Raw genomic sequence first — 55,904 nt, 5'->3', positions numbered from 1 at the left:
AGGTTACTGCTGTAATTCTCCTGCAAAACTTATTGTTATTGCCTGGAAAGCGTGCAGCCTGACCAGAGTATCAAATTCTGCTTACACAAATGTTGCATCTCCATCCGTAGCCGCCAGCAAGGTATTTCGCCTGGATGAATGCTGATTACGCGAGGATGCAGTCAGTGCTCTGGATTAGGATAATTCCTTTTTCTTTAATTTAATAGTCTTATTCATTTAAAATTTTAACTAAGTTATGATGAAATATCTTATTTTAAGTAAGATTAAATTTCCATTAAACTATAGTTCCTTAATCTTTTCTTATGGCAATGCTCTTTTTGAGTATTATGTTAAAATCGCTATTATGTGAAATATATTCTAGAATATCATGATTTAAAACTTATGAAAAAATGACGGTTTTGGTGTGAATTCAAAACCGCCATTTGGTATTAGTGCTTATATAAAGCGCAAACATTTAATCGTCACAACAAAAATTTTCGTTGTGGTAATTTCACTGCATTAGACAGTTCTGTAGATTTTCATATATGGCTCTAAACTCCACAGTGACTTTAGCCTGACAAATACATCTTTTTGAATAGTTAGCTCAAAATAAGCCTTTACATTTTCAATGCTGTCAAAGTCATGAAGAACCTAAATTAAGCTTTGCTTTTTACGATATAAGCAGGATTAGCTTGGTAACGCTGATATAATGTTAAAAATTTATAATTCTTTATTATTATCTGCTCCTGGAGTTGCAACAATTACCTGCTCTGGTGTTACAATAAGTACACCTTTTGCTGTTACTGCATTATTCATTGCTTTAGATACAATTTTTTTAAATTTATCTACTAGTTCACCTTCTGTTAAATGAATAGCGGTTCCTTTAATCTGATATCCTTCCATAGTCGTTGCATCACATGCAGAAATGGCTATCTTACCATTCTTGTTAATATTTTCAAGAGTCCTACGAAGAAATACATCACCAATAACTAATTTTCCTTCAGATGTTATTTCTTTAAATAATACAGGTATTGTATTAGGTTCATCAGAATATGTTCCGATATACCATAATTGATTGTTTAAAAGGCTAATAACATTTTCATTTAAGTTTTTCATAGAAATTCCTCCTTATGTTATAAGTTAGTGTAAAGTTTTTTACACTGTTTTTAAAATTTATTCTTTATATATCAAGAGTTACAAAGTTTTTTTTCAATAAAAAAACAATGACCCCCTATTTCATGTTATAATTGAATCTGCAAAAACCAAAAATAAACACGAAAGGGTGTCATTGTCTTGAATTCAATTATAACTTATTTGTTCTTATATAATCAATATCTTTTGAAAATAATTTCTCAATTGCTTTTGTTTATCGCTAAATACATTCCTCTTAAACAGTGGGCTTTTGAGGATTCACATAGTCCTAAATACCAGAAATTCAAAGTCGATAAGCTGCCTAAAATTATTCATTTTGAGAAGGCAGACTACAACTTCTCTTAGCTTACTATAAACATAAATACAATAAGCTGATCAAACCCGTTAAGAGACGTAAGGTCAAGTCCATACCTGAAAATATTTCGTGTCCCAGGTGTGGCGCACCCCATAACTACATTTACGACAATAATGGCAGCAGAGGCCAGTTTCAGTGTAAAGTCTGCGGTCAGAATTTCAACGAAAGCAACCATGCTGACAAACCCATGGTATTTCTCTGTCCTTATTGTGGACATACTCTTTCACCCAGGAAAGACAGGAAACACTTTCGCATACATAAATGTGTTAATCCTGAATGCTCCTACTATCAAGGCAATCTTTCTAAATTACCTAAAAGCCTGGATGCTGCTGACAAACACAAATATAAGCTTCGCTACATCTATCGTGAGTTCACAGTAGACTTTTTCAAGATGGACTTACATGGACTTCCCAAAAATGCTGTTAATTTTAAGTACAGGAAGTTCAGTGCCCACATCATGGGATTGTGCCTTACATATCATATAAATCTGAAGCTTTCAACAAGGCAGACAGCCCACGCCTTACAAGAAGTTCATGGTATAAAAATTTCACACACCATGGTTTCTAACTATGCTATGACTGCTGCCGCAGTTATCAAGCCTCTTACGGATACTTTTGGCTACAAACCTTCCAAAATCCTTTCTGCTGATGAAACCTACATCAAGGTTAAAGGCATAAAACACTACGTTTGGATTGTCATGGACGCCTGTAAAAAGTCTATTCTAGGCTACCAGGTATCTGATACCAGATCTGTAGGTCCATGTATCCTGGCTATGCGCATGGCTTTTGAGAAGTTTAAAGAATTTCCCAATAAAGCCCTGAAATTTATTGCAGATGGCTACAGTGCCTATCCTCTTGCCAGCCAACAATGCAAGCTCATGAATGGCTGGGATTTTGATGTTACTCAAGTCATCGGACTTACCAATGATGCTGCTGTATCCACTGAATTCCGTTGGGTAAAGCAAGTAGTAGAGCGGCTTAACCGCACCTTCAAGTCTTCCTACCGTGTTACTTGTGGTTATGGAAGCGAAAATGGTGCTCTTTATGGTGTTTCTCTCTGGGTTGCCTATTATAACTTCCTTCGCCCTCATCCGTATAATTACTGGAAGCCACTAAATGAGATAGATATTTTATCTCATGCAGGTAATATGCCTGCCAAGTGGCAGCTTCTTATTTATCTTGGCCAGCAGACTATTCTAAATATGCAGGAAAATCCAGTGGCTTGACTACTATCTGTTTTTAGATTTTTGAGCCGGAGGTACAACTTAGCCACCCTGCGGGCTTGCCCTTGATGGAGTTACGAATAAATGCTAAAATGCTGTGAACAAGACGGTGAAATCTATCTGTTTTTGAGTTTTTGCCGTCGATGTATCCTTCAGAGCATTTATTTGTAATGCAGTCAAGGGTGGCGGGGTACACTAAAAAATCCTATCTCCAGTTAGATTTCTAAAGTCATAATTCTAATTTCCTTTGTTTCTGTTTTTCATAGCTCACTTTACACTATCTATTATAACTACATACTATTGAGATTATATTTTTACGGGTCGACTATATTTTAGCTATATTCTATTATTTAAACAAGTATTAATAAATTTATTAGCTACTATTAAAAATAATAGTACTATTAAAAATAGCTGAATATAGCAATCAGCTATCTCCAGTTATTTTATAGGTATATTTTTTATATTCCATTACAATTTTTACATGGAGTTAGTGCATCTTCCGCATTGACTTTTTTATAAGCTTTTGACCAGTGGCAAATATTTTGAAGTATTGGTACAATTGATTTACCTTTAGCAGTCAAGGAATATTCTACCTTTGGAGGCATTTCGTTATACTGATTTCTACTAAGAATTTCATCTGATATCATTTCTTTAAGCATTGCTGCTAAAACTGCATCCGTGATATTAGACAACTCCCTTCGAATTTTACTGTAGCGCATTGTACCATTAGCTGCTATTACACAAATGATTCTTGATTTCCATTTACCTCCAAATATATCTAAGCCATATTCAAGAGGGCATTTAATTTCTTTCTCTAATTTATGTTTATACAATGAAAATCACTCCTTTATCACTCTTGTTTTTCATAGTTACTAATAAATTTATTAATATATATGAATATTATAGGATATTCATATAACAGAGTCAACAAGGGTACTAGAAAGAAAATAGTGGAAATAATTATGAGAAGTGGAAATTTAATACTTGCATTATTAGTTGTGATAGTATGAAAGCTAATTTTGCAGTTGTAAAATTGGAATTTACTGGTGTACCATCTATATTAAAGATAGAGTGACCACTGCTATACATCATGAAAATGCTCTTGTGGCTATATATAATAACAAAAAAAGTATCAGAACTTAAAAAGGGTCCAGTTGCAAATTTACTTCTTGAAGCAACGGAACCTGTTGTAATGAATGCTATTTACCATCGTGCTGCTTATACATATGATGGTTTAAGCAATGGTAAAACTCTTATTGAAATCGTACATGATTTAGACGATGAGAGAGTAAAGGGAACAGAACAACATGCTGCAATACTACTATCAGGTATATTCAAGAAACAGATAGAAGTTAAAATCCTATCAATTAAACCTGGTGCGAGAGGGACTAGTAAACTTGCCAAAAAATATCTTTCATTTGATTCGAAAATTCCAATAGCAAAAACAGGCAGACCTCCAAAAGATAATAGGCTTATATTTAACGCAATCCTATGGATTGCAAGAAGTGGAGCAGCATGGCGTGATTTGCCTGAACGTTTTGGTTCATGGAAAACCGTGTACAGCCGTTTCTGCAAGTGACGTGATAATGGGACCTTGTTAGTCATTTTTAAACAGTTAAATTCTGATGCAGATTATGAGGATCTCAGTATTGACTCTACTTGTATAAAAGCTCACCAGCATAGTGCTGGTGCTAAAAAGGGGCTATAAACAGTGAAACAAAACAGCATATTGGATTAAGCCGTGGTGGACATACTACAAAAATTCATACCATTGTTGACGGCCTTGGCAATCCAGTATATTTTCAATTATCATCTGGTAATTTACATGACAGTACACAAGCTGTAGACGTTCTTTCCAATATTGATATAAAAGGCAGCAATATTTTAGCTGACAAGGCATATGGTATAAATGAAATTAGAAAATATATTACTTCAAAAGAGGCCTCATATACCATTCCACCAAAATCCAATGCAAGGAATCCATGGGATTGTGACTGGTGGTTGTATAAAGAACGCCATTTAGTAGAATGTTTCTTTAATAAAATCAAGCATTTTAGAAGAATTTCAACTCGATATGACAAACTTGCTTCTTCTTTTCTCGCTTTTATTTATGTTGCTGCTATCTTTATTTTGTCTAAGTAGGATAATTTCTATATTGTTTTCAGACATGCCCTAGTTATTGTGTCAGTATTTTTGATAATAAGGACAAAAAAGGAAACAATAGAAAAAAATATAGTAGTTAAAAAAGGATATGTTACAAGGACGGTAGTAAATATTGAAAGAGTAGAACATACATTTTCATATAATCCTATTGTCGGAATTATTGTAAGTGTTTTTGTGGGTTTTATATCTAGTTTTTTAGGAATAGGAGGAGGAATAATACATGTTCCGGTGCTTCTTATTAACATACTAAATTATCCTGTCCATATTGCAACTGCCACATCACATTTTGTTTTGACAGTAATGTTACTATCCGTAACTGTAGTACATATAGCAGATGGAGCACTTCAACCTGGCGCGTTATCAATTGGTGTATTGTTTGGAGCACAGTTAGGTGCTAGACTTTCAAAAAAAATTCATGGAGTAACAATAATTTGTATTCTTTTTTAAAAATTTTTTTATAAAATGAAATAAATTTAGATGTTTTTCTTATTCCTTTGCAATAAGGCTTTTAATGTGTTGATATTTTGTTTTATTTCTTTTATTTCAGCTTCATATTTTTGTACAGTAACACCGGGAAGGTGAATGCCGGTTTGGTTTAATACAAATTTTCTCTCTTCTTTAACTTCTTCAAGAGATTCTTTAAGTTCTTGAAGTTTTTTTTCAAGTTCTAAAGTATTCATTTTATCGAAATTATTCATTGTGGTTTTCACTCCGTTACATTTTTAAACCTTATAGGTTCTGTTAATAATTATTATAACATTCTTAATTGGCATTTGACAATAACTACAAATAGGAGTAATATGAAATTGGCCAATGCCAATATAAAAATGGAGATGATTGTATGTCAGATTGTGATTCATGTCCATCAAATGACGGATGTGAAAAGGACAAAGAAAGTTGTATGATTGAAAACAATCCTATGAACAATGTAAAAAAAATAGTAGGTGTAATGAGTGGAAAGGGAGGGGTAGGTAAATCTACAATTTCGGTATTATTGGCAAAGGAGCTTAATAAAAAAGGTTTTAAGGTAGGTATACTTGATGCTGATATTACAGGACCGAGTGTTCCGAGATTACTGAATTTAAAAAATAAAAGGGCAGAAGCTGTAGGAGAAAATATTGTGCCGGTAACCACGGAAGAAGGTATAAAAGTTATATCACTTAACCTACTGATAGAAAATGAGGAAGAACCGGTGATTTGGAGAGGGCCTATAATAGGCAATACGGTTAAACAGTTTTGGACCGATGTGCTGTGGGGAGAACTTGATTATTTGGTAATTGACATGCCTCCTGGAACGGGAGACGTAGCTATTACTGCAATGCAGTCAATACCTATTAATGGAATAATAATGGTATCAGTACCTCAAGATTTAGTATCTATGATAGTCTCAAAAGCTATAAATATGGTAAATAAAATGGGTATTAACATTTTGGGCATTATTGAAAATATGAGTTATGTAAAGTGCCCGGACTGTAATAAAAAAATCAAAATTTTCAACGGAGAAAATACTCGTGAGTTTTTGGGAAAAACGAATTTGAAGCTTCTTGGTGAATTGCCTGTGGTAGATAGTATATGTAATCTATTATCTTACCAGGATAGAAATACAGATAATAGTATGGATTCAATATTCAGTCCAATAGCTGAAAATATAATTAAAAACATGGAGGAGGAATAGCTAATGAAAATTGCGGTTTCGGCAAAAAGTAAAACTGCTGATTCTTTGCTTGATATAAGATTCGGAAGATGTGAGTATTTTCAGATTTATGATGGTGAAAATGATGAAGTTAAAGTTATAGATAATAAAGGTAAATTGTCTGGTAGTGGAGCGGGAGTTGCAGCTGCACAGCAATTAGTTGATGAAAAGGTAAATCTCATAATTACAGGAAGTCTTGGACCAAATGCTTATGAAATTGTTGAAAAAGCGGGAATTAAAATTTATAAATGTAGGGACGTTTCTATAAGTTCTGCTTTAGAAAAGTTTAATAAAGATGAACTTTTGGAATTAGTGAAACCGTCACGTAATGGTACAGGTCATGGATTTAGAGGGGGAAGATGAGTTGAATATAGCAGTGTTAAGCGGCAAAGGCGGAACAGGAAAAACTACAGTTTCTATAAACCTTGCACTTGTACTAGGAGCAAATTATATTGATTGTGACGTGGAGGAACCCAATGGGTTTATATTCTTAAAGCCGGAAGTAGAAGAAGCTAAAAGTGTTATGGTAGAGTATCCTTTTATAGATGATACTGATTGTAATTCCTGCGGTGAGTGTGTAAAGGTTTGTCAGTTTAATGCTCTTGCTAAAGTTAAGGACGAGATAATGCTTTTTCAGAAATTGTGTCATAGTTGTGGTGCCTGTGAAATTGTGTGTACATATGATGCATTAAGCTATAAGAAGAGAGAAATAGGTAAAATTGAAAAAGGTAAGGCTGATGAAATGAGTTGTAGCAGAGGAATTTTAAATATAGGTGAACCTATGGCTGTGCCGGTAATAAAAGAATTGTTACAAAATCTTTCAGAAGAAACTAACTTAATAGATTGTCCCCCAGGTACATCTTGTAATGTGGTAAACTCTTTAAAATATGCAGATGCTGCAATACTTGTTACAGAGCCTACGCAATTTGGCCTGCATGATTTGAAAATTGTTGTGAAGCTCGTAAGAATGTTCAATATACCTTTTGGAATAGTGATAAATAAAGATGATGGAAGAGAAAACTTAATTAGAAATTATTGTAGTGATGAAAGAATTGAGATTATAGGAAGTATTCCATATAGTAGGGAGATAGCAAAAATATATTCAGAGGGAGGAGTTTTAAACAAGAATTTAAATTATAAAAATGTATTCGATAAATTATCGGTGAGAGTGAGGGAGGCGCTAAAGTGGAATTAGTAGTTTTGAGCGGTAAAGGTGGAACAGGTAAAACTACGATTGCAATAGCACTGTCAGAACTTGCTCAAGATGTAATAAGAATAGATTGCGACGTAGATGCCCCTAATTTATACCTTTTCTATCAAGGAAAAGATATTGAAAAGAAGGAGTTTATGGGAGCTAGAAAAGCTGTAATAGATGAATCACTCTGTATCAAATGTGGTAAATGTGAAGCTATTTGTAGATTTGATGCCATAGAAAATTATAAAATAGATCCATTTGTCTGTGAAGGTTGTGGAGCATGTAACCTTATATGTCCCCAAAATGCTATAAAATTACATAATGAAAAATCAGCTGATACTTTTATTACAGGGATTGGCAATGACATTATTTCAAGAGCGGAAATGGACATTGGAGGTGATAATTCAGGAAAACTTATAACATACTTACGAAGAAACGGAAAAAAATTTAATAAAAATGATAAACTGACTATAATAGATGGCTCACCAGGCATAGGATGTTCAGTTATTTCTTCTATAACGGGAAGTGATGCAGTTTTAATTGTTACTGAACCAACAATATCTGGATTTGAAGATTTCATGAGAGTGGTGTCTTTGTGCAAGTATTTTAGGATATTTACTATGGTTTGTATAAATAAATATGATATCAATGAAGATCTGAGTAAAGAAATAGAAAATTTTATTAAAAAGGAAAAGTTGTTTTTAGTTGGAAGAATTCCTTATGATGATATTGTTATGAAATCCATAAATGAGTTAAAACCTATCATATATTATGAGAATAGTAAAGCAGGAGATTCAATTAAAAAAATGTGGAATAGTATAGAAAGGCTCATTTATTGAAAAGTAAACTTTTAATGTTTTAAAATTTAGTATTCTTTATAGCACATGGAGGATGTAAAAATGAAAAGAGTATTGGAACTTCATAAAGAAGGGTATAATTGTGCAGAATCTATTGTAAAAGCCATAAATGAGGAAAAAGAAACAAATATTCCAGTTTCTGTAGCTAGTCCTTTTGGCTCAGGTATGACAGTTGGAAGTACTTGTGGAGCTGTTACCGGAGCATTGATGGCTTTAGGCTCAATAAGAGGAAGAAAAACCAGTAAGGAATCAAATGAAACAAGAAAGATCACTAAGGAAGTAATAAATAAAGTAAAAGAAAAATATGGAACATTTGAGTGTTCAGAGTTAAAGAAAAAAGGTATATCTTGTGATGAAATAATAGAATATGCCTATGATATTTTAAGGGAATATATTAAATAAATTAATATATAAATTTTATTAAAAATAAATACAGGGAGGAATAAAAGTGAAAATTGCAGTAGCAAGTGATGGAAAACAAGTAAGTGGACATTTTGGACATTGCAGTGGATTTATGATTTATGAAATAGGGGAAGACAAATCTTTAAAAAAGAACTTTGTGGAGAATCCGGGGCATAAGCCAGGATTTTTACCGATGTTTTTAAAAGAAAAGGGTGCAAATGTAATAATATCAGGAGGAATGGGAGAGACTGCAGTTCAATTATTTAGAGACAGTGAAATAAAAGTTGTTACAGGTGCGCAGGGCCTATGTGATGATGTAGTACAGAAATATATAAATGGAGAATTGAAGTCTACTGGAAGTGTATGTAAAGAGCACCAATATGAAGGAAATTGCAATGAGTAATTAAATTCAATTTGTGAGGTGAGTATTTGAATATGAAGGATGAATTTTTGTTAATTAAAGAATTGTTGAATAAGAAAAATTACAAGTTTACCAGTCAAAAGAAAATTGTACTTGAAGTTTTAATTGAATCAAATACTCACCAAAATATCAAAGAGATTTATGATAGAATAAAAAGTCATAATAAGATAGGTCTTGCAACTGTTTATAGAACATTAAAGATATTTACACGCTTAGGTATAACTAAAGAAATAAATATAAATGGAATAAGTTATTATGAATTAAAAATATACAGCAGAAAACCTCTTCATATTCATTTTAAATGTATTCATTGCAATGATATAATAGATATAGATGATAGTAATATTAATTTAGAACTTATCAAACTGAACAATTACATAGAAAAAGCTAAAAATATTGATATAGAAGACGTAAATATTGTTTTATCCGGAATATGCAGCAAATGCAGGGAGGAGAAAAATGCCAAGACCAGTCAAATATAGAAGTGTAGAGAAGTTGCCGGAGTATACTTACTTTGTACCAGTAGGTAGAAAAAAATGCGAAATAAAAGATATAGTAATAAAAGTTGAGGAACTTGAAGCAATGAGATTGAAAGATATTGAAAAATTAAATCAGGAAGAATGTGCTGAAAGAATGCACGTATCCAGGCAAACTTTTCAAAATATAATAGATAGTGCAAGAGAAAAAACAGCTATTGCTCTGACACAGGGAAATTCAATAAGAATAAGTGGAGGAAACTACAGGCCTGTATTCTGCAAATTTAAATGTTTTAATTGTGGCAACGTATATGAAATAAAAAAAGAAGAAGACAAATATAGTTGCCCTTCCTGCGGATCTGATGAGGTTATTTGTAATAAAAAAGCTAATCTCTGCAGAAAATGGTGTAAATTAGGTAGAAAAGACGATAAGTTATAATTATATTTATTTTAATAATCCATTACGTATACAGCTGGTATATTAAATTTATATTTTATAAGCAGAATTAAACAATTTTTCTATTGCTGCAATTAATTTTTTAAGAGCAGAGGAAATGTATTTATCTTTGTGATAAATTATTTTAAAGCTCCTGTAAAGTGAAAAATCTTCAATGGGAATTTGTACTACATTATTTTGATGAATCAGCAGACTTTTGGACAGATTGAGACGCCCTGCCCAGCTGCCACTACGTTGATTATGGAGTCAGAACTGTGGCATACCCATTTTTTTATGATGGGTATGCCCCTGCCTTCTGTTAGATTGATAAGAAAATCTCTGGTACCGGATCCTTCCTCACGCAGTACACAGTCCTTATCTTTTAAGTCAGATAGATGAATTGATTTCTTTGAAGCAAAGGGATGATTTTTACCGCAGATAAGTACCATCTCATCTTGATAAACTTCATCAGATATAATATCCTTTGAATTTACAAACCCTTCTATTACGGCTATGTCTAGAGTTCCATCAATAATTTTCTGTATGATGTCCTTAGAGTTGTCTACATATACACGTATACGAATTTTAGGATTTCTTTCTTCAAATTTGGAAATGATATTACCCAGGAAAAAACTTCCTACGGTAAGTGAAGCTCCTACATGAATACATATCTGTTCAGAGGCATGATGCAGATAATGTTCCATTTCACGAAAATTTGCAAGAATATGTCTTGCGTAATTTAAGAATTCCTTTCCTACATCTGTAATATATAATTTTCTGGAAAGTCTTTCAAACAATTTTACGTGATATTCCTCCTCAATTTGGGAGATAGCGTGGCTGACAGTAGGTTGAGATATATAAAGTTTTTTTGCTGCGGCTCCTATTTTTCCTTTTTCTGCTACGGCAATAAAAATTTCCAAATCCCGTATTGTCATAAATATCCTCCTCTTATATAAAAATACATAGATGAAAAGCTATGAAATTATAATAAGTTTAGCATTTTACAAAAGAAATATCAAGGAATATAATTTTTATATAGGGAATTGGCCAATACCTGTTTTGTAATATTTATCAAATGATTTAGCTGAAAAATTAAATTGTGAAAATAAAAATTTTGGAAAGGGTGTAATTAGAATGAAGGTTTCCAAGACATATCAGCTTAAAGCTGAAGATGTGGATGAATTATTTGCTAAATTGGAACAGAAATATGTTATCTATGCTCCAGTGCGAATTCAAGGGGGAGGAAGATATGCAAAACAGGATTCAATTTTATACAAGCCAGTGCATAAATACGAAGAGATAGAATACAATGAACGCTCCACTTACTCTATGAAGGAGGTTCTTACTCCGATAACACAAACCTTGTTTTATTTTACTGAGGATGAATATAGGGAAAGTAAAATGAAAGAAAAAAAAGATATTTTATTGTTTGGCAGGGCATGTGACATAAATTCAATAAAAATTCAGGATCGGATTTATCTGAAAAATGGTGATACAGAAGATTATTTTTATAAAAGAGTAAGAGACAAAATCAAGTTTGCATTGATGGAATGTGCCGATGAGTTCGATGGATGTTTTTGCTGCAGCACAGGTACGAACAGAACTGATATGTATTCCATCGCGGTGTCTTTTGGTGGAGATATAAATAACGTGGAAGTAAAAGATGAAGAATTTAGAAAGTATTTTCAAAACTACAAATTATCCGATTATGAGATTAAATTTCCTGTAGAAAATAAACTTAAAGTAAAGTTTTCTGTAATAGAAAATTTGGATATGGTAAACAAAATAAAAAATCATCCAATGTGGGATGAATTTGAAGACAGATGTATTGGCTGCGGTTCCTGTACTGTGGCATGCAGTACATGTACCTGTTTTGAAACTACAGATATAGTATATACACAAAATGCAAATGTAGGAGAGAGGAGGAGAACCTGTTCTTCATGTATGCTTGAAAACTTTGATGAAGTTGCAGGTGGAAATTCCTTTAGAAAAAAGATTTCCGAAAGATACAGGTACAAAATTCTCCACAAAGTTTACGGATACAATGCAAGGTTCAATGATGGTCCTATGTGTGTGGGCTGTGGCAGGTGTTCTGCAAGGTGTCCTGAACTTATAAGCTATCCTGCTACATTAAACAAGTTATGTGATGCTGTAGAAGAAATAAAAAAACAGGGAGGAAATGAAAATGTTTAACAATCCAGTTAGGCCGGAGCCTCATAAAATATTGAGGATAATTCCAGAAACGCAGCTCGAGTGGACTTTTCGCATAGAAAACAATATTCCCGTAAAACATGGCCAGTTCATGCAGCTTTCTATTCCGAAAGTAGGTGAGGCGCCTATATCTTTAAGCGGGTTTGGAGAAGGATATGCAGATTTTACTATAAGAAAAGTTGGAAAGGTTACAGACAATCTATTTTCTATGAAGGAAGGAGATCAGATCTTTCTCAGGGGATGCTATGGAAATGGGTGGCCTTTTGAAAAACTTAAAGACAAGAATGTTGTAATTATTGCAGGTGGTACTGGAGTTTCACCAGTAAAGAGTCTTATAGACGAGCTATTTGATAGAAGTGACTATGCAAAAGAAATTTATCTGATTCTTGGGTTCAAGAATTCAAATAGTGTTCTATTTAAAGATGAGCTTGAGAAATGGAAAGAGGCGAGACATTTTCATGTTGTTTATACTCTTGACAGTGAGACATACGAAGACTGGCAGGTTGGAATGGTAACAAACTTTATAAAGAATATTCCGTTTGAATCTTTTGAAGGAAATTATGAATGCCTTGTAGTAGGTCCTCCTGTAATGATGAAATTTGTAGGTAAAGAATTGATTGCAAATAGTGTACCCGAAGATAAAGTATGGATGTCTTTTGAGAGAAAAATGTCCTGTGCAATTGGAAAATGCGGGCATTGCAGAATAGATGAGACATATGTATGTCTGGATGGACCTGTGTTCAACTATAAAAGAGCAAAAAAACTAGTGGATTAGGAGGGGTTTGATTTGGAAGATTGTAATATAAATAAATTGAGAAATAATTGCTTCAGGCAATCTAAAGTACCTGGTGAATTTATGCTTCAGCTTAGAGTTCCAGGTGCTGTTATAGATGCAAAGTGGCTTGATGTTATAAAATATGTGTGTAAAAAATGGGGAAATGGTTCTTTTCATCTGGGAGTAAGGCAGACTTTAAATGCCCCGGGAATAAAGGCAGTAGATATCCCTGCGGTAAATGAATATATACAGCCATATTTGAAGAGCATAGAGCAGAAGATGTGCGATGTGGATATGAAAACCGACAGCGGTTACCCTTATATTGCTCCCAGAAATATAATGGCCTGTATTGGAGAGGTTCATTGTATCAAGGCAAATGTAAACACGCAGAAATTGGCACATGAGCTGGAGAAAATAATTTATCCCAATCCTTATCATATTAAGATCTCAGTATCGGGATGTCCTAATGACTGCGCAAAAGGGCACTTTCAGGATTTTGGTATAATTGGATGTACAAAACCTATTTATGACATAGACCGATGTATTGGCTGCGGGGCATGTATGAGGAAGTGTGAGAAAGCGGCAACCAGGGTATTGTCACTTAATGATAAAGGTAAAATAGACAAGGATACATGTTGCTGTGTAGGATGTGGTGAATGTGTTATTGCATGTCCGACAGGCGCATGGCGCAGGCCGGACAAAGATTTTTATAAAATAATTCTCGGCGGTAGAACAGGAAAACAGTATCCCAGGATGGGAAGAATGTTTGCAAATTGGCTGACTGAAGAAAGTGTACTAGCAATAATGGCAAATTGGCCTAGGTTTTCGGAATGGGTACTTGGTGGAAAGCCTGTTTATATTCATGGTGGTCATCTGATAGATAGAGCAGGATATGAGAAATTTAAGGAGTTCATGCTTGAAGGTGTCACGTTGAATCCGGAAGCTTTTATTGCCGAGAATATCAATTGGACGGAAACGGAATGCAGGAGTAATATTCACGTTAAGCCGTTGAGTAAACATTTAACTGTTAAATAATTCGTAATTAGTTTCATAATGATAACCGATTATCGTTATGAAACTAATTTTTTATCATTATGATAAATTAAATCTTTAATGTTTTCTCTTGAACCTGATTATACATTTTGGTTTAAAAATTGCTTGTATATAATATATATATGAGAGAAAGGAGAGGTTGTCCATGAATAGAGAATTGTGGAATGAATGTATAAAGTTCCACGGACATCATTGCCCGGGACTTGCCATAGGATTTAAAGCTTGTGAAGCGGCAATGGAGAAAATGAATTTGAAATTTTCATCTGATGAAGAGATAGTATGTGTCACTGAAAATGATGCCTGCGGTGTTGATGCAGTACAAGTTATAACAGGGTGTACTTTGGGAAAAGGCAATTTAGTTTACAGGAGTACTGGCAAAATGGCCTTTTCGTTTTTCAACAGGGAAAACGGAGATAGTGTAAGAGTGGTTTTAAAGCAGCTCAAGGGTGAGATGAGCAGAGAGGGAAAAGAGAAGTATATTCTTGAGTCACCGGTAGAAGAGATATTTGATATTAAAAAACCAAAGTTTAAAGCTCCAAAAACTGCAAGGCTGTTTAATACGGTTATTTGTGAAAAATGCGGGGAAGGTGCTCCGGAACATAAAATCAGAATATGTAATGGGAAAAAACTTTGCCTGGATTGTTTTGAAGGATATACACGGGGATGGTAAGAAGATGGATATAGAAAATTTTTCTGATTTATGGAGTGATTCAAAAAAATCATATAATATGGAAGAAAAATTTTGGGATGAAAGGGCTGATGAGTTCAATGAGAAAGATATGGAGGAAAAAGAAAATGAAGAGTTTTTTTCCATATTAGAATTTATTGAAGCAGGTAAGAATAAAAAATTTAACACTGTGCTGGATATAGGGTGCGGTACGGGTTTTTATTCCAAAAGATTTTCAGAAATATCCAGAAGTGTTACCGCTGTAGATATTTCTGAAAGCATGTTAAAGTATGCCGAAGAAAATTCAGGAACAAAATATAATAATGTGAGTTTCGTAAAAAAAGCGTGGTCAGAATTGAATTTAGATGAATTTGGCTGGAGGAAAAAATTTGATATGGTTTTTGCTTCTATGACACCAGCTATAGATAGTTATAAAGATCTTATAAAAATGATGGATTGTGGGACAAACTTATATTTTTTAAGTGGATTTGTAGAGAAAAAGGACAGCTTAAAAAGTGGACTTTCGGAAGTGATTTTAGGGTGTCATGATGATGGATTTTATAAAAATAAGATATACAGCGCTTTTAATATACTGTGGAATATGGGATATTATCCAAAAATAAGTTATGTGGATTCAGACTGGACTGAGAGCCGGCCTGCAGGTAAGTGCTATAAAAAATATTTGCTTTATTTTGAGAGGAAAAAATCTTTGACGAAAAAAGATAAGGTCTCCATTAAAGAGTATATAGAAGCCATGTCAGTAAACGGAATGGTGGAAGAAAAGGTAACTTCCAAGGTGGCGTGGCTTTGCTGGAAAAAATAATGATGAATTATTTAAATAAAGGAATTGATGAAATTGAAAGATGAGATATACATAAATTATGAAAAGTATACAATAAGGAAAAAAATTATAATTGCATTTATTTTGCTGATCATTATAGTTTTTTCTCTGTTTTCAATATGTGCTGGTTCATCGAATATTAGGCCCTATCAGGTCTTAATGGGCATTTTTCAGAGGGGAGACGGATTATCCAATCTTGTAATTTGGAATATACGGCTTCCTAGAGTTCTGGCTGCTGTCATAGCAGGCGCAGGACTATCTGTTGCGGGATGTGTGATGCAGAGTAATTTGAGAAATCCTCTTGCATCACCGTCAACTTTGGGAATATCAAATGCTGCAGCTTTTGGTGCAAATGTTGCTATTATAGTATTTGGAGCAGGGAGTGTTAAGAGCACCGGTGCTGATGCAGTGCTTATAGACAATCCATATACAGTTACTATTTGTGCGTTTTCCTTTTCCATCATAGCTGCTGTTATTATTTTGATGATTGCAAGGTTCAGATCTCTTTCTCCGGAGGCTATATTACTTGCTGGAATAGCTATAGGCTCACTTTTTTCTGCAGGTATTACACTTATTCAGTATTTTGCCCAGGACGTTCAGGTGGCAGCTGTTGTATTCTGGACATTCGGCGATCTTGGACGTGCTTCTTGGAGAGAAGTGATTATAATGGCAGTTCTTATAGGGGCATCAATAGTTTATTTTATTGTCAGGCGTTGGGATTATAATGCTATGGACAGTGGGGAGGAAGCTGCAAAAAGTCTGGGGGTAAGCGTGGAGAGAATACGATTTGGGGGGATGTTTGTTTCTTCTCTGATCACCGCGGCATCAGTTTCATTTCTGGGTATTATAGGATTTATAGGGCTTATTGGACCTCAGATAATGAGAAGGGTTATTGGAGGTGACCATCGTTTCTTGATTCCTGCATCTGCCTTTATGGGTTCACTTTTACTTCTTGTTTCTGATACCTTTGCAAGGAGCATAGTTTCACCTATAATTCTTCCTGTTGGAGCTATTACATCTTTTATGGGAGCACCTATGTTTTTATATCTGCTTATGAGGGGGTATGGAAAAAAATGATTTTATCTGTAAGGGGGCTTGCATTTAGATATCCAGGCAGATCTGTTCTCAAAGACATTAATTTTTCAGTGGAGAAAGGAGAATGTGCCGCACTCCTGGGTACAAATGGAGCAGGAAAATCCACCCTTCTCAAGTGCATAGATCGTATATTAAAAGCACAATGCGGCACTGTATTAATTGAAAACAATGAAATCTTTAAGCTCAATTCCATAGAGCTTGCCCGGAAAGTAGGTTATGTTTCGCAACAGCAGTCAAGTATACGGACTACTGTTTTTGATTCGGTGCTTTTGGGAAGAAAACCCTACATTAAATGGAATGCTTCAAAAGAAGACATTTTAATAGCCAATAAGGCTATTGAAGTCCTGGAACTTGGGGATTATTCTCTAAGATTTTTAGATGAATTAAGCGGCGGAGAACTGCAGAAAGTTGTCATTGCAAGGGCTATTGCCCAGAAACCTGAGGTACTTCTTTTAGACGAGCCCACAAGTAACCTGGATTTAAAAAATCAGCTTGAGGTAATAAGAATCATTCATAAAATAGTCAGATTCCAGGGGATTGCTGCTGTAATGATAGTTCATGATTTAAACCTTGCCATGAGATTTGCAGATAAATTTGTTCTGCTGAAAGACGGGACAATTTTCGCTGCAGGAGGAAGGGGAATAATGACTCCAGAGAATATTGAAAGCGTTTATTCTGTTCCGGTGGCTGTGGAAAACTATAGGAATATTCCTGTAGTTGTACCGCTGTAAATTATATATTTGGAAGATATGTTAAATATGTGAGGGGGAAAAAGTTGTGCATAAAAAGTTTCTAAGCCTGTTACTTATGGGAGTATGTGTTTTTTCTTTTTTGATTAGCGGCTGTTCACCTAAATATGATGAAACTTTAGATTCTAAAACTAAAAAATTAGCTGTGACTGATTTGCTGGGGAGAAAGATTACATTAAATAAAAAAATCAATAGAGTTGTAGCTATTGGACCAGGAGCATTGAGGCTTTATTGTTATATAAATGGTTCAAAGAATTTGGCAGGTGTGGAGCAGACTGAAAAAGGAAGTGTTGTGGGAAAGCCATATATGATGGTGAATCCCGGTATTGCAAAGCTTACAACTATAGGTCAGGGAGGGCCTAATAATTCGCCAGATGCCGAAAAAATACTTTCAGTAAAACCGGATGTTATTTTTGATACATATGCTTCAGATAAGTCTTCGGCAGACGAGCTGCAGTCCAAAACCAATATACCTGTTGTGGTTCTGAGTTATGGTAAACAATCCACCTTTGATGCTGATATGTATATTTCACTGCAGATTATTGGGAAAGTTGTTGACAATGAGAGCAGGGCGCAAAAAGTAGTTGATTATATGAAAAACTGTAAAGATGATCTGGACAGGAGGACTAAAGATATCCCTGAAAGTGAAAAGCCAAGTGTATATGTGGGAGCTCTGGGCATGAAGGGTACCCATGGCATTGAAAGTACTCAGGGCAATTATTCTCTGCTTAAGGCTGTAAATGGGAAAAATGTAGTGGATGAAACAGGAAAGGACGGTACGGTTATGATAGATAAGGAAAAACTCCTTAAATGGAATCCGGATAAAATATTTATAGATGAAGGGGGACTTCAGGTGGTTCAAGAAGATTATAAGAAAAATCCCGACTATTATAATAATCTTTCCGCAGTTAAAAACGGTGAGGTATATTCACAGATGCCCTATAATTTTTATACTACGAATATTGAAACTGCTATGGCAGATGCCTATTATCTTGGAAAAGTTCTCTATCCTGAAAAATTTAAAGATGTTGATCCCATAGAAAAGGCTGACGAAATCTACAGATTTCTTCTTGGGAAAGAAGTGTATTCACAGATGGCAAATAATTTTGGAGGGTTTAAAAAAATAATGTTAAAATGATTTTTTGATAAATAATTTAGATTTTAATTATGGATATTTAATTAAACAAGAAACTATATGAAATATATTCAAGTGAAATTTTATTGTGGTAACTAACATATGTGTAAATTATGAAAAATAAATGAGAAGGTGATTAAGTCACTTAAATATTAAGACAAATAATTTATAATAGGATTCATAAGAAATAGGACAATTGAATCAAGGTGATTATAATTGTTTTATATATGCCACCAATTGAAAATATGTTTGTCGGAGATTTGTATATAATAAAATTGTGGAGGGGAAAATGATTAATTATGAAAAAAATTAAGTAGTAAATTGGACAATATAAAACATTTATATGAAGCATATCCAGTGTTCAAAAAGATTAATATGGATAATGGTGAAATAATAGAAAGAAAGGCAGTTTTTGAAACAATTTGTTTTAATGAGTATATAAAATTAGCATTAGGAACATGTCTTGGAGTATTATTTGTCGCGAAAGGTACAATAAAAATACAAAAAATTAAAGGAGGGAGAGTTTTGTCATGAAACTTTAAGCTGTTTGTTAAACCTGGGATCCTTAAAAATAATAGGTAGGGCTATTCAGGATTCTGAAATATGTGTAATTCCAGTTAAAATAGTTCAAAAGTATTTTATCCAAGATAAAGAATTTTTATTATGTATGTATAAAGATCTATATAATAAATTTAATGCTGTTATAGAAAATAAAGAAAGAATAATTCATGAATCCTTAGAATCAAGGCTTATTAGGTTACTTCTCAGTAAGAATAGCAAGATAATTTATGCAACGCATGGACAATTGGCTTTTGAGGTTGATTCCGCTAGAGAAGTTGTTAGCAGGAAGTTAAAAAGTATTGAGAAAAGTGGATATATAAAATTGCAAAGAGGTAGGATAATAATACTTAAAGATTTAAATGAATTGTTAGATTGTTAGAATGTTAGGTTTGTAGGTTAATTGCTAAAATGTTAAATAGAAAATATTAAATATTTAAACTGAATAATTTTTGCCCAATTTTTACCACACATTAAAAGTAAGAAATAAGTTATTGCGATTAATTTATTTTCTGTTTTCTAAATTCATTTATTTTATCATCAGATTATGCAAAATTATCGTTAGATTACCCACACAACTATATCTATGTATTAGATATCAGTATTTATAGATATACTATTAATATGGGTAATCTGATGATAATTTATTTTTTATGTTACTTTAATGTTGGTAATCCGATGATAATTTTATTTATAAAATACCGGTGTAGATTTTAGCTGCATCGGTATTTTTTTATGTCTAAATAAAAAAATATAAATAATCGGACTGGGCATACTTTTCATCTCAATTTACCACATATTAAGTATATAAGGAAATTGGTTAATGCTCATGTGGGTAACATTTAGTATCGGCTGTATAGCCTAAATGTGGATGTCGAAAACTGTCTTTAAGGCAGTTTTTTATATATAAAAAAATAAAGAAAAAAGGAAAGGTGGAATGTATTATGAGTCATTTTACAGTTGCAGTATTTACAGAAGAAGGAGGAAAGACAGTAGAGGAGTTACTTGCACCATACCAGGAAAACAATATGGGTGATTGTCCGGAAGAATATTTAGAGTTTATAGATGTCGAAGACAGGGAACTTGACAGTTACAAGAACGAAGAAATCGACATGGTAAAATGTCCCGACGGAAAATTATTATATCCATGGGATGAAAGGTTTAAGAAAAATGGAATACCTAAAGATGGATACAAAAAAGTTAAAACCAAATTCACAGAAATATATCCGTCGTTTGACAAATATATGGAAGAATATTGCGGATTTTCTAAAGACTCAGATAAAAATAGGTATGGATACTGGGAAAATCCCAATGCAAAGTGGGACTGGTATCAAATAGGCGGTAGGTGGTCCGGACTGCTAAGGTTAAAGCCACTTGCTACATCAGGGAATTATGGAACAAGAAGTTGGACCAATAAAGAAGAAATAATTCCTGAGAATAGAGTAGATTCAGCAAAAATAAAAGACATAGATTTTTCAGTAGATAGAAAAGAATATGAAAGGTTTATCAGGTTCTGGGAATTAAAAGTCGATGGTGATGCACCAGGGAATGAAAAGGAGAAGGAGCTTTTAAAGTGGGATATTTACAAGAAAGAATACTATGTAGACAAATATTCCAGCAAAGAAGAGTATGCAAGAATACAAAGCTCGTTTAACACATATGCCGTAATTACCCCCGATGGGAAATGGCATGAAAAAGGCGAAATGGGATGGTTTGGTCTTGGAGCGGAATCAGATGAAGAGGACAAACATTGGAATAAAAGCTTTAAAGAAATGTTTATAGATACGGCAGATCCAGAGTGGACTTTAAGCATAGTGGATTGCCATATCTGATCTATAGAAAATATAAATTGCTAGTTCAAAATTTGGACTAGCAATTTAAATCAAGATAAAAATTTAAATAGGAAGTGAAGATAAAGATGTGTAAAAAAATATTTTTGGAAAAGCTGGTTCTTAAAAATTTCAAGGGAATTAAAGATCTTACTGTGGATTTTTCAAAGGTAACTGATATCTATGGAGATAATGCCACAGGCAAGACTACACTATTCGATGCTTTCATGTGGCTACTTTTCGACAAGGATAGCCAGGACAAGAGCAGGTTTGATGTGCAGCCCTTGGATGAAAACAACAATGTTGTAAAAATGATTGAAACTGAGGTTGATGCAATCATCAGGGTAAATGATACGGAGATTTTGCTTGGAAAAGTGTTGAGACAAAAATGGGTTAAAAAGCGCGGCCAGGTTGATTCGGAATTCAAGGGATATGAGACAACATATAGTATTGACAATGTACCCAAGAAACAAAATGAATACAAAAAATTTGTAAGTGAAATCATACAGGAAGATATATTCAAACTCATTACCAATCCAGTGTATTTCAGTACAGATATCAAATGGCAGGATAGGAAAAAAATATTGATGGATATCATAGGTGAAGTTACAGATGAGGATGTAATTGATTCAAAAGAAAGTTTGAAACCTCTGGCAGAATTATTAAAAAACAAGAGCATAGAGGAGATCAAGAAAAGCATAAATGCTACAATCAAAAAATTAATCAAGGAAAAGGAATCAATTCCGCCTAGAGTGGATGAAAAGAGAAGAGAGCTTAAGGATGACATTGACTTCAGCGGTCTGGATTTTAGAAAGGCTGGAATAGTTGCAGGTATAAAAAGCCTGGAGGAAAAGCTTATTGACAAATCTAAGATAAATGACGAACTACTGGCAAAAAAGGATGAGCTGTATGCCCTTAAATCAAAGCTCAAAGATATTGAACATGGAGAAATGAAAAAAACTCAAAGTGTCAAAAACAAAATATCAGAAAAGCTGAGAGATATAAACAGCCAGATAGCTGAAATTAAGTTCAATATTAAATCACTGGAGATTGAAAAGGCTAATAACCTTAAAATGGCCGGAAAGCTGGAGGTGGAGATTAAAAGCTTGAGAAGTGAATGGCATAGGGAAAACAAGAAGGTTTTTGAACTCCCTGAAAATGTGCGTATCTGTCCGCTCTGTAAAAGGCCCTTCTCAGATGGTGATATTGCAAAGCACCAAAAAGAGTTGCAGGAAAATTTCAGGAAAGAAAGGGCTGAAAACCTTAAAAAAATAACTGTCAGGGGTCAGGCAAAAGCCAATGAACTCAAGAAGTATAAAAAAATCATATCTCAAAAAGATGCTGACTTAAAAGCTACCAGTGAAAAATTAAATTTATTGAACAAAAGAAAAGTGGAACTGCAGAACCAGATCAACAGTTTCAAGTCATCTGTAGATATGAACGGTAACAAAGAATATCAGGAAATATTAAAACAGATAGGATCTCTCCAGGCTGAATTGTCCAAGCCTGTTAAAGAGGACTCACAGATAAAGGAATTAAAAGAAAAAAAGCAGTCACTCGAAGTAGAACTTGAAAAAATCAATCGTGAATTGGGATATAAAGATATGAATAAGCAGGTAAATAAAAGGATTGATGAGCTTCTTGATAAAGAAAAATCAATAGCCCAGCAAATCGCAAATCTCGAAAAGAGAGATGATTTATGCAATGAATTCATAAAAACTAAGATCAGATTACTGGAAAAAGGCATAAATGAAAAATTCAAATATGTTGAATTCAGATTCTTCAAGCTGCAGGTCAACGGTGGTATAGAGGAAGACTGCGAACCTCTGGTGAACGGAGTTCCTTTTAATACAAGCCTTAACAATGCTGCAAGGATAAATGCGGGGATAGACATTATAAATACTCTGTGCAAACATTACAGGATTACTGCACCTGTATTTATCGACAATAAAGAATCTGTCACCAGAATTATAAGTACTGATGCACAGATAATTAATCTGATTGTAAGTGAAGCAGATAAAACTCTTAGAATTCAAAAAGGGAATAATGAAGAAACACTGGACAGGTTGGATAGTTGTGCATAGCAAGCCAATTATATTGGCGTGATAATAAAAATTTTAAATTTGAAGAGAGGATTGATATAAATGGAAAATAAGAAATTATCAAAAAATCATGGAAATGTAACGGTAAAAAACATTATAGCAAATGAAAGCATCAAGAAAAGATTTCAGGATGTTCTGGGGAAAAGAGCATTTGGATTCATGGCGAGTATTATAGATATTGCCAGTAATAAAAACCTTGAAGATGTTGAACCATTCAGTATTGTAAGCAGTGCTCTTGTTGCTGCTACATTGGATCTGCCTATAAACCCCAACCTGGGTTTTGCATATATTGTACCTTACAATGATAGGAAGAGAGGCAAGGTAGCACAATTTCAGATGGGGTATAAAGGATTTATCCAACTTGCAGAGAGGACCGGGCAGTATAAAACAATAAATGCCATTGTGGTGTATGAAGGAGATATAAAGCATGTAAACAGATTGACCGGGGAGATTGAACTTGATGACAAGAATACAAAGCAGAATAAAATTATCGGGTATATATCGTATTTTAGGCTGATAAACGGTTTTGAAAAAGCATTTTTTATGACAGTGGATCAGGTGGAGAAACATGCGAAGAAATACAGCCAAAGTTACAAAAGCCACAAAGACTATATTGTAAAAAGTAGCAGGTGGACAACTGATTTTGATACCATGGCACTCAAAACCGTGCTTAAACTTTTACTTAGTAAATATGGGATGCTCAGCATAGATATGCAGCTTGCACTGGAAACAGACCAGGCACTAATAAAAGGCAGTGTTCTTCGTGATGGAGAACATATCAATGGAAATAATGTTGAATATGTTGACAATAAAGATGCCATAGATGTTAATTTTGAAGAGGAACTTAAAAATGCCAATTCACAGGAACTTGATATTGAGGAGGATAGTTCTTCACAAAATGAAAAAACAGGCAAGTCTAATACTTCTGGGAATAAGGATATAAAATCAGACGGAGATAAAAATGGGGACACCTCAAAAAGTGATGATATTCCAGGACAGACCGAAATGGAAGATCCGGGATTTTAATAGCAAAATCTAAAACATTAATTATTTGATAGTGGCAGTAATCTTCATTGCTGTCACTTCTCAGATAAAAACTGTAATCACCTTGATTACAGTAACTACATACATTATAATAAATATAAAGATTTATTATAGAAGGTGGTTTAATATGGAAATTTTTAATAAAAGAAAGCTTAATATTAGAGATACAAAAAGATATTATAGTGATTTAAATAACACGGCATTAAAAGGCCTGGAAATTGTTACATTTAAAGGCATAAATAAAAATGCCAATGAGGATGAAGAAGTAAGCCATATAAAAACATTATATGTTGATTTTTTAATGGGATTTCTAAAGTTTAATCCTGTTGTGGAATCGGGTGAAGAACTTGGAGGCTATACTATAGCATTAAATGAAATAGACATGTATGGTGAGGGCAATACTTTAGATGCTGCAAAGGAAAATTTAATAGATAGTATCTTAGAATATATTGATATTTATATAGAAAAAATTGATTTATTCAATAAGGTTGAAAGTATAGAAAAACAGGTATATATGCTGAAATTAATTCGTTGTGATGGTGACAGAGAAAAACTAAAGAAAGAGATAGGTTTATAATTATGGCGATACGATTTGACATGGGACAAATAAAAAAATTACTTTTATATTTTAATATGAAACCACTTAAAAAAGGTAGTTTTATATATGGAGGTATAGGTAATGATGGAATATACCGTACTTGTAAGTTCGATTATCATAAGGATAACGATACATTAAGGCCCGGTACTGCTAGTGCTATTGCTCATTCATTAAAATTCAAGAATGTCATGGAGATGAAAAATTTCATAGATAAAAATTTATAAAAGAATGAGGGAGATTAAAATGAATGATATGTTGGGTTTTGGAAAATTTATCACGGATAAAAGGAAATCACTTGGAATGACATTGAGAGGAATAGCTTCTGAAATAGGAATTGCCCCTGCATATCTCAGTGATATTGAGAAGGGCAGAAGATATCCACCGGATATGGATAAACTTAAACAAATGGTTAAAATCTTAAAATTAACTGAGGATGAGAAAAATACAATGTTTGATTTGGCAGGAGAAGGTAAAAATAAAATAGCACCTGATCTTCCGGATTATATAATGTCATCTAAAAAAGTAAGAGCGGCACTAAGAAAAGCTAGAAAAGTTGCTACAGAGGAGGATTGGGAAGAATTTATCAAAAAGTTAAATAACAAGGAGCAAGGATTGTGATAGAGGTCAATTTATATAGTGGTCTCTATTTTTGTTTATGAAATACCGGTGTGGATTTTAACTGCGCCGGTATTTTCTATTTCAAATAAAAAAATAAATAATCAGACCAACTAATTTTTTTACTCCGTTTTTACCGCATATTAAAAGTGAGAAATAATTTGGTAAACGCCCGATAGGGTAACGATTGATATTGGCCATATGGCTAAAAAATTAATAAGCAAGGGAGATAAATAAAAATGATTCTAAATACGTATAAACCTAAATTCGAGTTGGGACAAATTGTTGTCACACCTGCTGTATTAAAAAAAGTTCCTAAAATAGAAATTGAATTCTGTCTGACACGCCATGCACAAGGAAACTGGGGAGATTTGTCTGAAGAGGATCAGGAGGTAAATGAAGAAGCTCTGAGAAATGGAGACAAAATACTAAGTGCTTATAGAAGTTCTGCCGGTATAAGATTCTGGATCATAACAGAAGCGGACAGGAGTGCAACAACCATCCTTCTGCCTGAGGATTATTAACATAATAGAGGAGGAGATAAGCAATTGGAGCTTAAAGTTTTAGGTTCAGGGAGCCAGGGTAACTGCTTTCTCCTTGAAGGAGAAAGCGGGAGCCTTATTATTGAAGCGGGATTGCCATGGAAAAAAATCATAAAAGGAATGAGCTTTAATATTGAAAATATTTGTGGATGCCTGATTTCCCATGAACATCTCGATCATTCAAAAGCGATAACTGATGTCTTGAATAATGGTGTAGATGTTTATACAAGTAAAGGAACAATTGATGCGTGCAAGGTATCTGGATATAGGATTCACATTGTTGAAAGCAAAAAGCAGTTCACTGTAGGAAGTTTCACTGTAATGCCATTTCAGGCTGAACATGACGCAGCGGAACCACTGGGATTTCTTGTGCAGCATGAAGAAATGGGCAAGTTGCTTTTCATAACAGACAGTTATTACTGCAGGTACAAATTTTCTGGACTTACACATATTATGGTTGAATGTAATTACAGTATGGATATCCTAAATTCAAATTTAGAAAAAGGGTTAGTACATCCTGCCGTTGCCAAAAGACTTCTGACATCACACTTTAACCTTGAAAATGTCAAGGAATTTTTGAAAGTTACAGATTTGAGTATGGTTAAAGAAATAGTTCTACTGCATTTGAGTGACAACAACAGTGATGAAAAAATGTTTGTAGATGAGATTGAAAAACTAACTGGAAAGCCTGTATATGTTGCAGATAGAGGATTAAAAATAGGATTGTTCTAATATAAATCAATACTTTTTCGATAATTTATAAGAATAAATTGAACAAAACTGAAAAACGCAATCCCCTTCTATAGGAGAAGGCTTAGGAGGGGTTAGTTTTTCCTACTCAGAAGGAGTAGACTGGTTCTCAATGTATTGTTCGATAATATCAATGGTGGCACCACCTGTAGAAAGAACAAGGTAACTTTCACTCCAGAAGAAAGGTTTCCAGTAGAAATTAGCCAGGTAACCGGCGTAGTCTCTTCTAATCAGCCTAGAAGTTACTGTTTTAAAATTATTTATAAGTTTAGACAGCTGTACCTGTGGAGGGGCTTCAAATAAAATATGCAGATGGTCAGCTTCTCCGTTAATCTCTAAAATACTGCAGTTCCATTTATTAAAAGTGTTATTGGATATTTCAATCAAGCGGTTTAAAATATCTCTGTTTATACATTTGTGTCTGTATTTAGTTACAACAACCAAATGATATTTCAGACTGTAGCAACTATGTCTGTTTCTTTTATATTCTATATTCATAGGATAGTATAACTCCTTTACAACTAAATTAAGAATAGTATAATTATAGTATACAAACGGTATAAAATCAACAAAGGAGGTGTGGATTATGCAGGTGATAAATTCATATAAAGTAAAAATAGTAAACATGAATGATTGTTTAAAAGAAACTATAGAAATTTACAGGAAGGCAGTATCTTACTTTATAAATGTGGTTACCTCAGAGAGGGAGCTCTTGGAAAAGTTAAGCTCTAAATATAGGGTAAATCTCATAGAGCATCTGACACACACAACAAAAGATAATCCACATCCAGAGTATGATGGTTTTGACAGACAGTTCTATAAATTCCCTTCATATTTGAGGAGAAGTGCAATTATGGATGCCATGGGAATAGTCTCTTCCTACTATAGCAATCTAGAAAATTATAAGGAAGAAAGACATACCCAGGTATCTAGTGGTAAAAAGTTTAAGAAAAAAGCACCCAAATTACAGGTAAAGCACTATAAATGTCCTGCCCTTTACAGGGGTAATATGTTTAAAATGCTGGACAGAAACCATGCCCAGATAAAGATATATAAAAACAATGACTGGGTGTGGCTCAGGGCATCTCTAAGGAAGCAGGACATAAAGTATATAGAAAAAAACTGCAGAGGCAGAAAGTTTTCGCCGATACTTGTCAGGAAAGGCAGAAACTATTACCTGCAGTTTGCATATGAAAACAAAGTAGAGTTCAGGGAAACATCCCTTAAAGATAGGGTAGTGGTATCCGTAGATCTTGGTATAAATCACTCCGCAGTATGCAGTGCAGTTGATTCAAAAGGAACTGTCACTGGCAGGAAGTTTATAAACCAGCCGGAAGAAAAAGACCTGATGAATCACCTGGTAGGCAGATTGTGCAGAAAACAGAAACAGAGCGGGAAAAAGGCAAAATTGACCAGGGCATGGAATAAGATAAACAACCTGAAAAGAGAAATAACCAACAGGACAGTCCATGAAATAGTCAGTTTTGCGGAGAAAGTAAATGCGGATACCGTAGTATTCGAGTACCTGGACCGGTTTCCTAAAATCAAGGGCAGCAGAAACAAGAGAATAAGAATGAAACTGCAGCTTTGGACAAAAATTGCAATACAGAACAAAGTGAAGCACAAAGCCCACAGTGCCGGCATGAGGTTCAGCAGGGTAACGCCTAAAAATACATCTTTGTTGGCCTATGACGGGAGTGGCAGTGTTAAAAGGAATAAGGACAACTTTAGTCTGTGTACTTTCAGCACGGGAAAGCAGTATAATTGTGACTTGTCTGCAAGTTACAATATAGGTGCTAGATATTTTATAAGGGAGTACCAAAAATCCATACCTGCAAAGGAATGGTCGGAAGCTGTGGCAAAAGAACCGGGGCTTCTGCGAAGAACTCAGAGCACTCTGGCCACATTGATTAGTTTGGCAGGAGTAGTGCAGATAGAAAAAGAAACTGCTTAATTCTTCCGGCAACAGAAGAAATACTCAGCTAAACCGTATTTGTGGAAGAGAAGTCTGCCTGTCAAAAGGTAGAAGCCTCTTCTATACTAACCTGTTTAGTTAGGAGGGGAGGGTTCACAGGATAAATTAAAATCTTGCTTTCAGAAGAAAATTTTCTAATTGAAAATTAGTGTCCAGTGAAATATAATTTTATATATGGTACCTTGATAGAAATAATCAGGGTGCTTTTTTGTTTTAAATAAAAAATATAAATGGTTGAACTGTTTTATTTTTTTGACCTTGAAAGCTAGCATGGAAAATTTAAGAAAAAATTCAGTGATGTAAAAATAAGGGCAATATCGGACAGCATACTATAAGTATCTACGGAAACCTTTACAATTTTAATTTTTATCTGGTTGATTACTCAGACATATACAACAGTAGAAGAAGTATGACAAAAGGTATAGAGGACAAAACTTTGAGTAGTATGGAAGCAAAAAGAACACATTCATTATTTTCTGAGCCAATCCTTCTAGAATAAAGTTACTTAACATTGTTAAAAATAATCTATACTAAATGTTTACTTTTGTGCTTTTTTATAATTGTGTAAAACTAAATTGGGCTTATTTTAATGAATGTGTTCAATTTAGAATTTGTTTTTGTAAAATAACTATTTTTTCTGCTATAATAAGAATGTGTTTTAAATTGAAACAGGAGGAAAAATATGAAGGTTGTTGCAATTGCTCCCTATAATGGATTGAAAGAATTGATTCTTCAGTTAGCTAAAGATGAAGAGGATATTGATTTACAGGCAGAAGTAGGCGATTTGGATCTAGGAGTGAATATGGCAAAGAAAGCACAGGATATGGGTGCTGATATTATTATAAGCAGAGGTGGTACGGCAGAATTAATACAGAGAGAGGTAAATATTCCTGTAGTTGATATAGAGGTTTCTGGCTATGACATGCTGCGAGTGGTAACTCTTGTAAGCGGATTAAAAGGAAAAGCAATCATTGTAGGGTTCCCTAAAATATCCGAGGGAGCAGCCACAGTTTGCTCATTACTTGATATAGACATACCAAATTATGTAATTTACAGTGAATCAGAAGTAATTCCTAAGCTTCAGGAAATCAGCAAAAAAGATTATCAGATAATTATTGGAGATGTAGTAACTACTCAAAAGGCAAAAAAACTAGGATTTAATACAGTATTGTTTACATCTGGAAAGGAAAGTGTTTTGAAATCCTTTAATGATGCCAGAAAAATTTATAAAGTTTTGAAAAGGGCTAGAAAGGAGCAGATGATACCGGCTGCCATTATTGAACAGGCTGAAGAAGGAATTATAGTCCTGGATGAAAATTTTAATCATGTTTATTCCAATGCTTATATGGACAATATATTTAAGGATAATTGGCATTTCATAAAGAGAGAATGGGCGTATTCAGTGTTAAGTGAGGGGAAGTTTAGTACTACAGTTGAGTTTGATAATTTTATATGGAGAGTTTCAGGCAGCAGCATAAAGAAGGAAAATAGAATTTATATTGTATTTTGCCTGTGCAAGATATCAGACTATTCAAAGGATAAGGCTCATGGAGTTATTATGAAAAGCAGCAGTACAGACAAAACATCTTCCCTGCTTTTGGAGAGCAAATATATGGAAGGCATATTGAAAAAAGTGGATAAATGCAAAAACACCAATATACCTATATGGATTTTGGGAGAGAGAGGAACTGAAAAGGATGATCTGGCAGAATTTTTACATTTTGGATATGAAACTAAATCCGGTACCTTTATTATATTGGATTGTAGTTTGATTTCAGAGGAAGATTGGAGTAAAATGCTTTTTACCAATATGTTGAATATGGATATGGGAACTGTTTATTTCAAGGATGTACAGGAGCTATCTCCAAATAGTCAAAGCATATTGAATAGATTCCTGGATTGCGGTAAGAATATAACTTCCAGAATTATAATATCTTCTTTGGACAATATTGTGGAGAAGCATGGGTTCAGCTCGAATTTGTATTATAAAATTTCACCAATTACATTGAAGATTCCTCCTCTTAGGGACAGAATTGATGAAATAGACAGTTTGTCCAGACTTTTTATAAATGAATACAATGCCTTCTATGGGAAACAGATTGTAGGAATTAGGGACGATGCACTTTTAAAATTAAAAAAATACAAATGGAAAGGAAATACACTTCAGTTTCGGAAAACAGTGGAGCAAATAGTTATGTTTTGCAAAAATGATTATATAGAATTAAATGACGTAAAACAGGTACTTGATGATATGACCTGCAGCTGTGATTTTGAAGATGATGTTGTGGAACTGGATGGGACCCTGGAGGAAATTGAAAAAAATATTATTCAGAAAATGTTGAAAAAAAATCAAATGAATCAATCCAAAGTAGCAAAGAAACTGGGCATTAGTCGTTCCACTTTATGGCGCAAATTGCAATAGCGCCTTTTTTTTATACAAAAAATAATAAAAAACTATTGCATTTTAAAACATATAAATATATAATAAAACTGTAATCAATTTCAAATGTTTTAATATAAAACGTTTTTGCTGAAATATTTATAAATATGTTTTATATAGATAAGGGGGAAATACAAATGGATTTAAAAGGAATTATAACTGCCATGGTAACACCTATGGACAAGCAGCAGAAAATAAATTACCCTGCCACAAAACAACTTGTTGATTATCTTATTGGATCAAGTGTTGATGGTATTTTTATTTTGGGAACCAATGGTGAATTTCATCTACTGAGTAATAAGGAGAAGCTGGAATTTGCTGAGAAAGTCATTGAAGAAGTAGATGGAAGAGTTCCTGTTTTTGTTGGTACAGGCGGAAATGGAACAGAGGAAGTAATTAAATTGTCAAAAGAAATGGAGAAAATAGGAGCGGATGCTCTTTCGATTATAACCCCCTATTTTATAACTCCAAGTCAAAGCGAAGTAATTCGACATTACAATAAAATAGCGGAATCCGTATCGCTTCCAATACTTTTATACAATATACCAGGAAGAACGGGGATGACTTTGGAACCAGAAACAGTAGTCGAGCTGGCAAAAATGGACAACATAATTGGGATAAAAGACAGCAGTGGCAGTTTCGAAAATATCAAAAAGTATATAGAGATCACTAAAGATGAAAAATTCTCCGTACTGGCGGGGACGGATTCATTGATACTTAAAACTCTCATGGCGGGGGGGAAAGGAGCTATAGCAGCTACTTCAAACATGATACCGGATATAGTTGTTGCCATATATCAAAACTGGCTTAAGGGAAATATGGAGGAGGCACAAAAAGCCCAGGAAGATCTGCAGCCTCTTAGAGATACCTTTAAGTACGGCACACTTCCTTCTGTTTTGAAAAAGGCTGTGGAGCTGTATAGCAATATACCGGTAGGACCTCCAAGATTTCCGGCAGTGGAGCCCACAGGTAAAGCACTTGAAAAGGTTGAAGAAATGGTTGAGTTTTATAAAAAACAAGTATAAACATAATTGAAAGGAAGGGACCATTATATGCAGAAAATCTATAAATTTCAAACGGCGGATAATATTGTTGCAGGGAAAAACTCTATTGAAACTCTAAAAGAAAATATAGATATTATAGGAGGTAAAGTTAAGGCAGCGTTGATCGTGACTCAAAAACCTATGAAGGATTTAGGTTTTGTGGATGTTATAACTAAGCAGTTAAATGAAAAGGGAATCAAAGTTGATGTTAATACAAATACTATTCCGGAACCCACCATACAAAGTATAGAAGATATTTCAAGCAATATAAAGAAAGAACATTATGATGTGCTGATTGGAATAGGAGGGGGAAGTGTTCTGGATACTACCAAAATTTTGGCAGTACTTGAAACAAACGGTGACTCAATAAAGGAGATTTTAGGTACAAATTTGGTTAAATACCCGGGAACTCCCACGGTGTTAATCCCAACAACTGCCGGGACAGGTTCTGAAGTAACACCGAATGCCATTGTCACTCTTCCTGAAGAACAATTAAAAATAGGAATGGTCAGCAGGTATTTACTTCCTAAACTTGTATTAGTAGATCCAAGTTTGACCGTAGGGCTTCCTAAAGCTGTTACAGCGTCTACAGGTATGGATGCTTTTATTCATTCTCTTGAATCCTATATTTCAAATAAAGCCAATCCAATAAGTGATATGTTTGCATTGAGATCAATAAAATTGATATCATCCAGTATAGTGGAAGCCTATGAAAATGGTAAATCTATTAAGGCAAGAGAAAATATGATCTTGGGATCTCTTTTTGGAGGTATGGCATTAACAGCTGCGGGAACAGCTGCAGTTCATGCACTGGCATATCCACTTGGAGGAAGTTTTAAAATAGCACATGGGGTCGCAAATTCAATGCTGTTACCTCATGTAATGGAATTTAATATGGATTGTATCACTGATAGGCTTTATGATGTGGCAGAGCCCATGGGAATTGAGAGAAACCTTCCTGCAAATAAAGTTGCAGAGAAGGTAATAGAACGGCTTAGAGAATGGATTAAGATTTTGGAAATTCCTCAGGATTTAAAGGAATACGGAGTTAAGAAAGACGACATTCACGGATTAGCTGTAGCTGCCTCTAAGGTTACCCGGCTTCTGGGCAATAATCCTAAAAAATTAAGTATAAAAGATATAGAAAATATCTATAGTAAATTATTAAAATAAGTAGACGGAGAAAGTGAATGAGGATAGCAGTTATTTCAGATGATTTAACGGGTGCCAGTGATTGTGGAGGACAGTTAGTTCAATATGGATTAAATGTTTCTGTAATTCTAAACTGGGATAAATTATCTTTAAAAAAAAATGATGCAGTTATATATAATACAAATAGTCGTGATATATCTGAAGAAGAAGCTTATGAACGAGTAAAATATGTTTCTAGATATTTAAAAGGTAAGCCTTTTGATATAGTTTATAAAAAAATAGATTCTACAATGAGAGGAAATATTGGACAAGAAATCAATGCTATGCAAGATGTATTTCAAAAAGATTTTGTTATTATTGTACCAGCTTACCCTAAAAATGGAAGGCAGGTAATAAATGGAACTTATTATCTTAATCATAAAAAATTGACTGAAACGGAAGTAGTGAGAGATCCTAAGACACCAGTAGAAGATTCTGTCATCTACCGGTTAATTGAAAAGCAATCTAATAAAAGTGTAGGTCACATTTCTCACGATGATTTGATTCAGGGGTATGAACATGTTTTTAAATGCTTGGTTAATTTTAAAAATAACAATACGTCTTATATTACAGTAGATACAGTTAATGAGAATGATTTAAAAAAGATAACTTCTTTTATAAAAATAACTGAGTTCTCTGTTATATGGTGTGGGTCTGCAGGGCTTATGGAGTTTTTACCACCTACTTATGGGATTAAACAAAGAATTTATAAGTCAGATGGGTTGCCCAAAAATAGTAATAAAATTTTGTTTGTAGTTGGAAGTGTAAGTAAATGCAGCAGAAAACAGCTGGATAGATTATTATGCAGTACTGATACGGTGGGAATAGAGGTTAAATCTGCGAAGGTTATTTTAAATGATAAAAGCAGAAAAAGCGAATTGGGTGAAATAATGAGGAAGGTGTCTAATTCTATAAATTTAAATAAGAATGTTGCTATATTTTCCTCTGCCGAAGTAAAACGAACTCAAGAAATGGGAATAAAACAAGGATATAGTATGATTCAAATTAGCAACATAATTTCAAAATTTTTAGGAGAAGTATCAGCATGTGTGGTTAATAAGTTTAAAATAAAAAACCTGTTTGTCACAGGAGGAGATATAGCATATCAGGTATTTGACAATTTAAATGTTGATGAATTTAAGTTATTGGGAGAAATGGAACCTGGAATACCATTTGGAATGCTAGAGAAGAAGAGTAAAATTTTTGCTGTGACAAAAGCGGGAAGTTTTGGATCGGAAATGTCTATGGTTAAAGCTGCTTTTATATTACAGGGAAATGTATTGAAAGATGTAAACAATGCCGTTAAGGGGAAATTATAAGATAGCTTTAAAGTTGTGCTAGCTTGATACTAAATGTTTAATAAAGGATGTGTTAAATAATGAAAATAATATCTACTTCACCTTCCTTTGCAAAGTATTCAAAAGAACCTATTGAATATCTGCATAAATATGGAATTCAGGCAGAGTATCTGCCTGCCAATATGGGGGAAGATGAATTTATAAACAGGATACAGGAGGCGGAGGGGCTGATAGTAGCTTTTACACAGATAAATTCAAGAGTTCTTGACAATGCGCCAAAGTTAAAAATTATATGTAAGCATGGTGTGGGCGTTGACAATATAGATCTTGAAGAGGCCAGAAAGAGAAATATATATGTGACAAATGTACCAAATGCTAACAAGCATGCTGTTGCAGATTTTGCCTTTGGGCTTGTATTGTCTGCTGCAAGGCAGATTCCTCAGGCAAATGAACTTACTAAAAAAGGAAAATGGCCGAGAATATTCGGAACTGATGTGTATGGAAAGACCATAGGAATTATAGGGCTTGGAAACATTGGAAAACAAGTTGCCTTGAGGGCAAAAGGCTTTAATATGAGAGTACTGGCCTATGATCCCTATCCGGACAGAGAATTTGCAGGCCGGAATGAAATCGAATTTTTATCCTTTGAAGAACTGCTAAAGCAGAGTGATTTTGTTACCATTCATATTCCGCTGGTTGAAAAAACAAAAAATTTGATAGATCTGAGTAAATTAAAGCTTATGAAAAGTACTGCGTATCTAATAAATGCTTCACGCGGAGGGATTGTAGCAGAAAGTGATCTTTACAGAGCATTGAAAGAAAAAATAATTTCAGGAGCTGCCATTGACGTTTTTTCTGAAGAACCGGTGAAAACGAATTCGCTATTTGAATTACCAAATTTTATAGCATCGCCTCATATAGCGGGATATACTGCAGAGGCGGTCAATGCACTTGGAATGACATGCGTAGAAAATATTATAAATGTATTGATAAAAAAAAGTACACCAAATTTTATTGTGAATGGTCTGTAGAAAGCTTAATGGCTAAAAGGTAAGACAGATTGGCCATTGAGAAATTATATATTTTACATTTAGGCTCAACATCTAGTGAGATGCAAGCCATGGGAAGGGGAATAAATAATAATGAGCATGCAAAATAAAAAGGCAGCTGTAAGTAACCAAAGCACTTTAAACAAATCGGATAATATGCGCAAAAAAGCCGGCCGTCGATGGGTTATGCTGGGCGTACTGTCATTGGGTGTGGCATTCAACTACTTGGATAGATCAACATTAAGTATCGCATTGCCGTATATCATGAAAGATATTCATATGACACCCGCTGTGACAGGTGTTATTCTTTCTGGATTCTTCTGGTCATATGTTATTTTCCAACTACCGGCAGGATACATAGGCGATAAGATTGGACCAAGGTTGACACAAGGCTTTGCTTCGATTATCTGGGGATTATCAACAGCATTGAATGCACTTTCAAGAGGTTTCTTTTCCTTTTTCGGACTTCGTTTTGTCCTTGGTGCTGCGGAATCACCTCTTTATACTTCCGGCAGCAAAGCTATTAAGGAATGGTTTCCAAAGAAGGAACGCAGCTTTGCAAGCGGTACATTTAACAATGCATCAAAACTTGGCGGTACTGTTGCCACTCCACTTCTTGCAGTTCTAATTACTACTATTGGATGGCGTTTATCCTTTGCAGTTGTTGGTGGTATTGCAGCTATTTGGGGATTTATATGGTTGAAATACTATAAAACGCCGAGACAGTATAACAGTATCACTGAGGAGGAACTAAATCTTATTGAGTCTGATCAGGAAGAAGTAAAAGAGGATGTTTCAAAAGAGCTTCCCAAATATGCAGTAGCAAAATTATTTAAGCAAAAAACCATGTGGTGTATGATGGTAGGGTTTTTCTCCATTAATTTTGTCTCTTACTTTTTCTTTACATGGTTTCCTACTTACATGATCAATACTTATCACCTTAAGCTTCTTACCTTTGGTTTTATCGGCATTTTACCAGGAATTGCTGCCATGATTGGTGGGTGGATTGGCGGGATCGCCTGTGATCAGCTTTATAGAAGGGGATATTCAACAACAATATCAAGAAAAGTTCCCCTGATCGTGGGTTTGTTATTGAGCTGCGTAATTGGTCTAGCTGCTATTTCCCACAATATCTGGTTTACTGTGACTGTTCTTTGCATAGCAAATGGAGCGGCTACTGGAGCGGGATCTGTTGTATGGACGCTTCCTGCTGATGTTGCGCCAAACAGTAATATGATCGGCACTATAGGCGGTGTACAGAATGCTGCAGCGAATATTTCTGGAATAGTTTGTCCAATTCTGATTGGTGTACTGCTTGGAATTAGTAATTCTTACACTTTACCCTTTATTATATCCGGTATTGTTGCTCTCGTAGGGGCATTTGCTTACTTGATTATGCCAAAACTTGAGCCCATGAAACTACATTGAGAAGTTCTAATTTCCAGAGAAATTATATTTCTGTTTTGTTAATGAGGTAATATATCGTTTATATGGTTGTTGTAGATACATTTAATTATAATAATTTAAGTATTTTTATTTTAGGAGGTATAAAAAATGTTTATGATGTGTGAGAGATATCCGGATCCCAGGGTTCGTGTTATAGATCCAAAATTCTCTAAGTATCTTGTAAAGCATGCCGGTGTAGAATGTATCGCCACAGGATACCGATGGTGTGAAGGACCGGTTTGGTTTGGTGACTGGCAATGTCTGCTTTGGAGTGACCTTCCTAATGATCGCATTATGGGATATTATGAACCTGATAATACAGTTTTTGTTTTTAGAAAGCCATCGCACTTTTCAAATGGAAATACCAGAGATCAAAATGGATTATTAGTTACTTGCGAACATGCCAGCAGGCGAGTAACAAGAACTGAGCGTAATGGATCGGTTACTGTTATTGCAGATAACTTTAAAGGAAAACGTTTGAACTCTCCAAATGATGTTGTAACGGCTTCAGATGGTGCAGTTTGGTTTTCAGATCCTACTTTTGGCCTGAGAAGTTTTTATGAAGGTGGCACGGGAGAAAATCAAGAATTAAAACCGGCTGTTTATCGAATAGATCCGGTTACAGGTTCTGTTGAAATGCAAATCGTAGATATGATAATGCCAAACGGACTTGCTTTTTCTCCTGATGAATCCCTTTTATATGTAGTAGACTCTGGAACGGATCCATTACAAATTGTTCAATATCCAATTTGCAATGGAAAAGTTTGCGGGTCAAAAAAAGTACTAATTTCAGCTGCCAATGATAATGGAAGACCTGATGGCTTTAGAGTTGACGATGACGGAAATCTTTGGTGTGGTTGGGGTGAAGGAGAAGGGCGCGATGGTGTCAGAGTCTTTGATAATATCGGAAAATGTATTGGTGCAATTGACTTACCTGAACGTTGTGCGAATCTTTGTTTTGGAGGCAAAGGTGGGAATCGTCTTTTTATGGCATCATCTTCCTCTATATATTCCCTATATGTGGATGCAAAGGGTGCTGTTTAAGTTTTATAGAAAATTTATAGTAATGAAAGGATGAAACAAATGGTTGACAAAAAACCGATACTTGGTATTACAATGGGAGATCCCGCGGGAATAGGTCCCGAAATTGCGGCAAAAGCCCTAGCAAAAGAAAGAGTGTATGAAATATGCAGGCCTATAGTTGTAGGCGATGCCAATGTTATGACACAGGCAGTGAAAATCGCCAATGTAAATCTAAAAATAAATAGAATTTCAGATGTGAATGATGCAATGTTTGAGTATGGTACTATGGATGTGTATGATCTTGAAAATACAGATATGCAGCATCTTGTTCATGGGAAAGTATCAGCTATGGCAGGAAGAGCAGCTTTTGAATCTGTAAAAAAAGTGATTGAACTTGCCCTGGATAAAAAGATAGATGCTACCATAACGGGACCAATTAACAAGGAAGCGATGAATCTTGCCGGATTTCATTATTCAGGTCATACTGAAATATATGCGTACTATACAAAAACTAAAAATTATACCATGATGCTGGCATGCGGTAATCTAAGAGCTGTCCATGTGTCTACTCATGTGTCCCTAAGAGAAGCTTGTGATCGTGTAAAAAAAGATAGAGTGTTTGAAGTAATAAAGCTTGCAAATGATACATGTAAAAAGCTTGGAATAAATAGTCCAAAGGTCGGGGTATCAGGTTTAAACCCACATGCCGGAGAAAACGGTATGTTTGGTTTTGAAGAGAAAGAAGAAATAGAACCTGCTATAGAAAAAGCAAAGAAAATTGGAATAAATGCTGAAGGACCTGTGCCTCCTGATACAGTGTTTTCGAAAGCGAAAGGCGGGCAGTATGACATAGTGGTTGCAATGTATCACGACCAGGGCCATATTCCCATGAAAGTCGTTGGATTTAACTGGGACGAACAAAAGAAAAAGTGGACTTCTGTAAGTGGAGTCAATATAACTCTTGGACTTCCCATAATAAGAGTTTCGGTAGATCATGGAACTGCTTTTGGCAAGGCTGGAAAGGGTACAGCTAATGAAGAAAGTCTTATTAATTCTATAGAATATGGTGTCAAATTCGCTAATTCTAAAAGTTGAACAGAAAACTTGTAATTCCATAAAATATTAATTAATACAAAAATGCCTGGTGATATTCATCTTTTCAGGCATTTTGTATTAATATTCTTGAGCATGGAGGAAGGCGTTATAAAGGGATGGGAATGAGAGATGATAATCTGTTGGGTGATATAAATAGATTTTCGAGGTTCAATAATAATTATATTCTTCACTGACGCAGTATATAGTATAAAAATTTTTTTAAATAATAAAAAATTCTTCTGGATTTTTAGAAGAATACCCTGTCCTGAGATCCATGGGTTCAGCCTTCCTGCAAAAAGAACAAATGGCAAAAATAAGATCACTCTAAATGAATGGTCTTTGTTTTTGTAAACACCGGGTAATTTACCGCTTATGTTGCTTTTTGTATATCAATATAAAACCTTCCTTTTAAAGTTTTTCAAGTTAACTTTAAAAACTTTAAAACTTATTTTAGAAGATTATTTCACATTTTTTGAGCATTTTCTATCCACTTTTTTACTTGACGCTTACTATCAATCAGATAGAAAATTTCGTAGAGAACTTTGCCGAAGTTTATTACTCATGGGAAAATAATTAGAATTCTATAGACAAGAGGACAGAAAACCTCAAAGGGTATCTGACTAAGGAATTGCAGAATTTAAATACCAATACAATTCGTGGAGAGATACCAGCGTCTTCAACAGTTAATGACGTAGAAATTTGGAAAGTAAAAGAGGCAGATAACAATAAATATGGAGTTACTTTTTTCGTTGATCAATTAATAACCAGAAGTTGATACTAAAAAGATGGTAAATTCCGCTTATGAGGTGATAGTCTATGTAAATAAAATTGGTATCTTAAGTTATGAGAAACAAGATGTTATTAGTAAACTTAAATGTAAATCAAAAGACACTTTTACACTGTACAACTAGTAAAAGCTTTAAAACAGGGATTAAAAAATATAAAATAAAATTCATTGAGCTTTTATACAGCTGATATGATACTCACAATTATGTGAGTATCATATCAGCTGTTATTTATCATAGGTCTATCACTATATTGTTAAATATATTATTTGGAATTAATAGCGTTGCAGATACGGCGTAGTCCTTCTGCAACTATGGAACGTGGGCATGCAAGATTTAATCGAATGTAACCATCAGAATTTTGGACGAACATATTACCTCCTTCAAGAAGTACACCTGCTTTATTGGCGAAAAATAATGGGAGGTTTTCTTTATTTGAGAAATAAGTTCCAACATTAACCCAAGCCAGATAAGTTGCTTCTGATATGCGATATTTTGCTTTTGGCAGATGTTCTGAAAGATATTCACCAACAAATTTGAAGTTTTCATCAAGATAAACCCGCATTTGATCAAGCCAATCAGAACCATGTTCGTAAGCAGCTTGAGCAGCAGCAATACTTAATGGATTGTCAAAGTTATAGTGCCTTGAAAGCCAGATTTTTCTCAACTCATTGTTTGGAATGATGACATTAGAAATCATAAATCCAGCCATATTAAAAGTTTTGCTTGGAGCCATACATGTAATTAACTTATCATATTTAGGAAATATTTTAGCCATTGGTGTATGGAACTGGCCAATTCTAAGCAAGTCGCAGTGAATTTCATCAGATATAATCCACATATTATTACGAATAAGTATATCTCCTACGCGATTTAGTTCTTCGGGTGACCATACTCTACCGCTTGGGTTGTGAGGATTACAAAAAATACATAAAGTTGTTTTTTCATCTGACGCTTTAGCTTCCAAATCTTCAAAATCTAGTGTGTAGTAACCATCGGCATTGATTAAGTCTGAACATACAGCTTGGCGGTGGTTGAAGTCAGCAGCATATTTAAAATATGCATAACTAGGAGTAACAAAGAGAACCTTCTCGTCAGGTTTACAGATATAGTTAACTAGTTCATACAAAGCAGGAATAATGCCATTAGACATAACTAGATGTTTTTTATCAAAGTGCCATTTGTACCGGGTTTCAGTCCAATTAACAAAAGCTTCGTAGTACTTTGGATCAAATACTCTGGTATACCCAAAAATCCTGCGATCTAATCTATCTTTTATGGCATCAATAATTACTTGTGGTGTTGCAAATTCCATGTCAGCTACCCACATTCTAATAAATTCATCATCAGCATATGGAAATTTCATAGATGAATCCGCATGAAAAATGTAGTCACGAAAGCCTTCGATGTTCATTGCATTAGTATTTTTACGGTCAATTATTTCATCAAAATTGTAAGTCATATCAAATTCTCCCTCGTATAATAAGTTTATAGTCAGTTAAATGACTGCTATAAACTTATTTATTTTTTATATTTTAGTATAGATGAGAAAGCATCTGTGCTTTTCTGTGGGAATTCTCCCAATTCCATAATTGCTGTCTGTTCTGCTTCCCATTCTATACAGATTTCATTTAACTATTTATAAAGGAATTTCCTAATGCTAAAATAGTTCTAATAGAACTTTAGCAAAGGTTACTGCTGTAATTCTCCTGCAAAACTTATTGTTATTGCCTGGAAAGCGTGCAGCCTGACCAGAGTATCAAATTCTGCTTACACAAATGTTGCATCTCCATCCGTAGCCGCCAGCAAGGTATTTCGCCTGGATGAATGCTGATTACGCGAGGATGCAGTCAGTGCTCTGGATTAGGATAATTCCTTTCTAAGTTCTTCATTACTCTCGAAAGGTGGTGATTTCATGAAGAAAGTAGATTACTTATCAACTCTATTTGTTGGTATTGATATTGGTGCGAGGCAAAATGTTGTCTCTGCAATTAATTTTGAACAGGAATTTTCAATCAAAATGAAACCTGTTCCCAACACGCAATCTGGTGCAGATCAATTAGAAGCTATGCTTGTTGATATACTTAGCAATAGTACCTTTAGAACTGTCATAATTGGCTTGGAATCCACTTCGTTTTATGGTGTACATATTGCAAACTTCCTATCTGCAAGCGAAAGGCTTATGCCTTATAAACCCTATGTCTATTGTTTGAATCCTAAAGAAGTCGCTAATTATAAAGACTCCTTTAACTCTCTTGATAAAAATGATGGTATTGATTCCTTCGTCATTGCTGACTTTGCAAGAGTCGGCAGAATTCATACCGAACCCTGGCGTGGTTCTCAATATCTTGCCCTTCAAAGGCTTACAAGACATAGGCTTCATATAGTTGAATGCTTAACCAGAGAAAAGACTTACATGTTATCCAATGTATTTCTTAAATTTAGTGAATTTGCTTTGCTGCAGGGAGAAGAACATCCCTTTTCTGATAAATACGGAGCTACAGCTTCTTCTATACTAACGGAGTTTTTATCTTCCGAAGATATTGCAAATGCTTCAGTTGAATATCTTGTTGACTTCGTCAATAGGAAAAGTCGAAAAAGAATTTCTGATCCTAAAATGACTGTAGAAGTTCTTCAGCAAGCTGCACGTAATTCATACCGCCTTGATAAATGCTTATATGAGCCTTTAACAACCTCTATTGCCTGTTCTTTTAACTGCATTCAGGCTTTTGAAAAAGAGCTCAAAGCTATTAACAAGGCTATTGAAAAAACAGTTAATGGCATGAATCCTGTGGAATACCAGATATTGATGTCAATCCCTGGCTTTGGACCTGTATACTCCAGTGGTATTCTTGCTGAATTAGGCAGCGTACATGCATTCCCTAAAAATGATGCTATCGCTAAATACGCCGGCATCGTGTGGAAAGAAAATCAATCAGGTGATTTCAAAGCTGAAAATACACCAATGAACAAAGCAGGCAACCATTATTTGCGCTATTATCTGATAGAAGCTGCTGGAAGTGTTATAAGACACATTCCTGAGTACGAAAAGTTTTATCAGAAGAAATTTGCTGAAGTGAGTACACATCAGCATAAACGAGCACTCGCATTAACATCCCGTAAATTAATTCGTTTGATTTTTGGATTGCTGGCTAAAAATCAACTCTACTCTTCAAATAGGGTAGATAAACTTATATAGCTCTTGCGAACATATGTTTTTATTTTGACATATGCTTGTTAAAGTTACCATTTTTGATTAAAAACATTTCATTTTCTTTTCATTTTGTTCTTGACATATTACCAAATTGCTTTTTTCAATTAAATTTATCCGAATCATGGTATAGAGACTAAAATTTATATATCGCAATTGATATTGATTCTCATTTTTAATTTTAACTTAACTTCTTCTTTTTGTAAACAGCAAAATTAAAACCTGATAAATTTTATAAAATTCATCAGGCAAAACTTCTTTTATCAAAACAAACTAATTTTCTATTCCTTTCCTAGCTTTTACACCTTTAACATAATAATGTTTTATTTCTTTCATCTCGGTAACTAAATCCGCTCTTTCAACTATTTGAGGATCTGCATACCTTCCAGTTAGTATAACCTCTGTTTTTTCAGGTTTCATATCCAAAAGTTGCAATACCTCATCTACAGTAAAGAGCTTATAAAATACAGCTACATTTATCTCATCCAATACGACCACATCATAATCCCCAGAACTAAGTATTTTCTTGACTTTCTCCAGACCTTCCCTAGCCACTTTTATATCCTTCTCACTGGGTTTATCAAATATAAAGACATCTCTTCCAAATTGTTCTAATGTAAAATTAGGCAAATATTCTCCTGCTTTTAGTTCACTGTAATCCATACCTTTCACAAACTGTCCAAAAAAGACCTTCTTGCCGGCACATATGGCTCTAAGAGACAGACCTAGTGCTGCTGTAGTTTTACCTTTGCCATTTCCAGTATAAACTTGAATATACCCTTTATCCATTATTAACATCGACTCCCTTTTTATCATAATCATAATAATTCACTAATTTAAAACTTTTTTAACGTCTTCACCCTGTATACTTTAATATTCTTCAGTTTTAGCTTTTTCAACAGCTTTTCTCCAAAATCAATTTTTTCTCTATCTTCATATATTATACCCAATACATTTCCACTATGGGCTCCCACTATTCCAAGTCCCGAAGTCCTGTCCTTTATATCGATTACTCTCTCTAAGAAATCATAATAGAGTCTTCTTTGATTTCTTATTATACTCTCAGTGGACACATAGGCCAATTTACTTAGGTTTTTCTCCATTATTGCCCCTTTAAGCAGAGGCACTAAATCATCAACGTCACTTAATTCCGGTAAATTCCTACGGTTGAATTCCACGGTATCAACAATTTTCTCTCCTTCAAAAGCAAGTATATCATAAGACATATAGTCTCCTAATGTACATTTATACTTTCCATTTTTATATTCAAACAAAGTCATTTTCTTAAATATTATACTATCTGTAGGCTCTATATTTACACAATTTTCTATAAGTTCTGATTCACTGAATTCTCTATTGAACATGCTTATGAGAGAGTAGTAAACTGCACATAAGTCTGCTGTACTACTGGCAAGCCCCTTTCCACGGGGAATCCGGGAATTTATTTCTATATCTATATTCTTATAATATCTTTCGTATCCCCAACATTTCAATATGTTTAATAAAAAATCAGATGACTTTTTCAAATTCATTCTCCTTACAGGATCATCACATTCTATAAGTTTAACTTCAGTATAAATATTTACAGGACAAGATAATAAAATATCTTTACCATCCATTTTCCCTTGAAGTATTTCACCAAAACTTCCAGGATAAACCGCTGCAGCTTCCATAAGATACATCCTTTACCAATAACTTTTAACTATACCTTAACCTAAAAATCATTTAATAGCCCCTTTTATATATTCTACCAGATCATTCACATTGTGAAAAACACGATTATAGTCCATCTTTTTTCTTTCTATTATAAAAGCATATATTCCACAATCCAAACAAGCTCTTATCTTATCAAATGTGCCGCCCTCCATGCCGCTATCTTTAAGCAGCATGGCCTGAGCTTTATATTCCCTTATAAAAGCACAATTCAACTCATAACTAACAGGTCCTTTCAACGCTATTATATCGTCCAATGCTATATTTCTGTCATGAAATTCACTTAAAACTTTTACAGTAGGCAGTACCCTGTAAATTATCCTATTTTTCAGATTCAATGCAAGTATTTTATCTAAATTTCTACTACCTGTAGTATTCAATATAGTACCATTTATATCCTTGAGTTTTAATTTCAATTCATCGTAATCCTCTACTTTTACAACTTTAAATTCATCTTTAAATTCTTCTATACAAGAGGATCTTTCATACCTTACATATTCTATATTCAGCTTACTACAGGCTTCAATGGCATTTCCGGTAACTTCCACTGCATAGGGATGGGATGCATCCACCAACATTTTTACATTTTTCTTTTGTAACTCATCTAAAAGTCTTTCAAAATTAAGAGGTTTGTCATTCATATAGCTGTATTTATAGCCCTTCAGAAGAGAAGCTCCATATTCCGTTGCTGTAGATACAAATATGTCCCTCGTAAATTCATTTAACATCGAAAGTATTTTTTTCCCCTCACAAGTTCCAAGAATCAATCCTATCATAATTAAGACTCTCCTTAATAAATAACTTAAATCCCAACTTTTTTACCCATAAGCGGATTGCCTCCTATACAATCCTCTACATGCTGTACATATATTTTTTGAAAATCTTTATTCTCCCCGAGTCCGTGAATATACACATCAACTTCAAAACCTTCATTTTTAAGTATTCTCTTCCACGAACCACTACCTTTTCCTGCCATGTCGTTTAGTACATGATCCCCTGCTACCAGCATAAATGGCATGAGAGTGACTTTTTTTATTCTATTCTTCTTCAATTTTAGTATTACGTTTTCAATTGTTGGATATCCTTCTACCGTACCTATAAAAACATTTTTCAATCCTAAATCATCCAATATATATTGAAGCATGGCATAAGAAGCATTACATGGATGAGTAGAGCCATGTCCCATTAACACCACTGCATCATTTCTACCCAGGGTGGGGATTTGACTTTTTAAAGCTTCAGCTGCTGTTATATAATCATCTTTTCTATATAGTATAGGCCTTCCTACCACTAATTTATCAAAAAAAGTTGAATATTTTCTTACATCAACCACTATCTTGTTATACTCATCTCCCGGCATTATGTGAAGAGGCTGTACATATACCTTCGAAAACCCATCATTTCTCATCTTAATCAATGCCTCCGGGACACTATCTATTTCAATTTTCATTTCCCTCTTTAATTTTTTGATTATTACTCCCGAAGTGAAAGCTCTTCTCACTTCATATTCTCTAAATTTCTTTTTAATCTCCTTCTCCGTATTTTCAATACAGCTTTTAAATGTTTCCAATACGCTGGTTCCAAAACTGACCACCAGAATACCTTTTTTTAAATTACTCAATTCACACCACCTCCCTTATACAATGCACAATTCATAGTTCACAATTAATCACTTTAATCCATCAATTTATATCCTCTGGGAGTTATAAACCTACCTTCCTTTAAATAGCTGTTACTGTTACCCACTATTACTATGGACATCATATCTACTTTGTCTTCTTCAAAAGAATCCATGGTAAAAATCTGAAATTCTTGTCCTTCCCGTAATGCATTTTTAACTACAGCCACCGGTGTTGAGCCACCCCTATATTTTTTCACAATACCCATACACTCTTTTAAATAATAAGGTCTTCCATGGCTTTTGGGATTGTAAAAAGATATTACAAAATCACCAGAAGCTGCAAGTTCCACTCTTTTTTTTATGAGCTCATAAGGCGTCATGAGATCACTTAAGCTTATATTGCAATTATCATGCATGAGAGGTGCTCCCACTACAGATCCTGCAGCAGAAGAAGCAGTTATTCCAGGAATAACTTCCACCTGTTCATCTTTTTTTAATTCCAGAATAAGACCTGCCATTCCGTATATTCCCGAATCACCCGTACTCACTATGGAAACCACATTATTTCTGGAAAGTTGAAGAGCCTGTCTGCACCTATCCAATTCACCTCTCATACCTGTAGAAAAAACCTTTTTATTTTCAATTAAGCTCTTAATTATGTCTATATATTTGGTATATCCTATGATTATTTGGCTATTTTTTATTGCCCCCATGGCTCTTATAGTCATATTTTCAATGCTCCCAGGCCCAATTCCCACTACATAAAGCTTGCCCAAACCTAACACATCCTTTTATCATATTTAAGTTTTCCAATACAAAGTGTCATTCCACCTGACTTTATTTTTCCGGTAACCAGATCTGATCCAGTAAGTTCTACACAAGGCTCACACACAGCCCTTACCCCCACAGATTCTTCAACGAAATCACTGCCTTTATAATTGTTTTGTACGCTTTTTATCTCTTCTAAAGAAAATATCCTTACCTTACACTTAAAATACTGTGCTAACTCAATTATAGCCTTTTCTTGGGCCTTAATTTCTGCAGTAGCTATATATTTTATGGCTCTTTCATCTATATTATTATCTTCAAGTAGTTCTACAACTTTATCTATCATATCTGAAGGCTTAAAACCTTTTCTGCAGCCAATTCCAAGCACAATATTTTTTCTCACAAGTTTTAAAGTTCTAACACTCTCCATATTCAAATTTTTCTTATGAGTTATGCATAATATTCCCTGAACATTTCCCAATTGCAAACTGTATCCATAGGGAACGTCTATTAAATTATCTTCATCTACAAATCCAACTTTTTCGCCTTTTACTAAAAGCGCCGCTAAATATTTTGCATCCTTTAAACTGTCTATAACAAGATCATTATCTCTGGCCAAAACATCCGGTGCCTTGATCCCCATATTATCTGTAGCAGTAGTTATCACCGGCACTGCCTTTAAAACATCCGCCAACTTTATCGTCAGTTCATTTGCCCCGCCTAGATGACCGCTTAAAAGGCTTATTGCAAATTTGCCTGAACTGTCTATTACAACTACCGCCGGATCCCTATCCTTTGATTCTATAAAAGGAGCTATTGCTCTTACCGCTATACCTGTAGAACTTATGAATACAATTTTCCTGTATTTTGACATAACCATTTCAGTTATACTTTTCAAATTAAAACTGCAGTTGTTTTTTGAATAAAGATCTAGGGAAAAAACTTCTGCAAGTTTTGCAGCTATTTTGCCTCCAGCATCTGTAACACTAATTACCGCTATCTTCATTTTTTCCCTTTCTATACATATGTGTAAAGTTTTCATTATACAATAAACTGTTGTCATATCTGCAGCTAATAAAATCTCCCACCAATATCTGTGCAGTTTTCGTTATATCTTCATTTTTTACCTTTTCTGCAATATCATCCAATGTCCCTATTACACATTTTTCATCCTGCCAGGTAGCTTTTTGAATAACTGCTACAGGTACATTTCTTCCATAACCCTTTTTCAATTTTTCCACTACTTTGTCTATCATACTTACAGATAAGAACAACGCCATAGAGCATCCTATAGATGCAAGTTTTTCTAAATTTTCGTTCTCAGGTACCGACGTCCTGCCTCCTATTCTCGTAAGTATTACACTCTGACTGACATTTGGCAGAGTAAATTCACTTTTTATTGCAGCAGCCGCTGCTGTAAAAGAGCTTACTCCCGGTATTACTTCATATGGTATGTCAAGCTTATTTAGTTCATCCATTTGTTCTTTTATAGCCCCATAGATGGTAGGATCTCCGGTATGTAATCGCACTATCTTTTTTCCCTTCCTGTAATATTTATCTATGGTTTCAATAACCTCTTTCAATGTCATGGAAGCAGAATTATAAATTTCCACATTATCTTTGCAATACTTCATATGTTCCCTGCTTACAAGAGATCCTGCATATATCACCACATCTGCACCAGACAGTATATTTCTTCCCTTCACCGTTATCAGATCCACATCTCCAGGACCTGCTCCTATAAAGTAAACTTTATTGGTCATATCTATCCCTCCATTATTTTCTCTGTGCTATTATAAGTGACATATAATCTCTGTTTTTCAGTATATCTTCCCTATTTCTCAATATCAGCTGTCCCTTCCTGCAGGCCCTTTTTACAAAAACATATTTGAAACCTTTTTGCTCTAGTCTATCCAAAACTTTTTCCTCATTCTTATATACTTTCATTATAACTACAAATTTTTCCTCTCCTATTTTATCCACCTGATTTGCGGGCAAAATAAGCACTCTCTCGTCGCCTATGACAATATTTTCACCTGCTAAGCTGGCAGCTGCACAAAAAGATGTTATTCCCGGTACAGTTTCTGTATTATATCCTTTATTTTTTATATGGGTTAAAAGATATATATAAGTACTGTACACAAAAGGATCCCCTATGGTAAGAAATGCTACATTTTTTCCTTCTTTTAATTTTGACTCTATACTCTCAAAAGCCTCGAATACCTTTTTATTCTGATCTTTTCCGCCCATGGGAAAATGCTTTATTATAACTTCTTTATGTTTATCTACAAAATTTCTGGCTGTATCAAATGCTATGCTGCTTTCTCCCTCTCTGGCACAGGGAGCTACTATTACATCACATTTTTTTATGGTTCTCACAGCCTTTAGAGTAAGTAACTCTTCGTCCCCCGGCCCAACTCCTATTCCGTATAGAGTGCCCATAGGTGTATCTGTATTTTTCATTTAACTCTCTACTCCTTTACATACAAAATTTGAGCTTTGAAATTTGGTATTTAAATAAAAAGTTTATGGCTTAATTGCAGTAACTATAAATATACTGTTGTTGGAAGTCATCATATAGCTTTTACCCCTGGTTTTGTTTATAGATACCTGTATACATTCCACCTGATACTTCATATCCTTAAGAGTGTTTAAAGCTCTATACAAATTATCTAAAGTTATGAAATTCAGTACCATATTTGCCTGTGTTTTTAATTTTAAACTGTACTTCTTTATTATGTCCTCTATATTTCCACCGCTGCCTCCTATAAATACTGCATCAAATCCAGGACTTATATCTTCCTCCACCTCAAGAGCTTCCCCTTTTATAATAGTTAAATTATGTACGTCGAATTTTTTTCTATTTTGCTCGATAAGGTGAATGGCTTCTTCATTTTTTTCAACAGCAAAAATTTCACCCTTACTGCATATTTTAGCCAGCTGTATACTTACAGAGCCAGTACCAGCTCCTATGTCCAGTACTCTTGAATCTTCTTTTATGCCCAATTTGGAAATACTTAATATTCTGATTTCCTCTTTTGTCATTGGACAGTTTCCTCTTATAAATTCATTATCCTTTATGTGTATCATAAGAACTCTCCCTTTTTTCTATTACAACTACAGAAAGTCCGGCAAATTTTTTACTTCTTATCTCTTCTACATTTCCCACAGTAATTTTTTCATCCTCGTAGGAAAGATTTTCCCCCACATACACTTTGGCTTCTATAGATTCTCTTTCCAGCACCCTACACATATAATCCGGTGAATGTATGCTATCCGTAAACCATACGGATATATGATTTTCTTTTACTATATTACAAAAATCTTCCCGTCTGCCGTGAAGGCTTCCTAAAAAAGCTCCCTGCCAGCTTAACTTTATTTTAGCCATCATATACTGAAAAGAGCTGATACCTGGAACAATTTCTATATTTCCCCGGTAATTTTTCTTTAAATATTCGGTTATTCCATAGTAAAGAGGATCTCCAGATGCCGCTACTGATATCTTTTCATATTCACTATGTTTTATAATATCTGTTATATCCTCTAATTTTTTAACCACTATCTTATGCTTGTCTATAAACTTCAAACTCTCCACAGCCCTTTGAAACCCAAGTATAACATCAGATTGTTCCATTATAGACACAGCCTTTGGAAGTACATATTCTTTATTTCCAGGTCCTATTCCAACTATAAAAACTTTTCCATTCATTTTTATTCCACCCACTGTTGAATTATTTTACACTACTATAAAGCACTCCTGCCTTCATGGAATACATTATAACATCTACACTAATTGAACCATAAGTATACTGTTCTATTCTATCTTTTATCTTCAATCCTATATTCTCGTACAGCCCTTCATATCCTTTCCCCAGAAATTCTACAGCTCCCTCTGTAGTTTTCTGCTTATAAACCTCTCTTACAAGCTCTGTAGGTTCACCCATAAGGGCAAGTTCAAGAGCCAGTGTTTCAAGTCTCATGTCCGATACCCTGCTGTGGGTGTTGAAACATCCCGAAGCAACTTTACTGAGCTTTCCTATATGGCCTATCACAAGTACCTTCTTTATTTTTTTGTCCATACAGCAATTCAATGCAAACCCCACATAATTAGACATTATAACCATTTTGTCCTTATCCAGATTAAGCTTCAATGCCATATCTTCACCCATACTTCCAAAAAGAAGAATCAAATCCTCACACCCCTGGGCAGCCTTCTGGCCTATCTCCAGCTTCACAGACTGCATTAAGGCCTCCCGGGACATTGGCACTACAATCCCAGTAGTTCCAAGTATCGAAATTCCTCCAACTATATTAATCCTTGGATTAAAGGTTTTTTTAGCTATTTCCGCACCTTTTGGAACAAAAATTGTAACTTCCACGCCACAATCTTTCGGGAGTACCTCTTTTACCTCTTTTTCAATCATCTTTCTCGGTACTGGATTTATGGCATGTTCCCCTTTTTTTACATAAAGTCCGTCTCCTTGAACCACACCAATTCCCTTCCCGGCTTTTAAAACATATCCATGAGGAATTCTCTTAACTTTTGCCCATATTTCCATGCCGTTGGTTACATCAATATCGTCTCCTCCATCTTTCAGCACACAGCACTTTACGCAATCCTTTCCCTGAACTGTTTTATAAACAGGTATCAAGAGTTCAACTCCCATAGGAGTGTCTATTTTTATTTTCTCAAGTTTCCTGCCAAAACACAGCATGGTCACTGCCGCCTTTGCCGCAGCTGCTGCACAGGAACCTGTAGTATACCCGCATCTCAATTTCTTTCCATTGTGATTTACATACATGTCCAGCACAACTTATCACCTCAAAACATCATCTGGTTATCATATACATAAGAGAATTTACTATTGCCGCTGCTATATTACTTCCGCCTTTTCTCCCTCTTATAGTTATCATAGGTATATCCAGCTTTTCAATTTCCCTTTTGGATTCTTCTGCTCCCACAAAGCCTACAGGAGCTCCTACTATAAACTTAGGCCTGGCTTTCCCTTTAAGTACAAGTTCCTTTAATTTAAATAGTGCTGTAGGAGCATTTCCAAATACAAAAAATTCCACCCCTTCTTCAACTGCTTTTTCTACCGCGGCCATTGAGCGAGTTATTCTATTAGTCCTGGCTATTTCTGCTATTTCATCCCTGTTTACAAAGCATTCAACTCTACAGTGGAGCTTATTTACCACCTTTTTATTTATACCTGCTGCTGCCATATTTGTATCAGTATATATAATTGTCCCTTTCTTCAAAAGCTGGAGTGCACTGTCTATAGCTCCTTGTCTTATATATATTATGTCTTTATACTGGGTGTCTCCCGTAGTATGTATTACCCTTTTTACTACATAAAGCTCCTTTTCTGAAAAACTATGTTCTCCCATCTCCTGCTCTATTATTTCAAAGCTCCTCTTTTCTATATACATAGGTGACTTTATATAATCCATGACTATACATTCTCCATTCCTGCAGAAGTTGGTTGCTCATCTTTTCTAATATCCACAAGAACCGTACCATCTACATTGGCTTCTGAAAAACTTCCCATATTATCCATAACATAAAGTGCCGCTTCTATTATTCCAAAAGCCATAGGGCATCCTGAACCTTCTCCAAGCCTCATCCCCAAATTGAGCATAGGAGTTAACCCCAATTCCTCCATTACATATTTGACTGCAGGTTCCGCCGAAAGATGAGAGGCAAATAAATAATCCACTACCTTATTGTTCAACCTGAAAGCACAGAGGGCAGCTACTGAAGATATAAAGCCGTCAATTACGATTGGGACCCTGTTTTTGGCAGCCCCTAAAAAACAGCCGCATATACCTGCTATATCAAAGCCTCCCACCTTTGACATTGTATCAATTGGATCATCGGAATCTGGCTTATTTATGTCAATAGCACGCTGCACTGCCTTCTTTTTAGCATCAAACTGACGGTCTGTAACCCCTGAACCCTTTCCAACTGATATATCCACAGGAAGATCTCTAAGTACACTTAAAACCGCAGAACTTGTAGCGGTATTGCACACGCCCATCTCACCCGTACCAAACATATCATAGCCCTTTTTCACAAGTTCATCCACTATTTCAATTCCAACCTCAATGGCCTTTACACACTCTTCTCTGGTCATAGCCGGCTCCACAGTCATATCCTTAGTTCCATAAGCCACTTTTCTATTTATAATTCCAGGATCCTTAAAATCATAATCTACACCGATATCCACTACAGTTCTGTCAGATTTAAAAAAATCCCCAAGTACACACACACCTGTTATACCTCTTACAAAATTTTTAGTAATAGTTACTGTAAGTTCCTTAGGGCAGCTGCTCAAATTTTCATTCCAGATCCCATTATCTGAGCACATTATAACTATGTTTTTCTTATGGATCCTATTGTGGGTTTTCCCCGTTATTCCAGCCATTTTAGCTATTATTTTTTCCAATTCCCCAAGACTTCCTATTGGCTTCGCAAGATCGTCTATAGATACCCAGGCTTTTTTCACAGCCTCTTCATTCTTTCCCTCTATGGCGCTTAAGGTTTTCTTCAATAATTCCAATAATATCACCCTCCTTATTTTTTGACTCCCCTCAAAATTTCCTCAATCATATTCAAATTTCCAAAGAAATGGACATGGGCATAGGCTCCCAAAGTATTTTTATTTACATACCCACAGTTCCACTGTTTTATCTGCCCGCTATAAATGTCTTTAGTAAGCGTATAGATCTTTTTTTCATTTGATTCAATATAGGATTTATGAAACTCATGACAATTTATCTTTAATTTTAAGGGCAAAATACTGTTTTCTTCAGTCACTTCAATCTGGGCATATCCAAAATGCTGCAGTTCTGAAGTCATATACGTATTCCCTTTAAAAAATCCCACTGTATCAAAAATATGACCTTTCTCCATTCCTTCAATACTTTCCGTCAAATACATAAGTCCTCCACATTCAGCGTAACAATTAAGACCTGATTTCAAATATTTATTTACACTTTCCAGCATGGATCTATTAGCACTTAATTCTTCTACAAAAACCTCCGGGTAGCCACCTCCTATATACAAAAAATCTATATCTTCAGGCAGATATTTATCCTTAAGAGGGCTGAAAAATATAACTTCTCCACATTCCTCAAGAAGTTCTATGTTTTCCTTGTAATAAAAACTAAAGGCTTTATCATAAGCTACTGCTGTCTTTATCCCCCTATTTTGAAGATGGTATTCATCCTTGAAATCAGGGCTCTCCTTAAAAAACTTCAGAAGCATGTTCATATTTACATTTTTCAGAACAAGTTCGCTGCACAACTCTATTTTTTCATTTAGATCTTCTATCTCCCTGCTTTGAACCAATCCCAGATGCCTACTCTCTAGAGAAAGTCTTTCATCTTTTGGCACATATCCGAAGACCTTCAAATTGCAATTTTTCTCTACAGCAGCTTTTAAAAGCCTGTAATAACTCTCATTTACATTGTTAAAAATGATTCCACATACATTTACATTTTCAAAATTGACTATCCCATTTATCTCAGCACACAGAGTAGTACTTTGAGATTTAGGACTTATAATTAAAATTACAGGTAAATCCAATACTTTAGCTATATGTGCTGTAGAATATCTACTGTCTATTCCCTTGCCATCGTAAAGTCCCATAACCCCTTCAATTATACCTAAATCTCCCCTACCCCTGCTAAAAGACGCCTTTACCCCATTTTCTCCCATAAGGTAGATATCTAGATTTCTAGAAGCCGTTCCAGTTACACTTTTATGAAATGCAGGATCTATATAATCAGGTCCCACTTTATATCCCTGAACCTTATATCCACTTCTTATAAGAGCTTTCATAATTCCAAGAGTCACTGTAGTCTTCCCTCCACCGCTGCTATCTGAAGATATAATAATACTTTTCAAAATAACCTCTACCTTTCCCAGCTCAATTCCATTTTAAACTTATATACCCTAATTTTCTTCCTTTATCCACCTGCATATGTCCATGGCATAATAGGTAATTATCATGCCTGCCCCAGCTCTTTTCATACAGGTGAGCATTTCCTTCACTATAGATTTTTCATTTATAAGACCCGCTTTAGCTGCTGCCTTGACCATTGCAAATTCTCCACTTACATTATAAGTTGCTATAGGCACATCAAATCTTTCTCTTGCAAGCTTAACTACATCTAAATAGGCCATGGCCGGCTTTACCATTATTATATCTGCTCCCTCTTTTATATCATCTTCTATTTCCAGCATAGCTTCTCTTATATTTCCGGGATCCATCTGATATGACTTCCTATTTCCGAATTTAGGGGATGAATTGGCAGCTTCTCTAAAGG

The 55,904-nt window shown here is 34.6% G+C and carries 59 protein-coding genes and 2 pseudogenes (1 of these 61 only partly in view); 40 read left to right on the top strand and 21 right to left on the bottom strand.

Annotated elements, in window-relative coordinates; all coding sequences use genetic code 11:
• Positions 1 to 699 precede the first annotated feature (699 nt).
• Positions 700 to 1,095 carry a pyridoxamine 5'-phosphate oxidase family protein gene (locus tag LN736_RS09710; RefSeq protein WP_229981473.1) on the bottom strand — a complete coding sequence of 132 codons (396 nt, stop codon included), beginning with the start codon at positions 1,093 to 1,095 and terminating at the stop codon, positions 700 to 702.
• 177 nt (positions 1,096 to 1,272) lie between these two features.
• Between LN736_RS09710 and LN736_RS09705 the strand changes: the two are divergent.
• Positions 1,273 to 2,711, top strand: a pseudogene (locus tag LN736_RS09705) (DDE-type integrase/transposase/recombinase).
• 455 nt (positions 2,712 to 3,166) lie between these two features.
• On the opposite strand, the gene LN736_RS09700 reads toward LN736_RS09705, so the two are convergent.
• Positions 3,167 to 3,541 carry a winged helix-turn-helix transcriptional regulator gene (locus LN736_RS09700; protein WP_229981472.1) on the bottom strand — a complete coding sequence of 125 codons (375 nt, stop codon included), beginning with the start codon at positions 3,539 to 3,541 and terminating at the stop codon, positions 3,167 to 3,169.
• Positions 3,542 to 3,804: 263 nt separating this feature from the next.
• Here LN736_RS09700 and LN736_RS09695 point away from each other — a divergent pair, with 263 nt between their 5' ends.
• From LN736_RS09695 to LN736_RS09685, 3 genes are all read left to right on the top strand, one after another.
• Entirely contained in the window at positions 3,805 to 4,287 is a 483-nt protein-coding gene (locus LN736_RS09695; RefSeq protein WP_229981471.1) for a transposase, read from the top strand.
• Positions 4,288 to 4,412: 125 nt separating this feature from the next.
• Entirely contained in the window at positions 4,413 to 4,850 is a 438-nt protein-coding gene (locus tag LN736_RS19200) for an IS5 family transposase (protein WP_378062862.1), read from the top strand.
• A 12-nt stretch (positions 4,851 to 4,862) separates the two neighbouring features.
• Complete coding sequence (locus LN736_RS09685) at positions 4,863 to 5,318, top strand: sulfite exporter TauE/SafE family protein (RefSeq protein WP_326839078.1); 456 nt, start codon at positions 4,863 to 4,865, stop codon at positions 5,316 to 5,318.
• 26 nt (positions 5,319 to 5,344) lie between these two features.
• Here the strand turns inward: LN736_RS09685 and LN736_RS09680 are convergent, their stop codons facing one another.
• Entirely contained in the window at positions 5,345 to 5,569 is a 225-nt protein-coding gene (locus LN736_RS09680) for a hypothetical protein (RefSeq protein WP_229981468.1), read from the bottom strand.
• A 143-nt stretch (positions 5,570 to 5,712) separates the two neighbouring features.
• On the opposite strand from LN736_RS09680, the gene LN736_RS09675 reads away from it, so the two are divergent.
• The 8 genes from LN736_RS09675 to LN736_RS09640 are packed head-to-tail and all read left to right on the top strand — an operon-like array spanning position 5,713 to position 10,354.
• Positions 5,713 to 6,546, top strand: coding sequence for an Mrp/NBP35 family ATP-binding protein (locus LN736_RS09675; protein ID WP_229981467.1), 834 nt, complete (start codon positions 5,713 to 5,715; stop codon positions 6,544 to 6,546).
• 3 nt (positions 6,547 to 6,549) lie between these two features.
• Positions 6,550 to 6,927 (top strand): NifB/NifX family molybdenum-iron cluster-binding protein, encoded by a 378-nt coding sequence (locus LN736_RS09670; protein ID WP_229981466.1) that lies wholly within the window; start codon positions 6,550 to 6,552, stop codon positions 6,925 to 6,927.
• Between the two features lies 1 nt (position 6,928).
• Positions 6,929 to 7,759, top strand: coding sequence for an ATP-binding protein (locus tag LN736_RS09665; protein WP_229981465.1), 831 nt, complete (start codon positions 6,929 to 6,931; stop codon positions 7,757 to 7,759).
• Positions 7,750 to 8,598 (top strand): ATP-binding protein, encoded by an 849-nt coding sequence (locus tag LN736_RS09660; protein WP_229981464.1) that lies wholly within the window; start codon positions 7,750 to 7,752, stop codon positions 8,596 to 8,598. The genes LN736_RS09665 and LN736_RS09660 overlap by 10 nt, the downstream gene beginning before the upstream one ends.
• 60 nt (positions 8,599 to 8,658) lie before the next feature.
• Positions 8,659 to 9,018, top strand: coding sequence for a C-GCAxxG-C-C family (seleno)protein (locus LN736_RS09655; protein WP_229981463.1), 360 nt, complete (start codon positions 8,659 to 8,661; stop codon positions 9,016 to 9,018).
• 46 nt (positions 9,019 to 9,064) lie between these two features.
• Positions 9,065 to 9,421, top strand: a complete 357-nt coding sequence (locus LN736_RS09650; protein ID WP_229981462.1) for a NifB/NifX family molybdenum-iron cluster-binding protein — start codon at positions 9,065 to 9,067, stop codon at positions 9,419 to 9,421.
• A 32-nt stretch (positions 9,422 to 9,453) separates the two neighbouring features.
• Positions 9,454 to 9,921, top strand: a complete 468-nt coding sequence (locus LN736_RS09645; RefSeq protein ID WP_229981461.1) for a Fur family transcriptional regulator — start codon at positions 9,454 to 9,456, stop codon at positions 9,919 to 9,921.
• Complete coding sequence (locus LN736_RS09640; RefSeq protein ID WP_229981460.1) at positions 9,899 to 10,354, top strand: DUF134 domain-containing protein; 456 nt, start codon at positions 9,899 to 9,901, stop codon at positions 10,352 to 10,354. Before LN736_RS09645 ends, LN736_RS09640 begins: the two co-directional genes overlap by 23 nt.
• A 203-nt stretch (positions 10,355 to 10,557) precedes the next feature.
• On the opposite strand, the gene LN736_RS09635 is transcribed toward LN736_RS09640, so the two are convergent.
• Positions 10,558 to 11,286 carry a LysR family transcriptional regulator gene (locus LN736_RS09635; protein WP_229981459.1) on the bottom strand — a complete coding sequence of 243 codons (729 nt, stop codon included), beginning with the start codon at positions 11,284 to 11,286 and terminating at the stop codon, positions 10,558 to 10,560.
• Between the two features lie 199 nt (positions 11,287 to 11,485).
• Here LN736_RS09635 and asrA point away from each other — a divergent pair, with 199 nt between their 5' ends.
• The 17 genes and pseudogenes from asrA to LN736_RS09550 all read left to right on the top strand — a co-directional run bounded on the left by asrA (position 11,486) and on the right by LN736_RS09550 (position 26,897).
• Positions 11,486 to 12,544, top strand: coding sequence for an anaerobic sulfite reductase subunit AsrA (gene asrA, locus LN736_RS09630; protein WP_229981458.1), 1,059 nt, complete (start codon positions 11,486 to 11,488; stop codon positions 12,542 to 12,544).
• A complete protein-coding gene (gene asrB, locus LN736_RS09625) occupies positions 12,537 to 13,337 on the top strand; it encodes an anaerobic sulfite reductase subunit AsrB (protein ID WP_229981457.1) in 801 nt (266 codons plus the stop codon). The genes asrA and asrB overlap by 8 nt, the downstream gene beginning before the upstream one ends.
• Positions 13,338 to 13,349: 12 nt before the next feature.
• Positions 13,350 to 14,372 (top strand): sulfite reductase subunit C, encoded by a 1,023-nt coding sequence (gene asrC / locus LN736_RS09620; RefSeq protein WP_229981456.1) that lies wholly within the window; start codon positions 13,350 to 13,352, stop codon positions 14,370 to 14,372.
• A gap of 163 nt (positions 14,373 to 14,535) precedes the next feature.
• Positions 14,536 to 15,060: an FmdE family protein gene (locus LN736_RS09615; RefSeq protein WP_229981455.1), complete on the top strand. Its 525-nt coding sequence runs from the start codon at positions 14,536 to 14,538 to the stop codon at positions 15,058 to 15,060.
• Between the two features lie 4 nt (positions 15,061 to 15,064).
• Positions 15,065 to 15,880: a class I SAM-dependent methyltransferase gene (locus LN736_RS09610; protein ID WP_229981454.1), complete on the top strand. Its 816-nt coding sequence runs from the start codon at positions 15,065 to 15,067 to the stop codon at positions 15,878 to 15,880.
• A gap of 27 nt (positions 15,881 to 15,907) precedes the next feature.
• Entirely contained in the window at positions 15,908 to 16,975 is a 1,068-nt protein-coding gene (locus LN736_RS09605; RefSeq protein ID WP_229981453.1) for a FecCD family ABC transporter permease, read from the top strand.
• Positions 16,972 to 17,724 carry an ABC transporter ATP-binding protein gene (locus tag LN736_RS09600; protein WP_229981452.1) on the top strand — a complete coding sequence of 251 codons (753 nt, stop codon included), beginning with the start codon at positions 16,972 to 16,974 and terminating at the stop codon, positions 17,722 to 17,724. The genes LN736_RS09605 and LN736_RS09600 overlap by 4 nt, the downstream gene beginning before the upstream one ends.
• A 46-nt stretch (positions 17,725 to 17,770) precedes the next feature.
• Complete coding sequence (locus LN736_RS09595; protein WP_229981451.1) at positions 17,771 to 18,880, top strand: iron ABC transporter substrate-binding protein; 1,110 nt, start codon at positions 17,771 to 17,773, stop codon at positions 18,878 to 18,880.
• A gap of 318 nt (positions 18,881 to 19,198) precedes the next feature.
• A pseudogene (locus tag LN736_RS09590) lies at positions 19,199 to 19,817 on the top strand (Crp/Fnr family transcriptional regulator).
• Positions 19,818 to 20,379: 562 nt separating this feature from the next.
• Positions 20,380 to 21,267, top strand: a complete 888-nt coding sequence (locus tag LN736_RS09585; RefSeq protein ID WP_229981450.1) for a hypothetical protein — start codon at positions 20,380 to 20,382, stop codon at positions 21,265 to 21,267.
• Positions 21,268 to 21,353: 86 nt separating this feature from the next.
• Entirely contained in the window at positions 21,354 to 23,348 is a 1,995-nt protein-coding gene (locus LN736_RS09580; protein ID WP_229981449.1) for an AAA family ATPase, read from the top strand.
• Between the two features lie 60 nt (positions 23,349 to 23,408).
• Positions 23,409 to 24,392, top strand: a complete 984-nt coding sequence (locus LN736_RS09575) for a recombinase RecT (RefSeq protein WP_179977712.1) — start codon at positions 23,409 to 23,411, stop codon at positions 24,390 to 24,392.
• A 145-nt stretch (positions 24,393 to 24,537) separates the two neighbouring features.
• The gene (locus LN736_RS09570; protein WP_150358275.1) at positions 24,538 to 24,987 is read left to right on the top strand and encodes a hypothetical protein; all 450 of its coding nucleotides are present in this window, start codon (positions 24,538 to 24,540) and stop codon (positions 24,985 to 24,987) included.
• A 2-nt stretch (positions 24,988 to 24,989) separates the two neighbouring features.
• Positions 24,990 to 25,232, top strand: coding sequence for a hypothetical protein (locus tag LN736_RS09565; RefSeq protein ID WP_150358274.1), 243 nt, complete (start codon positions 24,990 to 24,992; stop codon positions 25,230 to 25,232).
• A gap of 19 nt (positions 25,233 to 25,251) precedes the next feature.
• Complete coding sequence (locus tag LN736_RS09560) at positions 25,252 to 25,626, top strand: helix-turn-helix domain-containing protein (RefSeq protein ID WP_179977711.1); 375 nt, start codon at positions 25,252 to 25,254, stop codon at positions 25,624 to 25,626.
• A 236-nt stretch (positions 25,627 to 25,862) separates the two neighbouring features.
• Positions 25,863 to 26,147 carry a hypothetical protein gene (locus tag LN736_RS09555; protein ID WP_207708018.1) on the top strand — a complete coding sequence of 95 codons (285 nt, stop codon included), beginning with the start codon at positions 25,863 to 25,865 and terminating at the stop codon, positions 26,145 to 26,147.
• A gap of 24 nt (positions 26,148 to 26,171) precedes the next feature.
• Entirely contained in the window at positions 26,172 to 26,897 is a 726-nt protein-coding gene (locus LN736_RS09550; protein WP_179977710.1) for an MBL fold metallo-hydrolase, read from the top strand.
• Between the two features lie 102 nt (positions 26,898 to 26,999).
• Here LN736_RS09550 and tnpA read toward each other — a convergent pair whose 3' ends face one another.
• The gene (tnpA, locus tag LN736_RS09545) at positions 27,000 to 27,413 is read right to left on the bottom strand and encodes an IS200/IS605 family transposase (protein WP_179977709.1); all 414 of its coding nucleotides are present in this window, start codon (positions 27,411 to 27,413) and stop codon (positions 27,000 to 27,002) included.
• A gap of 88 nt (positions 27,414 to 27,501) precedes the next feature.
• Between tnpA and LN736_RS09540 the strand changes: the two genes are divergently transcribed.
• The 10 genes from LN736_RS09540 (at position 27,502) to LN736_RS09495 (ending at position 40,250) form a co-directional block, all read left to right on the top strand.
• Positions 27,502 to 28,869: an IS200/IS605 family accessory protein TnpB-related protein gene (locus LN736_RS09540; protein ID WP_229981448.1), complete on the top strand. Its 1,368-nt coding sequence runs from the start codon at positions 27,502 to 27,504 to the stop codon at positions 28,867 to 28,869.
• Positions 28,870 to 29,572: 703 nt separating this feature from the next.
• Positions 29,573 to 31,312 (top strand): sigma-54-dependent Fis family transcriptional regulator, encoded by a 1,740-nt coding sequence (locus LN736_RS09535; RefSeq protein WP_179977720.1) that lies wholly within the window; start codon positions 29,573 to 29,575, stop codon positions 31,310 to 31,312.
• Between the two features lie 155 nt (positions 31,313 to 31,467).
• Complete coding sequence (gene dapA, locus LN736_RS09530) at positions 31,468 to 32,355, top strand: 4-hydroxy-tetrahydrodipicolinate synthase (RefSeq protein ID WP_179977719.1); 888 nt, start codon at positions 31,468 to 31,470, stop codon at positions 32,353 to 32,355.
• A 27-nt stretch (positions 32,356 to 32,382) separates the two neighbouring features.
• A complete protein-coding gene (locus LN736_RS09525) occupies positions 32,383 to 33,546 on the top strand; it encodes an iron-containing alcohol dehydrogenase (RefSeq protein ID WP_179977718.1) in 1,164 nt (387 codons plus the stop codon).
• Positions 33,547 to 33,563: 17 nt separating this feature from the next.
• On the top strand, positions 33,564 to 34,883 hold the full coding sequence (locus tag LN736_RS09520; protein WP_229981447.1) for a four-carbon acid sugar kinase family protein: 1,320 nt from the start codon (positions 33,564 to 33,566) through the stop codon (positions 34,881 to 34,883).
• Between the two features lie 59 nt (positions 34,884 to 34,942).
• Positions 34,943 to 35,893, top strand: coding sequence for a phosphoglycerate dehydrogenase (locus LN736_RS09515; RefSeq protein WP_229981446.1), 951 nt, complete (start codon positions 34,943 to 34,945; stop codon positions 35,891 to 35,893).
• A 111-nt stretch (positions 35,894 to 36,004) separates the two neighbouring features.
• Entirely contained in the window at positions 36,005 to 37,339 is a 1,335-nt protein-coding gene (locus LN736_RS09510) for an MFS transporter (protein WP_229981445.1), read from the top strand.
• Positions 37,340 to 37,465: 126 nt separating this feature from the next.
• Positions 37,466 to 38,401 carry an SMP-30/gluconolactonase/LRE family protein gene (locus LN736_RS09505; RefSeq protein ID WP_179977715.1) on the top strand — a complete coding sequence of 312 codons (936 nt, stop codon included), beginning with the start codon at positions 37,466 to 37,468 and terminating at the stop codon, positions 38,399 to 38,401.
• Positions 38,402 to 38,440: 39 nt separating this feature from the next.
• On the top strand, positions 38,441 to 39,475 hold the full coding sequence (gene pdxA, locus LN736_RS09500) for a 4-hydroxythreonine-4-phosphate dehydrogenase PdxA (protein ID WP_229981444.1): 1,035 nt from the start codon (positions 38,441 to 38,443) through the stop codon (positions 39,473 to 39,475).
• Between the two features lie 583 nt (positions 39,476 to 40,058).
• Positions 40,059 to 40,250 (top strand): conjugal transfer protein, encoded by a 192-nt coding sequence (locus LN736_RS09495; RefSeq protein ID WP_407647139.1) that lies wholly within the window; start codon positions 40,059 to 40,061, stop codon positions 40,248 to 40,250.
• A 275-nt stretch (positions 40,251 to 40,525) separates the two neighbouring features.
• Here LN736_RS09495 and LN736_RS09490 read toward each other — a convergent pair whose 3' ends face one another.
• Positions 40,526 to 41,722: a MalY/PatB family protein gene (locus LN736_RS09490; RefSeq protein ID WP_229981442.1), complete on the bottom strand. Its 1,197-nt coding sequence runs from the start codon at positions 41,720 to 41,722 to the stop codon at positions 40,526 to 40,528.
• Between the two features lie 453 nt (positions 41,723 to 42,175).
• Between LN736_RS09490 and LN736_RS09485 the strand changes: the two genes are divergently transcribed.
• Entirely contained in the window at positions 42,176 to 43,459 is a 1,284-nt protein-coding gene (locus LN736_RS09485; RefSeq protein WP_179977291.1) for an IS110 family RNA-guided transposase, read from the top strand.
• Positions 43,460 to 43,744: 285 nt separating this feature from the next.
• On the opposite strand, the gene cobO is transcribed toward LN736_RS09485, so the two are convergent.
• From cobO to hemB, 15 genes are all read right to left on the bottom strand, one after another.
• Complete coding sequence (gene cobO, locus LN736_RS09480) at positions 43,745 to 44,260, bottom strand: cob(I)yrinic acid a,c-diamide adenosyltransferase (protein WP_150357662.1); 516 nt, start codon at positions 44,258 to 44,260, stop codon at positions 43,745 to 43,747.
• A 47-nt stretch (positions 44,261 to 44,307) separates the two neighbouring features.
• Complete coding sequence (locus tag LN736_RS09475) at positions 44,308 to 45,144, bottom strand: GHMP family kinase ATP-binding protein (protein WP_150357664.1); 837 nt, start codon at positions 45,142 to 45,144, stop codon at positions 44,308 to 44,310.
• A gap of 48 nt (positions 45,145 to 45,192) precedes the next feature.
• The gene (locus tag LN736_RS09470) at positions 45,193 to 45,960 is read right to left on the bottom strand and encodes a cobalt-precorrin-6A reductase (RefSeq protein ID WP_179977840.1); all 768 of its coding nucleotides are present in this window, start codon (positions 45,958 to 45,960) and stop codon (positions 45,193 to 45,195) included.
• A 26-nt stretch (positions 45,961 to 45,986) separates the two neighbouring features.
• Positions 45,987 to 46,805, bottom strand: coding sequence for a sirohydrochlorin cobaltochelatase (locus tag LN736_RS09465; protein ID WP_150357668.1), 819 nt, complete (start codon positions 46,803 to 46,805; stop codon positions 45,987 to 45,989).
• 53 nt (positions 46,806 to 46,858) lie between these two features.
• Positions 46,859 to 47,581 carry a precorrin-3B C(17)-methyltransferase gene (gene cobJ / locus LN736_RS09460; protein ID WP_179977841.1) on the bottom strand — a complete coding sequence of 241 codons (723 nt, stop codon included), beginning with the start codon at positions 47,579 to 47,581 and terminating at the stop codon, positions 46,859 to 46,861.
• A 2-nt stretch (positions 47,582 to 47,583) separates the two neighbouring features.
• Positions 47,584 to 48,579, bottom strand: coding sequence for a cobalt-precorrin 5A hydrolase (cbiG, locus tag LN736_RS09455; protein ID WP_179977842.1), 996 nt, complete (start codon positions 48,577 to 48,579; stop codon positions 47,584 to 47,586).
• A complete protein-coding gene (cobM, locus tag LN736_RS09450; RefSeq protein WP_229981441.1) occupies positions 48,560 to 49,336 on the bottom strand; it encodes a precorrin-4 C(11)-methyltransferase in 777 nt (258 codons plus the stop codon). Before cobM ends, cbiG begins: the two co-directional genes overlap by 20 nt.
• A gap of 13 nt (positions 49,337 to 49,349) precedes the next feature.
• On the bottom strand, positions 49,350 to 50,015 hold the full coding sequence (locus tag LN736_RS09445; RefSeq protein WP_150357700.1) for a cobalt-factor II C(20)-methyltransferase: 666 nt from the start codon (positions 50,013 to 50,015) through the stop codon (positions 49,350 to 49,352).
• Positions 50,016 to 50,099: 84 nt separating this feature from the next.
• A complete protein-coding gene (gene cbiT / locus LN736_RS09440) occupies positions 50,100 to 50,663 on the bottom strand; it encodes a precorrin-6Y C5,15-methyltransferase (decarboxylating) subunit CbiT (protein ID WP_229981440.1) in 564 nt (187 codons plus the stop codon).
• Entirely contained in the window at positions 50,644 to 51,282 is a 639-nt protein-coding gene (gene cbiE, locus LN736_RS09435; RefSeq protein ID WP_150357678.1) for a precorrin-6y C5,15-methyltransferase (decarboxylating) subunit CbiE, read from the bottom strand. Before cbiE ends, cbiT begins: the two co-directional genes overlap by 20 nt.
• 22 nt (positions 51,283 to 51,304) lie before the next feature.
• Positions 51,305 to 52,384 carry a cobalt-precorrin-5B (C(1))-methyltransferase CbiD gene (gene cbiD, locus LN736_RS09430; RefSeq protein ID WP_229981439.1) on the bottom strand — a complete coding sequence of 360 codons (1,080 nt, stop codon included), beginning with the start codon at positions 52,382 to 52,384 and terminating at the stop codon, positions 51,305 to 51,307.
• Between the two features lie 19 nt (positions 52,385 to 52,403).
• Positions 52,404 to 53,024, bottom strand: a complete 621-nt coding sequence (locus tag LN736_RS09425; RefSeq protein WP_150357682.1) for a precorrin-8X methylmutase — start codon at positions 53,022 to 53,024, stop codon at positions 52,404 to 52,406.
• Between the two features lie 2 nt (positions 53,025 to 53,026).
• Positions 53,027 to 54,133 (bottom strand): nicotinate-nucleotide--dimethylbenzimidazole phosphoribosyltransferase, encoded by a 1,107-nt coding sequence (gene cobT / locus LN736_RS09420; protein ID WP_150357684.1) that lies wholly within the window; start codon positions 54,131 to 54,133, stop codon positions 53,027 to 53,029.
• Positions 54,134 to 54,147: 14 nt separating this feature from the next.
• Positions 54,148 to 55,482 carry a cobyrinate a,c-diamide synthase gene (locus LN736_RS09415; RefSeq protein WP_150357686.1) on the bottom strand — a complete coding sequence of 445 codons (1,335 nt, stop codon included), beginning with the start codon at positions 55,480 to 55,482 and terminating at the stop codon, positions 54,148 to 54,150.
• A gap of 48 nt (positions 55,483 to 55,530) precedes the next feature.
• On the bottom strand, positions 55,531 to 55,904 hold the 3' portion of the coding sequence (gene hemB / locus LN736_RS09410; RefSeq protein ID WP_150357688.1) for a porphobilinogen synthase. The gene runs 598 nt beyond the window's last position; 374 of the gene's 972 nt are visible here — the last part of the coding sequence; the start codon falls outside the window, past its right edge; the stop codon is at positions 55,531 to 55,533.

It is taken from the genome of Clostridium aromativorans, from assembly GCF_020908015.1.
Lineage (GTDB): Bacteria > Bacillota > Clostridia > Clostridiales > Clostridiaceae > Clostridium_B > Clostridium_B aromativorans.
This window is presented reverse-complemented; position numbering and strand designations above follow the sequence as displayed.

What these genes read in the sequence shown, in the direction of transcription:
- LN736_RS09570 (WP_150358275.1), top strand. Translation starts at nt 24,538, where the DNA reads ATGGAAATTTTTAATAAAAGAAAGCTTAATATTAGAGATACAAAAAGA.
- LN736_RS09710 (WP_229981473.1), bottom strand. Translation starts at nt 1,095, where the DNA reads ATGAAAAACTTAAATGAAAATGTTATTAGCCTTTTAAACAATCAATTA.
- LN736_RS09605 (WP_229981453.1), top strand. Translation starts at nt 15,908, where the DNA reads ATGAAATTGAAAGATGAGATATACATAAATTATGAAAAGTATACAATA.
- LN736_RS09670 (WP_229981466.1), top strand. Translation starts at nt 6,550, where the DNA reads ATGAAAATTGCGGTTTCGGCAAAAAGTAAAACTGCTGATTCTTTGCTT.
- cobO (WP_150357662.1), bottom strand. Translation starts at nt 44,260, where the DNA reads ATGGATAAAGGGTATATTCAAGTTTATACTGGAAATGGCAAAGGTAAA.
- LN736_RS09515 (WP_229981446.1), top strand. Translation starts at nt 34,943, where the DNA reads ATGAAAATAATATCTACTTCACCTTCCTTTGCAAAGTATTCAAAAGAA.
- LN736_RS09470 (WP_179977840.1), bottom strand. Translation starts at nt 45,960, where the DNA reads ATGATAGGATTGATTCTTGGAACTTGTGAGGGGAAAAAAATACTTTCG.
- LN736_RS09615 (WP_229981455.1), top strand. Translation starts at nt 14,536, where the DNA reads ATGAATAGAGAATTGTGGAATGAATGTATAAAGTTCCACGGACATCAT.
- LN736_RS09565 (WP_150358274.1), top strand. Translation starts at nt 24,990, where the DNA reads ATGGCGATACGATTTGACATGGGACAAATAAAAAAATTACTTTTATAT.
- LN736_RS09635 (WP_229981459.1), bottom strand. Translation starts at nt 11,286, where the DNA reads ATGACAATACGGGATTTGGAAATTTTTATTGCCGTAGCAGAAAAAGGA.
- LN736_RS09645 (WP_229981461.1), top strand. Translation starts at nt 9,454, where the DNA reads ATGAAGGATGAATTTTTGTTAATTAAAGAATTGTTGAATAAGAAAAAT.
- LN736_RS09580 (WP_229981449.1), top strand. Translation starts at nt 21,354, where the DNA reads ATGTGTAAAAAAATATTTTTGGAAAAGCTGGTTCTTAAAAATTTCAAG.
- LN736_RS09600 (WP_229981452.1), top strand. Translation starts at nt 16,972, where the DNA reads ATGATTTTATCTGTAAGGGGGCTTGCATTTAGATATCCAGGCAGATCT.
- LN736_RS09680 (WP_229981468.1), bottom strand. Translation starts at nt 5,569, where the DNA reads ATGAATAATTTCGATAAAATGAATACTTTAGAACTTGAAAAAAAACTT.
- cbiG (WP_179977842.1), bottom strand. Translation starts at nt 48,579, where the DNA reads ATGAAGATAGCGGTAATTAGTGTTACAGATGCTGGAGGCAAAATAGCT.
- LN736_RS09490 (WP_229981442.1), bottom strand. Translation starts at nt 41,722, where the DNA reads ATGACTTACAATTTTGATGAAATAATTGACCGTAAAAATACTAATGCA.
- asrA (WP_229981458.1), top strand. Translation starts at nt 11,486, where the DNA reads ATGAAGGTTTCCAAGACATATCAGCTTAAAGCTGAAGATGTGGATGAA.
- cbiT (WP_229981440.1), bottom strand. Translation starts at nt 50,663, where the DNA reads ATGATACACATAAAGGATAATGAATTTATAAGAGGAAACTGTCCAATG.
- LN736_RS09520 (WP_229981447.1), top strand. Translation starts at nt 33,564, where the DNA reads ATGAGGATAGCAGTTATTTCAGATGATTTAACGGGTGCCAGTGATTGT.
- tnpA (WP_179977709.1), bottom strand. Translation starts at nt 27,413, where the DNA reads ATGAATATAGAATATAAAAGAAACAGACATAGTTGCTACAGTCTGAAA.
- LN736_RS09540 (WP_229981448.1), top strand. Translation starts at nt 27,502, where the DNA reads ATGCAGGTGATAAATTCATATAAAGTAAAAATAGTAAACATGAATGAT.
- LN736_RS09525 (WP_179977718.1), top strand. Translation starts at nt 32,383, where the DNA reads ATGCAGAAAATCTATAAATTTCAAACGGCGGATAATATTGTTGCAGGG.
- LN736_RS09475 (WP_150357664.1), bottom strand. Translation starts at nt 45,144, where the DNA reads ATGGAAGCTGCAGCGGTTTATCCTGGAAGTTTTGGTGAAATACTTCAA.
- LN736_RS09695 (WP_229981471.1), top strand. Translation starts at nt 3,805, where the DNA reads ATGCTCTTGTGGCTATATATAATAACAAAAAAAGTATCAGAACTTAAA.
- LN736_RS09610 (WP_229981454.1), top strand. Translation starts at nt 15,065, where the DNA reads ATGGATATAGAAAATTTTTCTGATTTATGGAGTGATTCAAAAAAATCA.
- LN736_RS09575 (WP_179977712.1), top strand. Translation starts at nt 23,409, where the DNA reads ATGGAAAATAAGAAATTATCAAAAAATCATGGAAATGTAACGGTAAAA.
- LN736_RS09560 (WP_179977711.1), top strand. Translation starts at nt 25,252, where the DNA reads ATGAATGATATGTTGGGTTTTGGAAAATTTATCACGGATAAAAGGAAA.
- asrB (WP_229981457.1), top strand. Translation starts at nt 12,537, where the DNA reads ATGTTTAACAATCCAGTTAGGCCGGAGCCTCATAAAATATTGAGGATA.
- LN736_RS09505 (WP_179977715.1), top strand. Translation starts at nt 37,466, where the DNA reads ATGTTTATGATGTGTGAGAGATATCCGGATCCCAGGGTTCGTGTTATA.
- LN736_RS09655 (WP_229981463.1), top strand. Translation starts at nt 8,659, where the DNA reads ATGAAAAGAGTATTGGAACTTCATAAAGAAGGGTATAATTGTGCAGAA.
- LN736_RS09485 (WP_179977291.1), top strand. Translation starts at nt 42,176, where the DNA reads ATGAAGAAAGTAGATTACTTATCAACTCTATTTGTTGGTATTGATATT.
- cbiE (WP_150357678.1), bottom strand. Translation starts at nt 51,282, where the DNA reads ATGAATGGAAAAGTTTTTATAGTTGGAATAGGACCTGGAAATAAAGAA.
- LN736_RS09510 (WP_229981445.1), top strand. Translation starts at nt 36,005, where the DNA reads ATGAGCATGCAAAATAAAAAGGCAGCTGTAAGTAACCAAAGCACTTTA.
- LN736_RS09535 (WP_179977720.1), top strand. Translation starts at nt 29,573, where the DNA reads ATGAAGGTTGTTGCAATTGCTCCCTATAATGGATTGAAAGAATTGATT.
- LN736_RS09555 (WP_207708018.1), top strand. Translation starts at nt 25,863, where the DNA reads ATGATTCTAAATACGTATAAACCTAAATTCGAGTTGGGACAAATTGTT.
- pdxA (WP_229981444.1), top strand. Translation starts at nt 38,441, where the DNA reads ATGGTTGACAAAAAACCGATACTTGGTATTACAATGGGAGATCCCGCG.
- LN736_RS09675 (WP_229981467.1), top strand. Translation starts at nt 5,713, where the DNA reads ATGTCAGATTGTGATTCATGTCCATCAAATGACGGATGTGAAAAGGAC.
- dapA (WP_179977719.1), top strand. Translation starts at nt 31,468, where the DNA reads ATGGATTTAAAAGGAATTATAACTGCCATGGTAACACCTATGGACAAG.
- cobM (WP_229981441.1), bottom strand. Translation starts at nt 49,336, where the DNA reads ATGACCAATAAAGTTTACTTTATAGGAGCAGGTCCTGGAGATGTGGAT.
- LN736_RS09640 (WP_229981460.1), top strand. Translation starts at nt 9,899, where the DNA reads ATGCCAAGACCAGTCAAATATAGAAGTGTAGAGAAGTTGCCGGAGTAT.
- LN736_RS09445 (WP_150357700.1), bottom strand. Translation starts at nt 50,015, where the DNA reads ATGGGCACTCTATACGGAATAGGAGTTGGGCCGGGGGACGAAGAGTTA.
- LN736_RS09585 (WP_229981450.1), top strand. Translation starts at nt 20,380, where the DNA reads ATGAGTCATTTTACAGTTGCAGTATTTACAGAAGAAGGAGGAAAGACA.
- LN736_RS09425 (WP_150357682.1), bottom strand. Translation starts at nt 53,024, where the DNA reads ATGGATTATATAAAGTCACCTATGTATATAGAAAAGAGGAGCTTTGAA.